At 61.9% G+C, this 50,080-nt stretch carries 37 protein-coding genes, 1 other RNA gene and 2 pseudogenes (1 of these 40 running past the window's edge); 20 read left to right on the top strand and 20 right to left on the bottom strand.

Translation table 11 applies throughout. The features are described from left to right. The coding region (locus AC2CGW_RS05495; RefSeq protein WP_484573646.1) for an Ig-like domain-containing protein at positions 1–1,649 on the bottom strand (1,649 nt) is incomplete at its 3' end. Positions 1,650–2,264: 615 nt separating this feature from the next. Between AC2CGW_RS05495 and AC2CGW_RS05490 the strand changes: the two genes are divergently transcribed. Next, positions 2,265–2,717, top strand: coding sequence for an IS3 family transposase (locus AC2CGW_RS05490; RefSeq protein ID WP_484573645.1), 453 nt, complete (start codon positions 2,265–2,267; stop codon positions 2,715–2,717). A gap of 403 nt (positions 2,718–3,120) precedes the next feature. On the opposite strand, the gene AC2CGW_RS05485 is transcribed toward AC2CGW_RS05490, so the two are convergent. The 6 genes and pseudogenes from AC2CGW_RS05485 to AC2CGW_RS05460 all read right to left on the bottom strand — a co-directional run bounded on the left by AC2CGW_RS05485 (position 3,121) and on the right by AC2CGW_RS05460 (position 8,352). Continuing rightward, on the bottom strand, positions 3,121–4,824 hold the full coding sequence (locus tag AC2CGW_RS05485; RefSeq protein WP_411383275.1) for a LeoA/HP0731 family dynamin-like GTPase: 1,704 nt from the start codon (positions 4,822–4,824) through the stop codon (positions 3,121–3,123). Further along, positions 4,824–5,393, bottom strand: coding sequence for a hypothetical protein (locus AC2CGW_RS05480; RefSeq protein ID WP_484573644.1), 570 nt, complete (start codon positions 5,391–5,393; stop codon positions 4,824–4,826). The genes AC2CGW_RS05485 and AC2CGW_RS05480 overlap by 1 nt, the downstream gene beginning before the upstream one ends. A gap of 32 nt (positions 5,394–5,425) precedes the next feature. Then, positions 5,426–5,788, bottom strand: a pseudogene (locus tag AC2CGW_RS05475) (recombination directionality factor); the annotation flags it as partial. A 92-nt stretch (positions 5,789–5,880) separates the two neighbouring features. Continuing rightward, positions 5,881–6,885 carry a YqaJ viral recombinase family nuclease gene (locus tag AC2CGW_RS05470; protein ID WP_484573643.1) on the bottom strand — a complete coding sequence of 335 codons (1,005 nt, stop codon included), beginning with the start codon at positions 6,883–6,885 and terminating at the stop codon, positions 5,881–5,883. 75 nt (positions 6,886–6,960) lie between these two features. Then, entirely contained in the window at positions 6,961–7,929 is a 969-nt protein-coding gene (locus AC2CGW_RS05465; protein WP_484573642.1) for a DUF932 domain-containing protein, read from the bottom strand. A 93-nt stretch (positions 7,930–8,022) separates the two neighbouring features. Continuing rightward, entirely contained in the window at positions 8,023–8,352 is a 330-nt protein-coding gene (locus AC2CGW_RS05460; protein ID WP_484573641.1) for a hypothetical protein, read from the bottom strand. A gap of 283 nt (positions 8,353–8,635) precedes the next feature. Here AC2CGW_RS05460 and AC2CGW_RS05455 point away from each other — a divergent pair, with 283 nt between their 5' ends. Continuing rightward, positions 8,636–11,716 (top strand): TrlF family AAA-like ATPase, encoded by a 3,081-nt coding sequence (locus AC2CGW_RS05455; protein ID WP_484573640.1) that lies wholly within the window; start codon positions 8,636–8,638, stop codon positions 11,714–11,716. Positions 11,717–11,780: 64 nt separating this feature from the next. On the opposite strand, the gene AC2CGW_RS05450 is transcribed toward AC2CGW_RS05455, so the two are convergent. The 3 genes from AC2CGW_RS05450 to AC2CGW_RS05440 form a co-directional block, all read right to left on the bottom strand. Continuing rightward, positions 11,781–13,037 carry an integrase domain-containing protein gene (locus AC2CGW_RS05450; protein ID WP_484573639.1) on the bottom strand — a complete coding sequence of 419 codons (1,257 nt, stop codon included), beginning with the start codon at positions 13,035–13,037 and terminating at the stop codon, positions 11,781–11,783. Between the two features lie 184 nt (positions 13,038–13,221). Further along, positions 13,222–13,613: a transfer-messenger RNA gene (ssrA, locus tag AC2CGW_RS05445) on the bottom strand. Positions 13,614–13,718: 105 nt separating this feature from the next. Next, positions 13,719–14,012, bottom strand: coding sequence for a hypothetical protein (locus AC2CGW_RS05440; protein ID WP_063546147.1), 294 nt, complete (start codon positions 14,010–14,012; stop codon positions 13,719–13,721). A 353-nt stretch (positions 14,013–14,365) separates the two neighbouring features. On the opposite strand from AC2CGW_RS05440, the gene AC2CGW_RS05435 reads away from it, so the two are divergent. The 3 genes from AC2CGW_RS05435 to AC2CGW_RS05425 are packed head-to-tail and all read left to right on the top strand — an operon-like array spanning position 14,366 to position 16,967. Beyond that, entirely contained in the window at positions 14,366–15,802 is a 1,437-nt protein-coding gene (locus tag AC2CGW_RS05435; protein WP_484573638.1) for a cytochrome ubiquinol oxidase subunit I, read from the top strand. Positions 15,803–15,805: 3 nt separating this feature from the next. Then, positions 15,806–16,813: a cytochrome d ubiquinol oxidase subunit II gene (gene cydB / locus AC2CGW_RS05430; protein WP_186722437.1), complete on the top strand. Its 1,008-nt coding sequence runs from the start codon at positions 15,806–15,808 to the stop codon at positions 16,811–16,813. 13 nt (positions 16,814–16,826) lie between these two features. Further along, positions 16,827–16,967: a DUF2474 domain-containing protein gene (locus AC2CGW_RS05425; protein ID WP_063546145.1), complete on the top strand. Its 141-nt coding sequence runs from the start codon at positions 16,827–16,829 to the stop codon at positions 16,965–16,967. A gap of 347 nt (positions 16,968–17,314) precedes the next feature. On the opposite strand, the gene AC2CGW_RS05420 is transcribed toward AC2CGW_RS05425, so the two are convergent. Together AC2CGW_RS05420 and AC2CGW_RS05415 are read right to left on the bottom strand one after the other, a co-directional pair. Continuing rightward, positions 17,315–18,439 carry a methyltransferase gene (locus AC2CGW_RS05420; protein WP_186709991.1) on the bottom strand — a complete coding sequence of 375 codons (1,125 nt, stop codon included), beginning with the start codon at positions 18,437–18,439 and terminating at the stop codon, positions 17,315–17,317. 97 nt (positions 18,440–18,536) lie between these two features. Next, the gene (locus AC2CGW_RS05415; protein ID WP_484573637.1) at positions 18,537–19,244 is read right to left on the bottom strand and encodes an autoinducer binding domain-containing protein; all 708 of its coding nucleotides are present in this window, start codon (positions 19,242–19,244) and stop codon (positions 18,537–18,539) included. A 203-nt stretch (positions 19,245–19,447) separates the two neighbouring features. Between AC2CGW_RS05415 and AC2CGW_RS05410 the strand changes: the two genes are divergently transcribed. Further along, a complete protein-coding gene (locus AC2CGW_RS05410) occupies positions 19,448–20,224 on the top strand; it encodes a ferredoxin--NADP reductase (protein WP_186668392.1) in 777 nt (258 codons plus the stop codon). Positions 20,225–20,279: 55 nt separating this feature from the next. Here AC2CGW_RS05410 and mscL read toward each other — a convergent pair whose 3' ends face one another. Then, positions 20,280–20,693 carry a large-conductance mechanosensitive channel protein MscL gene (gene mscL, locus AC2CGW_RS05405; protein ID WP_054894040.1) on the bottom strand — a complete coding sequence of 138 codons (414 nt, stop codon included), beginning with the start codon at positions 20,691–20,693 and terminating at the stop codon, positions 20,280–20,282. A gap of 179 nt (positions 20,694–20,872) precedes the next feature. Here mscL and radA point away from each other — a divergent pair, with 179 nt between their 5' ends. The 8 genes from radA to AC2CGW_RS05365 all read left to right on the top strand — a co-directional run bounded on the left by radA (position 20,873) and on the right by AC2CGW_RS05365 (position 32,187). Continuing rightward, positions 20,873–22,240 carry a DNA repair protein RadA gene (gene radA / locus AC2CGW_RS05400; RefSeq protein WP_186710007.1) on the top strand — a complete coding sequence of 456 codons (1,368 nt, stop codon included), beginning with the start codon at positions 20,873–20,875 and terminating at the stop codon, positions 22,238–22,240. A gap of 72 nt (positions 22,241–22,312) precedes the next feature. Then, entirely contained in the window at positions 22,313–22,816 is a 504-nt protein-coding gene (locus tag AC2CGW_RS05395) for an RNA polymerase sigma factor (protein WP_186668387.1), read from the top strand. Positions 22,817–22,884: 68 nt separating this feature from the next. After that, the gene (locus AC2CGW_RS05390; protein ID WP_426351793.1) at positions 22,885–23,874 is read left to right on the top strand and encodes a FecR family protein; all 990 of its coding nucleotides are present in this window, start codon (positions 22,885–22,887) and stop codon (positions 23,872–23,874) included. Between the two features lie 342 nt (positions 23,875–24,216). After that, positions 24,217–26,880 carry a TonB-dependent receptor gene (locus tag AC2CGW_RS05385; RefSeq protein ID WP_484573691.1) on the top strand — a complete coding sequence of 888 codons (2,664 nt, stop codon included), beginning with the start codon at positions 24,217–24,219 and terminating at the stop codon, positions 26,878–26,880. A 78-nt stretch (positions 26,881–26,958) separates the two neighbouring features. Continuing rightward, positions 26,959–27,576 carry a heme acquisition protein HasA gene (locus AC2CGW_RS05380; RefSeq protein WP_484573636.1) on the top strand — a complete coding sequence of 206 codons (618 nt, stop codon included), beginning with the start codon at positions 26,959–26,961 and terminating at the stop codon, positions 27,574–27,576. A 162-nt stretch (positions 27,577–27,738) separates the two neighbouring features. After that, a complete protein-coding gene (locus AC2CGW_RS05375) occupies positions 27,739–29,502 on the top strand; it encodes a type I secretion system permease/ATPase (protein ID WP_186710386.1) in 1,764 nt (587 codons plus the stop codon). Between the two features lie 2 nt (positions 29,503–29,504). Next, positions 29,505–30,854 carry an HlyD family type I secretion periplasmic adaptor subunit gene (locus tag AC2CGW_RS05370; protein ID WP_484573635.1) on the top strand — a complete coding sequence of 450 codons (1,350 nt, stop codon included), beginning with the start codon at positions 29,505–29,507 and terminating at the stop codon, positions 30,852–30,854. A gap of 4 nt (positions 30,855–30,858) precedes the next feature. Continuing rightward, on the top strand, positions 30,859–32,187 hold the full coding sequence (locus tag AC2CGW_RS05365) for a TolC family outer membrane protein (protein ID WP_484573634.1): 1,329 nt from the start codon (positions 30,859–30,861) through the stop codon (positions 32,185–32,187). A 49-nt stretch (positions 32,188–32,236) separates the two neighbouring features. Here AC2CGW_RS05365 and AC2CGW_RS05360 read toward each other — a convergent pair whose 3' ends face one another. Both AC2CGW_RS05360 and AC2CGW_RS05355 read right to left on the bottom strand, forming a co-directional pair. Continuing rightward, entirely contained in the window at positions 32,237–33,754 is a 1,518-nt protein-coding gene (locus AC2CGW_RS05360; protein WP_186668378.1) for a nucleobase:cation symporter-2 family protein, read from the bottom strand. A 260-nt stretch (positions 33,755–34,014) separates the two neighbouring features. Beyond that, positions 34,015–34,389 carry a PilZ domain-containing protein gene (locus AC2CGW_RS05355; RefSeq protein ID WP_186710400.1) on the bottom strand — a complete coding sequence of 125 codons (375 nt, stop codon included), beginning with the start codon at positions 34,387–34,389 and terminating at the stop codon, positions 34,015–34,017. A 434-nt stretch (positions 34,390–34,823) separates the two neighbouring features. Between AC2CGW_RS05355 and AC2CGW_RS05350 the strand changes: the two genes are divergently transcribed. The 3 genes from AC2CGW_RS05350 to yjiA all read left to right on the top strand — a co-directional run bounded on the left by AC2CGW_RS05350 (position 34,824) and on the right by yjiA (position 38,156). Further along, the gene (locus AC2CGW_RS05350) at positions 34,824–36,890 is read left to right on the top strand and encodes a carbon starvation CstA family protein (RefSeq protein ID WP_065864062.1); all 2,067 of its coding nucleotides are present in this window, start codon (positions 34,824–34,826) and stop codon (positions 36,888–36,890) included. A gap of 13 nt (positions 36,891–36,903) precedes the next feature. Continuing rightward, positions 36,904–37,101: a YbdD/YjiX family protein gene (locus AC2CGW_RS05345; RefSeq protein ID WP_054894051.1), complete on the top strand. Its 198-nt coding sequence runs from the start codon at positions 36,904–36,906 to the stop codon at positions 37,099–37,101. Between the two features lie 80 nt (positions 37,102–37,181). Continuing rightward, the gene (gene yjiA, locus AC2CGW_RS05340; RefSeq protein ID WP_484573633.1) at positions 37,182–38,156 is read left to right on the top strand and encodes a GTPase; all 975 of its coding nucleotides are present in this window, start codon (positions 37,182–37,184) and stop codon (positions 38,154–38,156) included. Positions 38,157–38,224: 68 nt separating this feature from the next. Here yjiA and glyA read toward each other — a convergent pair whose 3' ends face one another. Both glyA and AC2CGW_RS05330 read right to left on the bottom strand, forming a co-directional pair. Next, positions 38,225–39,478: a serine hydroxymethyltransferase gene (gene glyA, locus AC2CGW_RS05335; RefSeq protein ID WP_054894053.1), complete on the bottom strand. Its 1,254-nt coding sequence runs from the start codon at positions 39,476–39,478 to the stop codon at positions 38,225–38,227. Between the two features lie 363 nt (positions 39,479–39,841). Then, positions 39,842–42,826, bottom strand: a pseudogene (locus AC2CGW_RS05330) (sensor domain-containing protein); the annotation flags it as partial. 1,207 nt (positions 42,827–44,033) lie between these two features. On the opposite strand from AC2CGW_RS05330, the gene AC2CGW_RS05325 reads away from it, so the two are divergent. The 3 genes from AC2CGW_RS05325 to gdhA all read left to right on the top strand — a co-directional run bounded on the left by AC2CGW_RS05325 (position 44,034) and on the right by gdhA (position 47,909). Further along, positions 44,034–44,438, top strand: a complete 405-nt coding sequence (locus AC2CGW_RS05325) for a hypothetical protein (RefSeq protein WP_426352657.1) — start codon at positions 44,034–44,036, stop codon at positions 44,436–44,438. 163 nt (positions 44,439–44,601) lie between these two features. Next, positions 44,602–46,269: an energy-dependent translational throttle protein EttA gene (gene ettA, locus AC2CGW_RS05320; RefSeq protein ID WP_186668368.1), complete on the top strand. Its 1,668-nt coding sequence runs from the start codon at positions 44,602–44,604 to the stop codon at positions 46,267–46,269. A 299-nt stretch (positions 46,270–46,568) separates the two neighbouring features. After that, positions 46,569–47,909, top strand: coding sequence for an NADP-specific glutamate dehydrogenase (gdhA, locus tag AC2CGW_RS05315; RefSeq protein WP_186668366.1), 1,341 nt, complete (start codon positions 46,569–46,571; stop codon positions 47,907–47,909). Positions 47,910–48,032: 123 nt separating this feature from the next. Here the strand turns inward: gdhA and AC2CGW_RS05310 are convergent, their stop codons facing one another. From AC2CGW_RS05310 to AC2CGW_RS05300, 3 genes are all read right to left on the bottom strand, one after another. Continuing rightward, positions 48,033–48,530: a GreA/GreB family elongation factor gene (locus tag AC2CGW_RS05310; protein WP_186721514.1), complete on the bottom strand. Its 498-nt coding sequence runs from the start codon at positions 48,528–48,530 to the stop codon at positions 48,033–48,035. 68 nt (positions 48,531–48,598) lie between these two features. Further along, positions 48,599–48,955 (bottom strand): hypothetical protein, encoded by a 357-nt coding sequence (locus AC2CGW_RS05305; protein ID WP_186668362.1) that lies wholly within the window; start codon positions 48,953–48,955, stop codon positions 48,599–48,601. A gap of 119 nt (positions 48,956–49,074) precedes the next feature. Beyond that, on the bottom strand, positions 49,075–50,080 hold the 3' portion of the coding sequence (locus AC2CGW_RS05300; protein WP_484573632.1) for an Lnb N-terminal periplasmic domain-containing protein. It continues 848 nt past the right edge of the window; the window shows 1,006 of its 1,854 coding nt (coding positions 849–1,854); its start codon lies beyond the right edge, outside the window — the gene reads right to left on this strand; its stop codon occupies positions 49,075–49,077.

The following is a 50,080-nucleotide window of genomic DNA, read 5'->3' as shown; positions in this document are numbered from 1 at the left end:
ATCCCCCCAGTGGGCTTGGTGATCACGTTCAACCCTGTCGGAGCATCCGGTGGCGTAGTGTCGATTTTCGGATCTGCAATGAAGTCCAGAATCGCAGGCAAACTTTTGTTATTTGCTGCGTCCGTTGCAGTGATGATGATCTTGCCGTTTGGCTGAGGATCGTTGATATCCAACTTGAAATTGCCGTCGGGGCCGGCTTTTACGTTGTGGGTCTTGCCGTCCGGTGTGGTGACGTTGACCGTGCTGTTGGGCTCGGCTTTACCGGTGATGCCGATCCCCCCAGTGGGCTTGGTGATCACGTTCAACCCTGTCGGAGCATCCGGTGGCGTAGTGTCGATTTTCGGGTCTGCAATGAAGTCCAGGGTTGCAGGCAAACTTTTGTTATTTGCTGCGTCCGTTGCAGTGATGATGATCTTGCCGTTTGGCTGAGGACCGTTGGTATCCAACTTGAAATTGCCGTCGGGCCCGGCTTTTACGTTATGGGTCTTGCCGTCCGGTGTGGTGACGTTGACCGTGCTGTTAGGCTCGGCTTTACCGGTGATGCTGATCCCCCCAGTGGGCTTGGTGATCACGTTCAACCCTGTCGGAGCATCCGGTGGCGTAGTGTCGATTTTCGGGTCTGCAGTGAAGTCCAGAATCGCAGGCAAGCTTTTGTTATTTGCTGCGTCCGTTGCAGTGATGATGATCTTGCCGTTTGGCTGAGGACCGTTGATATCCAACTTGAAGTTGCCATCGGGTCCGGCTTTTACGTTGTGGATCTTGCCGTCCGGTGTGGTGACGTTGACCGTGCTGTTGGGCTCGGCTTTACCGGTGATTCCGATACCCCCAGTGGGCTTGGTGATCACGGTCAACCCTGTTGGGGGGGGGGGAGGGGATGTATCGGCACTTGGGTCAGCCGTATAATTTCCAGTCAGCGTTTTGCTGGTGCGCCCCGAGCTATCCGTTGCCGTCGCCGTAAAAGAGCCATTGGGCTGCGGCACCTTGCTTGCAAAACTGAAACTCCCGTCGTTCCCGGCTATCACGCTAATTTTTGAGCCATCCGGAAAGGTGAAGTCAATGCGCGAGCCAGGAGCTCCTTTGCCAGTGACAGCCATGGTACCGTCGGCTTTAGTGGCTGTCTTAACCTGTGGAGGTTCTGGAGCCGTGGTATTCGGTTTTACGGTGTTAACCCGGTGCCCTCCCCCCCCTCCACCACCTGATTGAGTTAATGCGAACACCCCCAAGGCTGCACCACCCAATAGAGCGCCTTTAGTTAATGGCGAAAGATCATTGAATGATGAACTGATTTTACCCAGCACGGAGTCGGCACCCTGTGCATTTTGTGCGCTTTGCTGAAACGGTTCGTAGCTGACCCCCAGTGGCTGATTTGCAAGTGCGGGCTCTTGAATAACGGCTTCTGTCAATTGCCCATTATCATTGAAGACCAGGGAGTTCTCTTTGCTATCGCGATCGTCAAAGAACTTTTTAATCACTAACCTTTTTTTGTCGAGAAAATCAATAATCAAATTGTCGCCGCTGCGAGTCATTTGCCTGACGGAGAGTTGCCCTGCATTAACGATGACAACGGATGCCGTCTGCAATGTTACTTCCGGGCCTTCGACCAAATTTTGTGTTTGAGTTTTTTTATCAAAAATTATTACTTTCGACATGTACGTTCTTCCTAAAATGCCAAGAAAGCTTTCCGTTCAGCCCCTCTCTGATCTAGGTGAGCATAATGGCGTAATAAAACCTCACACCATAATTCAAACGGAAAGGTCAGACCCTGTTAGTAGCTGAGTGGCCTCATTCGGCGCGCACCCTATAAGATATTAAAATATGCAGATAAACTACTGTGTAGGAAATTTCCTACGGTGGTTTTGTAGTGGTCTAATGAAACCGGATGAACGAGCACCCTGAAAGACAAGACACCGTTTCACCCTTACGGCAAGGGATAGGCAAACGGGGGAGCTTTTGGGCCAGGAGCGGCACCGTTGCTGGAGCCCGGAGCAAAAACTAGCCAGGTTCGCGAGAGCCTTGAGCCAGGACAAAACGTGTCGGTGGTGGCTCGGTGCAACGGCATTAATGCCAAGCTGAACCGGGACGACACAGTGCCGGAGAAGCTGTAGTGCCGGCCTCAGGGCTGAGCGATGCGCTCAAGCAGATCCGTGAACTGCAACGGATGCTGGGTAAAAAACAATGGAAGCGCAAATCCTCAAAGCGGCCGTGGAGATAGCCCGGTCGCGAAAATGGTTTATCCACTCACCTTTGTTGCCGCGGGACGACCCGTGAAGCTGGTCAGCGAATGTTTCAGCGTGGCGCGCTCGCAACTAGCGGTTCGAATCAAGCAATCGGCATCGCCCAAAGCACGGCGAGGCAGGCTTGTGAAGGGCGCTGAACTGGTGGCCGAAATCCAACAACAGGTCAGCGAACTGCCCAACTATGGCTGCCGTCGAGTCTGGGGATTGCTGCGTCGCGCCCGTGAAACCAGGTCGCTACCGGCGATCAATGTTAAGAGGGTTTACCGGGTCATGCGTGATTACAACCTGCTGCCTGACCGCCGGATCAAACAACCCAGCGTGCCGCGTCGGAAGGAGGGCCGTATTCAGTGCAAACCAGCGATACGCGCTGGTGCTCGGACGGCTTTGAGTTCCACACTGTGGCAACAGATGATCGGCAAACGACAACGCTACGAACCGAGCGAAAGAGCGTGTGCAATGAATGCGCAACAGATACGTTGAGCCGCATGAGGAAATTCGCGACTCAAATGATAAAGTCGGCTGATCCATAAGTTGCCGGATGCGAATCGCCATTTGGGGGAGATCCACCGCGAGAGCGGCGTGACCTTCAAGGCTCGGGCCACCTAGTTTGCTGTCATCGACAGCGCTCGCACGGCCAGTTCTACGCCTGTGGATAAACCCGGTCAAGGGTCGACATTCAGCGCCACTTTGGACTTTAAGAGCGGTTATCCACCGGTGGTATTCCGTGGCAACCCCCGGACAACGTGGTTGCTTTTAGCTCTTCAAAGTAAAGGCCTTCCAAACAGGGCGATCTTGCAGTGCCCTATCGACGATAGGGCATGAGCCGATGAAGCCTGGGGTTGTAGCCCAGGCTTCTGTCTGCCCTGTGTGGGTATTGGGGCGGTTAGTTCAACGTTCTGAACTCAGCATCGATGGTTTCAGCTTCAACCCGCCATGCCTGGAAGAGCTGTTGGCGCACACGGCTTTCATCCAGATTGCTTTGCAACTCTTGCCGGCGGGTATTGAGCTGAAGGTAGTCGGGGAAGAATTCTTCCTTGAAACGTTCAGCGTTCACCAAGGCGATGAAGTCCTGGCGCTGTTTTTCGAAGTTGTCGACCATCGTTGCAATGGTTTTCTTGAAGGCTTCTTCGCGTTTGTATTGCTCCCAGCTGTCCCACGCTTCGAGTGCCACACCCAGCAAAGCCAGAGCACCATTAGCGCCCTTGGCGAATTTCACTGCGCCCCAGGGTTTGAACTTCAGGTATTTGCCGATATCCATGCCAACCGTCTTGGCAATCGTCGAGATGCCATCTCGAGCGGCCAGTACCGTGGTGTTGTTGATGAGATTGCCCTTGAGCACGTGGTTGATGCCTTGTTTTCCGAGGGCTTTGACCGTCGTATTGAAGTGATTGACCTCACTGTCGAAGCCAATCTGCATCTTTTCGACCTCAAGGGTGATCGACTGGGTCTGGCGGCTGAACTCGTTTTGCAGCCGTGTGGCGAGGATGATGCCTTCGGCACCGACCTCTCGTTCGAAGAAATCGGTGAACGTTTCAAGGCTACAGCCTTTGGCCTGCAGGATCAGATCGGCGAAGTAGCGCGTGGCAAACTCGCGCAGGCTGATACGTGCTTCTTCGATCTGCTGACCGGTGCTTGCCAATTGCTTACCTAACCGACCATTGAGCTCGTCAAGCTTGCTGACTTCGAGGGAAACCTTGTGGTCGTTTTCGACAGCGATCGGCAGTTGGTTGTTGAGCACATCGCGAATTACGCTGGTACGCATTTCATTAGCCAGCGCAGCGCTGCCACCATTGTGCTCGATCTTCGCTGTGGTCGCCGTTTGCAGGGTTGCGATATGCGACAGGGTCTTGAATTGTTCCAGGTGAGACAGCCAGTGCTCCACACCGAGGTCGAAGGGATTGGCAGCCACGGCAACTATCGAAAGATCGGCTGCTTCCTGATCGCTCAGACCAATCTGTTCGCGAAGCCTGCCCGTGACGTTGTCGCGCTTGACCTGCAGATTGGACTCATAGTCCTGCTCGTCTTCTACGTCAGCTACCTCGTCGAAGCGACTGAGCACGAACACTGTGCGCGGCAGCAGGCCCAGGGTGCGGAACAACCAGTTCAGGTCTTCCTTATGGCTTTCCTTGATCGGGTTGGTCGGGTTCATCACGTACAGCACCAGGTGAGATTCGCTCACGTACTTCTTGGTGATGTCCTTGTACTTCTCGATGGCATGGGTTTCGGCGTTTTCCTGCTCCTTGAAACCGAACAGGCCCGGTGTGTCGATCAGTACGAAGTCATCATCGACCTCATAGATTTTCACCTCGTTGGAGGATTCTGCATGACTGATCTTCATGCTGGATTTATCCAGCTTTTCCATCCAGGCTGCCGCAATCGATGTCTTGCCCTCGGAGAAACCTCCGATCAGCGCGACCTTGAGTTTTTCACCGGATACGCTGTTGATGGCATTCCTCAACTTGCTGCTCAGGGCCCCGTCGATCGGCACGCCGGCCTTTGCACCCTGGTCGAGAAAACCTTGCAACCGTTCGAGCAGCGACAGTGCGTCGGCCTGTTGGGCCTTGAATGTCTTGAGGGTATTTTCCATTACAGTTTTCCTGCGATTTCGATTTGGCGGGAGAGCACTTTCAGGCGTTTGGTGGAGCGAGCCAGCGTTTCAACCTGGCTGGAAGCTTGCTTGGCAGGCGCTTCCAGCGCCCGATCAAGTTGCTCGATCGTCTTCTGCATTTCGCTCAGTGTGCTTTCCAGATTTTCACGTAATGCACTGCGCAGTTGTTCGGTAGCGCCGAGCAGGTTTTTATCGGTTGCCTGACGTTGCTGAGATTTCTTGAAGTCGGAATCGAATGCGCCCCAGATCGCTTTGCCAACCGAGATCAAAGCGGTCAGAACCGAAGCCCCAACGAACCACAGGCTGGCACCGCCGGTGAAGGGGGCTGCTGCGATTCCCAGAAGGCTGGCGATCAGTCCCGCAACCTTGATGCCATTGTCGATTTTGATATTGAGTTTGAAAGGCTGATTGAACTTCATACTGCCGAGCTTTCCATAGCTCGCGGTCAGTTCCTGAGCATGCTTTTCGAATCGCTTGAGAATATCTTCGGCAGCCTTCTGGAAGGTGCTCACTTCAACGTTGATGACCTTGGGCAACTGCTTGCCCAACGCGTGTTGCTGTTCCTCAAGCTGTTCGCTCAGGCATCCGGCGAAGGGCAGGGCAGCAACTGCATGCCGTCCTGAGTGATGCGCTTGCAGGTCTCGCCATTGCCGACGCACAGCGGGCGTCCGGACTGCCGGTCGAACAGGGTGTAGTCGGCGCGAAAGTTCAATTCCGGTTCGTTGAACAGCAGACGTACCGGGATGCTACGCAGCTTGTCGTCCTTGCCCTGACTTAGTTCATCGTTGAGCGGGTGCAACAGCCAGCCATCCCGGCCCTGCACCTGGGAGGTGATGGTGAACTGGTCATCCTTCTCCGGCAGGCGCTTGCCGTTCTTCTCGACGACCTTGCCGATGGAAATCCGCCCGAGTACCGGCGGGGTGATAGCCAGACCTTTGAGCATGGTGGCTCTCCTGGAAATGAAAAAAGGCCAGCCACGCAGCGCGAACTGCATGGACTGGCCAAGGGGAGGGAAAGTGGGGATGAAGATGGAAATCAGCCGACCAGGAAACGCCGCGCACCGGGTTTCAGCAGCGGGTACTTGGCCTGCAGGTAGGGCTTGTCCTGGAGCAGTTGAGCGACATCGAGACCGACGCTGTCCTTGGCCTTGAGCCAACTGACGTAGCCGCTGGAGAACTCCGCCCGACTGGCATCGCCCATGGCCTGCTGCAGCATCTGCTTGAGCTCGGCCTCGCGCTTTTCCTTGTCGGCAATCGACTGGCGAACAGCCTTGAGCTCGATGAAGGCAGCGGCCAGTCCGGCATGGCTGCTGAAGTCGACGACCTGGCCGTTGTCCTCCGGATAGAGGCAGCGCAGGGCCGCTTCGGCGGAAGCGCTACCATCGGCCGGCGGTGGCGTGTCGGTTTCCACGTACTGCCAGAACCGGCGCTCCAGCTCGATCAGGCGCGCGATCATCTGCTCGTCCCGTTCGATGCGGTGAATCTCCAGCGTCTGGCCGCCGAGCAGCACAGCCACATCTGCCGCCTGCTTGCCGGTGACGGCGAGTTGGTGCATCACCTGCAGTTGGACATATTCGGGCACGCCTTCCTTCCAGAGGCGTGCCCCGTTGATGCCGGCCGTCTTGCACTCGAGAATCTGCACATCGTCAGCCCCGATCACCTCGCGGTCGATGTTGGCCAGCATCCAGGGCAGCTCCGGATCCGGGTGCTGCAGCACGGCGTTGATGCGGCGTACCCTGTTCTTGGTGCGCTTGCTGTAATGCCAGGCCACGATGGGCTCCAGGACGTTGCCCCAGTACATCGGGCTCTCCTCATCGTGGGGATCGGCCTTCGGCAGCGTGGTGTCTCGGCCGGTTTTCTCCAGCCACAGTTCGAGCTGCGACTTGTAGGGGTTGAGACCCACGGCAGCCGCAGCATCCGAACTGCCGATGCCCTGCTTGCGGATCTGCAGCCAGTCTTCGCGCGGCAGCTCCTTGGTGCTGACCAGGTGCAGGGCAGGGCGTTTCTTGCTGGTGCTGCCGTTCAATGACGTTGCTTTCATGGTATTCACCTGCAGACATAAAAACGCCCGACCAGCACAAGGCTGACCGGGCGCGAGGGTTGATGTGAGTGAGGGTTAAGCGGCGAGCTGCAGCGCGTTATCCAGGGCACGTTGCTTAATCTGCGCGCCCTGGCCGAACCAGGCCGAGTCCATGCGGTACTCGTTGCTGCGCGCACGGCGCTCGTGGTCGACGTACTCGGTGACGGCGTTGAGCAGGCCCCAGGCGGTGCCTCGTGCCGAGTCCAGCTGGCTACCGCGACCACGGCCTTCGTACAGCTCCTGAACCTTGCGCAGGGCGCGCTCGTTGGGCAGTTGCTCCGGCAGGGCTCCTGTCGGGCTGGTCTCGCACAGCACGCTCATGAAGAAGCTCATTGCCTCGGGCCACCGCACCTTGCGCTCGGCCAGCGCGCGCATGCGGTACATAAACTCATCCCACTGGGATACCGCGATGCCGAGTTGCTTCTTCACCGCCTTGGGATCGAAGCGGGTATTGTGCGGCACCTTGATCGCCCGGCTGGTACCGTCCAGGGCGATGGTCAGGGTGTTGTTGCAGACCACGCGCACCGTAGTTGGCGTGGCCGTGGTGGCCAGGGTGCCGTCGCAGGAAGTGGCCAGTAGCAGATAACCGTTGACCTGATCGTTACCCTTGAGGGCAGCACCTTGCCCGGTACGCGCCAGCGCCCAGAACTTACGTCCGCCCTTGAGCACTCCGGCCGTTTCCAGTTCGTAGCCGGAGACTTCGGTGAGGTCGCGGTAGAACTCCAATACCTCACGCGGCTGCACGGTGTGATAGCGCTGCGAGACCACCGACAGCGGTGCCTTGGTGTCCGAACGGAAGAGCACCTTCTGCTCCGGGAAAGAATGGATGGCGCCCAGGTGGCCGACAGCATCCGACTTGAAGTGCACGGGACTTTCCTGGATCTGCCAGTCCATGCCGGCTTCGCGTTGCCAGACCTCGATGGATTGTTTCTGAGTGAGCTGATTGCCCAGACCATGCCAGGGAGCAGCGCCGGCATAGGCCATGGTTTCGACGAGATGTGCCATGTGAGGATTCCTTGGGATGCAAACCGGCATAAAGCGCTGCGCCAGGCGCAGCACCGACCGGATGAGTGAAATGAGGACGGAGACGGAGCCAGATCAGGCCGGCAGGTTGAAGCGATGAGCGCAGAGCAGGCAGAGGTTGTGGGCCAGGACGTGACGGTCGAGCGACTCACCCAGCTGAGCGCCGAGCGCACAGCCACCGACCCCGCCGGCGAGACCGCCGAGGATAGCGCCCGATACGGAACCGAGGGTGATGCCGACAGGTCCGGCGAATGCGCCGAGTGCTGCACCGGCCTGACCACCTGCCAGAGCAGCGCTGACGCCGCGCGCAACACCACCGACAGTGCCGATGGCAGCGCCGGCTTTCATGGCGTGATGGAAGGAAGCGACTTTGGGGGCGTGACAGCGAGGGCACTGCAATGACATGGGACGAACCTCCTTGGTGTTGATGTCATGGCAGTTATGTAGGGCTGAGATTTTTTTGAATCGAATGGCTGTGTTGTGACCGGCTCATCATGGCCGCGATGGGCTGCAGTCGACCCGATAGGTCAGTTGTGAGAGGTAGGAGCGGGCCGAAATGGCCGCTGCCAAATAGCATGGCAGCAATGGGCTTGCGGTCGGGACTTGAGCGTGGCTTTATGCAGCTCGTACGATGTACTACTGCCCGCCGATAATTTTGAGTGTTTGGCTTGGATATCAAGGACGTGCGATGCCTATAAACCTCCCCGGATCCACATGGAAGAAATGGGATCTACATGTGCATACACCTGAGTCGCTTGTTCACCGTTATCCTGGAGAAAAGGAAGCGGCTTGGGCGGCGTTCCTTGATGACCTCGAAAAGCTGCCTGCAGAGTTCAAGGTTCTAGGGATCAATGACTACTTGTTCGTCGATGGCTATGAGCGAGTGCAGGCAGAGCGCCGAAAGGGACGTCTCGCCAACATTGACCTGGTGCTTCCCGTCGTCGAACTACGGCTTGACAAGTTCGGTGCCATTCTGGAGAAGGGCGAGGACGGGTACGCTCCTTCAAGTTGGAGCAGGATCAATCTCCACGTCATCTTCGACGAAGTTGACGCACAGCTCATACGTGAGCAATTCATGCCCGTTATATCCCAAAACTACTCACTGGTTCCTGGTTCAAAGGGTGGTCGTTGGGGCGGTGTGATTACAAGAAACAACCTGATTGAACTCGGCGAGCAGGTCATTGGCTCAATGCCTGAGCCTATGCGTGCGGCAATGCCCTCTCCTATTCAGGTTGGCTTCAACAATCTGAATGTCAGTTTCGACGCGGTACGGAAAGCGTTGAGCTCCCACCATTTCGATGGCAAGTACCTGATCGCAATCGGCAAGAGCGAGTGGGAAAGTCTGCGCTGGAACGATCATACGATTGCTGAAAAGAAGACCGTGATCAATGAGGCTGATCTGGTTTTCACCGCCGCTGCTAACCCTGAGGCTTATGCAAGGGCTAGAGACAAACTGAAAGAAGCAGAGGTGAACCACCGCCTGCTCGACTGCTCAGACTCTCACGCGCTTAGTACCGCAAATGATAAGGATCGCATTGGTAACTGCTTCACTTGGATCAAGGCAGATCCCACCTTTCAAGGCCTCGTCCAAGCCATCCATGAGTTCGACGATCGAGTTTTTGTAGGCGACATCCCGCCTAAGCGTCACAAGGTCAATCAGAAAAAGACTAAGTTCATTCACGCCATCAAGGTGAAAAAGAACTTTGGCTCCCCCTTGCCGGAGCCCTGGTTCGACCTCGATATTGCCCTGAACCCCGATTTGGTTGCGATTATTGGTAACAAAGGCAGTGGCAAGAGCGCCCTTTCCGACATCATCGCTTTGGTCGGCAACACGCGGCATCATCAGAAATTCTCTTTCTTGAAGGACACACGGTTTCGAAGCCCCAAGCGTAGGTTCGCCGAGCACTTTAAAGGGACTCTAAAATGGCTTGATGGGACAGAGACTGAGCGCTCGTTGCATGAGGATCCGGATCCAGCCGGAGTCGAACGGGTTAAGTACCTCCCTCAAAGCTACCTTGAGGATCTCTGCAATGAACTCGGGGATGGCGGTTCCTCCACCTTCGATGCCGAGCTTCGCAAGATTATCTACTCCCACGTTCCGGAGGAAGAGCGGCTTGGTAAAGCGTCCATGGATGAGCTGCTTGAGTTCAAGGTCGCCGAGATCGAGCAAGCCCGTAGAGCACTCAAGGACGCGATAGCGAAAATTAACTCAGCGGTCGTTGAGGCTGAGCGTCGGTCTACCCCTGAGTTTCGTAGGTCATTGCAGGAAGCTCTGACAGCAAAACACGCTGAGCTCAAGGCTCTGGAGCAAGCCAAGCCTCTTGAGGTTCAGGATCCAAGCGTCGCGCCGGAGGCGCTTGAAGACTCTAAGCAAGCCGCTGGTCGCATCGAAGCGCTTGAAGCGGAAGTGAGAAAGATTCAGTCAGAGCTGGACGCCAGCCAAGCTGCTAAAGCCGCAGCGTTGAAAAGAGAGGCCATTGCCAAACGCATTGCAACGGCGCTGACGAATCATCAGAGGCAGCACGCAAGCTTCGTCGCTGAGTTAGAAGAGCTGTTGAGGGAGCTAGGAGCGGAGGTCGCTGCAGAGACTTTGGTCACCATGACCGTAAACACCGACCCTCTTGCTGTTATAGCTTCGCAAGCTCATGCAGAAGCAGCCCACGTCGATGCGCAAATCACCAGCCAAGTCGACGGCAGCATCTCGCAGCGCATGAATCAGGCCATGGCGCAACTCACCCAACAAAAGGGAATGCTAGGAGAGGCTGAGCGCCAATTTGTGCTTTACAAGGAAAATCTGGCTCGCTGGGAAAGCTCCAAATCCGTAATCATCGGCTCGCCCGACAAGCCAGGGAGCATCGCTCAGCTTGACGCCGAGATTGCCGCATTGGACGGCTTGCCGGATCAACTTCAAGCCCTTCGCACTGAACGAGCAGGGCTAACGCATGAGATGCATGGGCTAATCCAAGCGATGGTAAACGAGTTCAGTCGCCTTTATCTCCCCGTCCAACGCTTCGTTAACTCCGACGAGCAAAGGCAAATCGGCCTTCCTCTCGATTTCCAGGTCCGGATCGAAGAGACAGGCTTCGCAGAACAGTTGCTCAAGCGCATCAATAAAGGCGTAAAAGGTTCGTTCATGGGGGTCGAGGAAAGTGCGCAGAGGCTCCGTTCGCTGTTGATGGCGGCAAGCTTCGAGACCCCTGAAGAAACGGTCACTTTCGTTGAACAGATAGACGACCTGCTCCATTACGACCGTAGAGATGGGCAATCGGACAAGCCGACTCGTCTCACAGACCAGTTGGCTCGGGGTGTATCTGCGGAAGAGTTGCTGAACTACCTCTACTCCCTAGACTACCTTGCTCCCAAGTACTCGCTAACTTATGAGGGTCAAGAAATCGGTCAATTGTCACCGGGAGAACGGGGCTTGTTGCTTCTGGTGTTCTACTTGCTCGTCGACGAAGACGATATTCCAATCGTGATTGATCAGCCTGAAGAGAACCTAGATAACCAGACAATATTCCGCGTGCTGGTGCGCTGTATCAAACGGGCGAAAGAGCGTCGCCAAGTCATCATGGTTACCCACAATCCGAACCTTGCTGTCGTGTGCGACGCGGAACAAATCATTCATGCCACCTGCGACAAGGCCGGTAACCGCTTTGATTACGAAGCTGGTGCGATAGAGCATCCGGGCATCAAGGCAAAGGTCGTGGAGATCCTTGAAGGCACTGAGCCGGCCTTCAAAAACAGACAAGGTAAATATCGTTTGCAGTAGATCGTGCTTGTGTTCGCCGCCCAGGCACGTTTTTACACGGCCTGGGCTGTTAGTGGTCCACTGATCAGCGGATCGAAACGATCTTTCTGTTCCGAGTTTCCTTAATCGCTGACATCGAAAGGTTGCCGGTAGCCGCTTCCTGAATGTGCTCGCTCCACCAGGCCATCATCGGACGCCTGCGCTCGATGTAGTCCGCCCGATTGTAGGCGCTGCGGACCTCGTCCTTGTCGACATGGGCAAGCGCCACCTCGATTAGTTCAGGATCCCAGCCGTGTTCGTTGAGGATGGTGCTGGCCATTGAACGCATGCCATGGCTGACCAAGCGCCCTTCGAAACCCATTCGCTTCAGCGCCATGTTGGCGGTTTGGCTGTTGCTGTGGGTACGAGGGTTCCGGTCTGCGGGGAACACATGCTCCCGATGGCCACTGTAGGGCTTGATTGCTTCCAGTAATGCCAGTGCGTGATCCGTGAGCGGGATAATGTGTGTACGGCGTTTTTTCATACGCTCCGCAGGGATCGTCCAGATCTTCTTCTCAATATCAATGTCCGACCAGCGAGTGGTCGCTGCTTCTGCAGGGCGGGTCATGGTGTGAAGCTGCCATTCGATCAGGCAGCGTGTCGTTCTTTTTATGCTGGCATTGGCGATTGCCACCATGAGCTCTTTCAGCTCATCGGGAGGCAGTGCTGCCATGTTTTTCTTTTTCGGTTTCTTAAAGACAGAGCGGATGCCGCTGAGCGGGTTCGCGTGAATCAGTCCAGAGTTGACTCCGTAAGTCATGATCTCATTGAGTCGCTGAGTCAGCCGTTTAACAGTCTCAAGGCTGCCCTTGGTTTCGAGCGGTCGGAGCAGGTTGATGACCTGAGGTGCATTGATGGCGGAGATCGGGGTGGTGCCCAGGTCCGGGAAGATGTGCAGTGTCAGGGAGCGCCAGATGTCCTCGGCGTAGGCCTGCGTCACTGAGTCCTTTTTCAACTCATACCAAGCCGTCGCGATGTTCTGGAAGGTGTGTTCGGTGGCTGCTTTTTTCGCTTGCCGATCAGCGTTGCGCCGTTCCTTAGGATCGATCCCTTGAGCGACAAGCTCCCTAGCCTCAACGGTTCGTTTGCGTGCCTGAGCCAGGCTCACCTCTGGGAAGGTGCCTAGCCCCATGTTGATCCGTTTCTTCGTTACGGGATGGATATAGTTGAAATTCCACAGCTTTGAGCCATTGATTCTCACTCGCATCTGAAGGCCGTTGCCATCAGTCAGCGTGTAGTCCTTTTCCTTAGGCTTGGCGGCTTTGACTTTGAGGTCTGAAAGGCGCGTGGCTTGGGCACCCATGATGTATTCCAGAGCTTGTTGTGTATTCCAAAAAATACCAGTGGAGTGCTTGGAATACCACGTGGAATACACGAAAACGTAGATGCTGCTGGACGCTATCGGATTGTGATGACGCGGAAAGCCCCGTATTTACTGGATTTCAGGCACAAAAAAAGACGTCCGTGGACGTCTTTAGATGTTGTAATGGTGGAGCCGGGGGGATTTGAACCCCCGTCCGCCAGTACTCCGCTGTCGGTACTACATGCTTAGCCGTGTCTATTGAGTTAATCCGCAGCCGCCCGACGGGCAGGGTGCTTTGGACGAGTTGGGTAAGTTTTAGTCGCTTTGCCCCCAACGTGCTACACGACGATCCTGTTCTGTATGACAATCATTTCGGGTTTACAGGCATCCCCTGATGATTGCTGGAGCCGAAGCTACCAGGAGAGCGGGCTCAGCTGCTTACGCAGCGAGAGCGTAACCCTCGTAGTTTTCGTCATTGGCAACTATAGAAAGTTGCAACAGTGGATTTACGAGTTCTGTTACCAACTCGGCATGCACCTAGAGTTTCGCTACCGGCGTCGAATCCTGATCGGCCCCACACTCAGCTCTAGCTGACGTATCTCTCGACACGTGCCGCCGAGTATACGCCTTTGCGCGGGCGGCGTCGACTGCTGGTGCCGCCGCCCGTTGCAACAGAGCGGCTCAGGCGCCGCTGCCGCCGGCCGAGCCGCTGCCTTTCTCGGTCTTTTCCAGGCGCTCCAGCACCTTGCTGGTGATGGCGATGCACTCCTTGGTATCGCCGCTGGCCTGGGCGGCCTTGGCTTTGTCGACATGCTCGGTGAGGGCCTTGTCCAGGCCTTCGGACGTGGCGCCGGCGGTAGCCATGCTGTCGTTGATCTTCTGCAGGTTGATCGCGCACAAGTCATCGGCAGCGAATACAGGCGAGGCCAGCAGGGTGGCGGCCGCGAAGAGGGCGGAAAGCGCTGTACCTTTCATGGGTGTCTCCTGGTGAAGGCCTCTGGAAGGTGGGCCTGAAAGGTGGACTGTGGCCATTGGCCAAGGGTTCCATCGGGGTTGACCGGGCGATCCACCAAACCCGTCGCGAGTAAAGAGGGTGAGGCAACCGGTCACGCGGCAAACCACCACACAGCCTGCCCTGGCATTCGGGACTATGCTTTCCAACAGTCGTTGATCTGGATCAATCGTTCCAGATGAAACGAGTTGGCCGCCTGGCCAGAATCCCTGCGATCGAACAGAACAATTCGACAACAGCGCACTCGATCACCGTGGGGGCAGTGAGCGCGAGGGTCACGAGCCCGGACGCCCGGATTACCTGAAGAGGAAGCACTATGTTCGGTTTAGAGGCCTTGGAGCTCGCCCGAATCCAGTTTGCGTTTACCGTATCCTTCCACATCCTGTTCCCGGCCATCACCATTGGCCTGGCGAGCTACCTGGCGGTCCTCGAAGGCCTCTGGCTGAAGACCAACGACAACGTCTACCGCGACCTCTACCACTTCTGGTCGAAGATCTTTGCCGTCAACTTCGGCATGGGGGTGGTCTCGGGGCTGGTCATGGCCTATCAGTTCGGCACCAACTGGAGCCGTTTCTCCGATTTTGCCGGTGCCGTCACCGGGCCTTTGCTGACCTACGAAGTGCTGACTGCCTTCTTCCTCGAAGCCGGTTTCCTCGGGGTCATGCTGTTCGGCTGGAACCGCGTGGGGCGTGGGCTGCACTTCTTCGCCACGGTGATGGTGGCGCTCGGCACGCTGGTGTCGACCTTCTGGATCCTCGCCTCCAATAGCTGGATGCAGACGCCCCAGGGCCACGAGATCATCGATGGCCGGGTGGTGCCGGTCGACTGGCTGATGATCATCTTCAATCCCTCGTTCCCCTACCGCCTGATGCACATGGCCACGGCTGCGTTCGTTGCCACGGCGTTCTTCGTCGGTGCCTCGGCGGCCTGGCATCTGCTGCGCGGGCGGGATAATCCGGCGGTGCGCAAGATGCTGTCGATGGCCATGTGGATGGCGCTGATCGTTGCGCCGATCCAGGCGGTGATCGGTGACTTCCATGGCCTGAACACGCTCAAGCACCAGCCGGTGAAAATCGCCGCCATCGAAGGCCACTGGGAGAACAAGCCCGGCGAGCCGACGCCGCTGATCCTGTTCGGCATCCCCGACATGCAGGCCGAGACCACGCGCTTCAAAGTCGAGATTCCGGCGTTGGGCAGCCTGATCCTGACCCACAGCCTGGACAAGCAAGTACCGGCCATGAAGGAGTTCCCGCCTGAAGACCGGCCGAATTCGACCATCGTGTTCTGGTCGTTCCGGGTCATGGTCGGGCTGGGCTTCCTGATGATCTTCGTGGGGCTGTGGAGCTTGTGGCTGCGCAAGCGTGGCACGCTGTACAGCTCGCGGCCATTCCTCTACCTCACACTGTGGATGGGGCCGTCGGGGTTGATCGCGATCCTCGCAGGCTGGTTCACCACCGAGATCGGTCGTCAGCCGTGGGTGGTGTATGGGCTGATGCGCACGGCAGACGGGGTGTCGAACCACAGCTACGGACAGCTTGGCTTCACCCTGGTGATGTTCGTGGTGGTGTACTTCGCGCTGTTCGGCACCGGCATCGGCTACATGATGCGCCTGGTGCGCAAAGGGCCGCATACCGGCGAGGGCGATACGCAGCCACCGGGAGGTCCCGGGCAGAAACGCACGCCAGCGCGGCCGCTGTCGGCTGCCGATGACGGCACGGAACACGACGCCGTCAGCCTGAACAAGGGGAACTGAGCCATGGGTATCGATCTTCCGCTGATCTGGGCCGTGATCATCATCTTCGGGGTGATGATGTACGTGGTCATGGATGGCTTCGACCTGGGAATCGGCATGCTCTTCCCCTTCGTCAAGGGCGAGCGTGACCGTGACGTGATGATGAATACCGTCGCCCCGGTATGGGACGGCAACGAAACCTGGCTGGTGCTGGGCGGGGCGGGGCTGTTCGGGGCCTTCCCGATGGCCTACTCGGTGGTGCTCGAGGCGCTGTACCTGCCGCTGATCCTGATGCTGGTGGGCCTGATCTTCCGTGGCGTGGCCTTCGAGTTCCGCTTCAAGGCCAAGGCCGACAAGCGCCACCTGTGGGACAAGGCGTTCATCTGGGGTTCGCTGGTGGCCACTTTCTTCCAGGGCGTGGCGCTGGGGGCCTTCATCGAGGGCTTCAAGGTGGTCGACCGCCATTACGCGGGTGGCGCGTTTGACTGGCTGACGCCGTTCAGCATCTACAGCGGCCTGGGGCTGATCGTGGCCTACACGCTGCTGGGTTGCACCTGGCTGATCATGAAGACCGAAGGGCCGCTGCAGAAGCAGATGCACGACCTGGCGCGGCCGCTGGCGCTGGTGCTGCTGGTGGTGATCGGCATCGTCAGCCTGTGGACGCCGCTGGCTTATCCACAGATCGCCGATCGTTGGTTCAGCATGCCCAACCTGATCTGGTTCATGCCGGTGCCGGTGTTGGTGCTGGTGACCTTCTATGGGTTGCTCAAGGCGGTGGCGCGCAACGCCAACTACACGCCGTTCCTGCTGACGTTGGTGCTGATCTTCCTGGGCTACAGCGGGTTGGGCATCAGCCTGTGGCCGAACATCATCCCGCCGTCGATCTCGATCTGGGATGCCGCTGCGCCAGCGCAGAGCCAGGGCTTCATGCTGGTGGGGACGCTGTTCATCCTGCCGTTCATCCTGGGGTACACCTTCTGGAGCTACTACGTGTTCCGCGGCAAGGTGACCCACGACGACGGCTACCACTAGGGAGTGCCGGGCGATGGATATCGAGGAGAAGAAACCGCTGTGGCAGCGCCTGGGTTGGCTGGTGCTGATCTGGGCGCTGAGTGTCGCGGCGCTGGGGATCGTGGCCTATGGCATGCGCATGTTCATGAGTGCGGCGGGGTTGAGTACGCATTGAGCCGGGTAAGGGCTTTGTTGTCCTGGTAGGAGCACCTTCCTTGTTCAAAATCTAAAGGCCAGCCCGGTCCTTGTGGGAGCGGGCTTGCCCGCGAAAAGGATACTGCGGTGCATGGCACCGGCTGCGCCGGTGATCGCGGGACAAGCCCGCTCCCACAGAAGACTGGTTCCCCACAGAAGACTGGTTCCCCACAGAAGACTGGTTCCCACAGAAGACTGGTTCCCCACAGAAGACTGGTTCCCACAGAGGACTGGTTCCCCACAGAAGACTGGCTGGTTTCAAACCCTAAGCCTGGACCCGACATTGGGCTGGCTTTTGGGTTTTTTACAAGACAGTTGGCCCTACGATCACTTGCGCGCCTTGAGCACCACGAACTTTGGCGTCGCCGCGACCTGCTCCACACCGCGGAACAACCGCGACAGCTTGCTGTGATAGCCCAGGTGGCGGTTGCCGACGATGTACAGCGCGCCGCCGACCACCAGCGCCTCCCGGGCCTGCTGGAACATGCGCCAGGCGAGGAAGTCGCCGACCACTTGCTGCTGGTGGAATGGCGGGTTGCACAGCACCACATCCAGCGACTGCTTCTGCTGCCCGGCCAGGCCATCATCGGCGTGGATGTCCGCTGCGCGATCGCCCAATGCCGCCTGCCAGTTTTCCCGCGCCGATTGCACGGCCATGTACGACTCGTCCACCAGCGTGTAGTGCGCATCCGGGTTGGTCAGTGCACTGGCGATGGCCAGCACGCCATTGCCGCACCCCAGGTCTGCGACCCGGGCGCTGCCGAGGTTGCGCGGCAGGTGCGGGAGGAAGGCGCGGGTGCCGATGTCCAGGCTTTCGCGGCAGAACACGTTGGCATGGTTGACCAGCTCCAGCGCTGGGCTGTCCAGGCGGTAGCGGGTGGGGTAGGGCGAAGCTGCGACGGGGCGCTCGCCAACCGTGGCGATCAGCAGGCGGGCCTTTTTCTGCGCAAGCGACGCCTGGACCGGGCCGATGTACTGCTCCATCAGGTCGCCGGCGGCACGCGGCAGGTGCTTGATCATCGCCCCGGCGATCACTTCGGCGCCGGGTGCCAGCTTGCCCTGCAGGCGGATCAGTTGTTCCTCGAGCAGCGCGAGGGTCTTGGGTACGCGAATCAGTACGCGGTCGAACGGCCCCTGCCAATGATCGCTGGAGGGTACGAAGGGCACGCTGTCGTAAGGTTTGCCATTGCGCGCGAGGTTTTTCTCCAGGGCCAGGTGGGCCAGATAGGAGTCGCCGCTGCTGGTCACCTGCACGTGGCCGGCGAGGCTTGCCGCCAAGGCGCCGAAGCTGTCGTTGAGGATCAGCACGCGGCACGCGGCTTGAGGTGCCTGGGCTGCCAAATGGCTCAGCAGGTACTCGTCGGCAGCGTCGAAGGCTTGCAGGGGGTCGTTGTTCTGCTCCGGCTGGCGGATCAGGTCGAGTTCGGCGAAGGGGCTGGTCAGCAGGGGCATGGGGGAACGGACTCGATGCGGCTTTGCCTGTGGTGGACGACCACAGGTGTCAAAACGTTCGATTCTACAGGGCTTTGCCGATGACGGGCAGTTACTCTCAGATTAAACCGTGACGCACGGCAACCACGACGGCAGCGGTCTTGTTGGACACGTTGAGCTTGGTGATCACGCTGCGGATATGAAAGTTCACGGTGCTCGGCGACAGCGAGAGAATGCAGGCGATGTCTGATGCGGTCTTGCCATCAGCGGTCCACTTGGTGACCTCCAGCTCACGGTCGGTCAAGGCTGGGGCCGGATCCATCGCCTTACGGTGATGATTGCAGATCAACTCATGCAGCACGTTGTGCAGCCAGAGCAATTGTGCGCTCTCGGCCAGGAATTCGAGTGTCGAGATCGGGTGCCTGGGGCGGGCCACGCTGAGCTGGCTGATGTCGTGGATGTGATCGTGGAGCGATTGCGTCCACCCATGCCGCAGGCCATGACTGCAGGCGAGGCTACGGTATTCGGGGGCCTCTTTATAGAGTTCGTCTTCCCAGAGTACTGGGGCCGTGGAGCTGCGGCTGAGGGCCATGACAGGGTCTTGCTCGATGAAGTGGCGATCTGCCTGATAGTGGGCATTCCACTCCTTGGGAAAATTGTTGTACAGGATCACATGGGCACGTTGTGCAGGAACATGTAGGTGCAGCGTAAGCCCGAGGTACTCCATCCCCATCTCTTGAACGAGTGCGATGGCTTGGTCGAACATGCGTTCTGGGTGCCGCTCACCCAGCAACGCATGGAGATTCTCGGGCTTCCAATGCGACATGTTCTTGCTCCAAGTGGATCCATAATTTCACGGCATCCATCCGAGTGTAGGAAAAGCTGACTAACGCGCAGGAAATTTTTCGCTATAGCCAATGCTTGAATATAGATTTTGTTGTACCTGATCTGTACGAGACCCTACAGCTCCTCGGTGTTCCTGCGCGTCACTTTGCGCCACACTTGGCGTATTCACCTTGGGAGTCCGTCATGACCGCCAGTGCCGACAAGTTCACTTCGCAAACCCTGCTCGATGTCCAACCTTTGACGCCGAACCTCTTTAGCCTGCGTGTAACGCGTGATGCGGGGTTCCGTTTTCGGGCCGGGCAGTTCGCGCGCCTGGGGGTGTCCAAGGCCGACGGCAGTGTGGTGTGGCGGGCCTATTCGATGGTCAGCGCGCCCCATGACGAGTTTCTCGACTTCTTCTCCATCGTGGTGCCGGGTGGCGAGTTCACCAGCGAATTGAGCCGGCTGGGAGAGGGCGACACACTGCTGATCGATCGTCAGGCTTTCGGCTACCTGACCCTGGATCGCTTCGTCGGTGGCCGCGACTTATGGCTGCTGGCCACAGGCACCGGTATCGCGCCCTTCGTATCGATCCTCCAGGACTTCGAGGCCTGGGAGCGCTTCGACAACATCAAGCTGGTGTATTCGGTGCGTGAAGCCAAGGAGTTGGCGTACCTGGACCTGATCGCCGGGCTTGAGCAGCGCGACTACCTGGCCGAGTTCGCCGGCAAGCTGCAGTTCATTCCGGTGGTCACGCGTGAGGTACATCCTGGCGCCCTGAATGCGCGGATCACCACGCTGATCGAGAGCGGCGAGCTGGAGCGGGCGGCGGGCCTGGAGTTTTCGCCGGAGCATTCGCGGATCATGCTGTGCGGCAACCCCGACATGATCGACGAGACACGCAAGGTGCTGAAGGCGCGCGACCTGCAACTGAGCCTGAGCAAGCGGCCGGGGCAGGTGGCGGTGGAGAATTACTGGTAGGGCGCTTTGCGCGCGACGCTATCCGGGGCCGTATCGCGGCCCCGGTGCGTTTTGGTCACGGCTGGCGGTTCTGCGCCTTGAGCAGGTCGCGGATCTCGGTCAGCAGGGTTTCCTGTGGCGTCGGCACCGGTGGGGTGGTGGGGGCCACGGCCTCTTCGCGCTTGAGGCGGTTGATCGCTTTCACGCCCATGAAGATGGCGAACGCCACGATCACGAAGTCGATGACGGTCTGGATGAACTTGCCGTAAGCCAGCACCACCGCCGGGATATCGCCTTCGGCGGCCTTGAGGGTGATCGCCAGGTCACTGAAGTCCACACCGCCGATCAGCAGGCCCAGTGGCGGCATGATCACGTCGCCCACGAACGACGAGACGATCTTGCCGAAGGCCGCGCCGATGATGATACCAACCGCCATGTCGACGACATTTCCCTTGACCGCGAAGGCCTTGAACTCGCTGAGCACGCCCATGTTTTATTCCTTTGTAACAAATGGTGAGGTAAACGCAGTGTAAGCCACTAAAACGCTTCATGCGCTGCATTCAGGGCTACAGACTGCCATTAGAACGAATAGTTTTGTCGCACGCAGCAGCGCCCGAGGCACATCGGGCTTGGGCTATCATGGCGGTCTTTGCCCAGGAGACTGACCCGATGGCCAAGGCCAAGCGCTTGTATGGCTGCACCGAGTGCGGCGCGACCTTTCCCAAATGGGCCGGCCAGTGTGGCGAATGCGGCGCCTGGAACACCCTCGTTGAAACCATGATCGAAAGCGCCGGCGCCGCAGCGCCTTCAGGGCGTGCGGGCTGGACTGGGCAGCAGGCGCAGATCAAGACCCTGGCCGAGGTCAGCGTCGAGGAGATCCCGCGCTTCACCACCAGCAGCACCGAGCTCGACCGCGTGCTCGGCGGCGGCCTGGTCGATGGTTCGGTAGTGCTGATTGGCGGCGACCCGGGGATCGGCAAGTCCACCATCCTGCTGCAGACCCTGTGCAACATCGCCACGCAGATGCCGGCGCTGTACGTCACCGGGGAAGAGTCGCAGCAGCAGGTGGCCATGCGTTCCCGGCGCCTGGGCCTGCCCCAGGACCAGCTCAAGGTGATGACCGAAACCTGCATCGAAACCATCATCGCCACGGCGCGGGTGGAAAAGCCGCGGGTGATGGTGATCGACTCGATCCAGACCATCTTCACCGAACAACTGCAGTCGGCGCCTGGCGGCGTGGCCCAGGTGCGCGAGAGCACGGCGCTGCTGGTGCGTTATGCCAAGCAAAGCGGCACGGCGATCTTCCTGGTTGGCCACGTGACCAAGGAAGGCTCGCTGGCAGGCCCGCGGGTGCTGGAGCACATGGTCGACACCGTGCTGTATTTCGAGGGTGAATCGGACGGGCGCCTGCGCCTGCTGCGGGCAGTGAAGAACCGCTTCGGTGCGGTCAACGAGCTGGGCGTGTTCGGCATGACCGATCGTGGCCTGAAGGAGGTGTCCAACCCCTCGGCGATCTTCCTCAACCGTACCCAGGAAGAGGTGCCGGGTAGCGTGGTGATGGCCACCTGGGAGGGCACCCGGCCGATGCTGGTCGAGGTGCAGGCGCTGGTCGACGACAGCCACCTGGCCAACCCGCGACGGGTCACCCTGGGCCTGGACCAGAATCGCCTGGCCATGCTGCTGGCGGTGCTGCATCGCCATGGCGGTATCCCCACCCATGACCAGGACGTGTTCCTCAACGTGGTCGGCGGGGTCAAGGTGCTGGAAACCGCATCCGACCTGGCGCTGCTGGCGGCGGTGATGTCGAGCCTGCGTAACCGGCCGTTGGCCCATGGCCTGCTGGTGTTCGGCGAGATCGGTCTTTCTGGCGAGGTGCGCCCGGTGCCCAGCGGTCAGGAGCGCCTGAAAGAAGCGGCCAAGCATGGCTTCAAGCGCGCCATCGTGCCCAAGGGCAACGCACCGAAGGAAGCCCCGCCAGGGCTGCAGGTGATTGCGGTGACGCGTCTGGAGCAGGCCTTGGACGCACTGTTCGAATGACCGATCTTCTTGCAACTGATTCTCAGTAGCGAGTAGCATTCCGCCACCTTGCGACCACCAGCTGGAGTGTGTGTGGCGGAGTCCGATCTCAAGCGCTTGTTCATCAAGCATGCGAAAACCCTGCAGGGGCTGCTGACGCGCAAGGTGCGTGATCCGCAGCTGGCTGCCGACCTGGTGCAGGAAAGTTTCCTGCGCCTGGCCGAGCAGCAGCGCCAGGAAACCATCGACAACACGCCGGGCTACCTGTACCGCACGGCGCACAACCTGATGATCGATCACCTGCGCCAGCAGCAGCGGCGCAAGACCGACCTGGTGCCCCACGAGGCCCTCGAAGGCATCGTCGAAGAGCGCCCGGGGCTTGAGGAGCAGGCTGCCCGCGAGCAGCACCTGCGCCGCGTGCAAGCCATGCTCGAAGCGCTGCCCGAGCGCACCCAGCAGGTCTTTCGTCTCAACCGCCTCGAAGGCATGACCCATGCCGAGGTCGCCCGCCACCTGGGGATTTCCGACAGCTCCGTGCAGAAGCATCTGGCCAAGGCCCTGGCCTATGTGATGCAGTGCCTGCAGGACGGCGGATGACCAACGGTTTACTGACAATTGCCCCTTCAGACGTCAGCCCAGACATAACCAGATCGCGAGAGAACCGTGTGAGCAGCGAGAACCAGCCCGAGCAAGCAATTCGCGAGCAGGCCGCCGAGTGGGTGGTGCGTGAGAGTGCCGGCCCTCTGAGCGACCAGCAGCAGCGGGCGCTGGCGCAGTGGTGCGCCGCCGATCCGCGGCATGTGCAGGCCTATGAGTTTGCCCGGGCAACCTGGGCCGATCTGGGCGCCTTGAGCGAGCTGGCGTTGCCGGTGCGTCGTGGGTTGCCGCCGACGCTTGCGCGGCCAGTGCGCCGTCGTTCGCGCTGGCGTCGGGCGATGACGGGCGTGGCGGCCATGCTGGTGGTGGCGTTCGGTGTGGCGCAGGCGCCGCAACTGCTGCTGGACTGGCGAGCCGACTATGTCACTGGCGCGGGCGAAGTGCGGCGGGTGACGCTGCCCGATGGCAGCCTGGTCGATCTGGACAGCCGCAGCGCCATTGCCCTGGCCTTCGACCATGGCGAGCGACGTGTGCGCTTGCTGGCGGGCGAGGCGGTGTTCAGTGCGGCGCCGGTGACGGAGCGCGAGCGGCGGCCGTTCGTGGTCGAATATGCCGGAGCGACCACCCGCGCGCTGGGCACACGCTTCGTGGTCGGGCAGGCGGGCGAGGGTGGCTGGGTCGGGATGCTCGAGCATCGCGTTGCCGTCGACTTGCTGAGCCCGCCACAGCGGGGGCGCGCCGACCAGGTAGTGGAGCAGGGGCAGAGCGTGCGCTATGACCAGGCCGCTGGTGTGCGGCCCTGGCCGGAGCAGAACCTGCAACGGGCCACCGACTGGGAGCGCGGGGTGCTGGTGTTCGAGCGCCAGCCGCTGGCCGAGGTGGTGGCGCGGCTCAACCGCTATCGCCCGGGCAGGTTGATGGTGGTGGATTCGCAGCTCGCGCAGCGCGAGGTGAGCGGGGTGTTTCGCCTTGATCAGCTGGCGGCGGTTGGCGGGGTGCTGAGCGATGAACTGCAGGCGCGGCGGGTCGAGCTGCCTGGGTTGACCTTGATCTACTGACCTTTGCTCGGTGGTGTTCTTTTCGCGGGCAAGCCCGCTCCTACAGGTACTCCACTGATTTCTGTAGGAGCGGGCTTGCCCGCGAAAAGGACACCGCGGTTTCTGACCCCGGCGATGCCGGTGATCTCAGCCCCTTCCAACCCCCTCGCAAAATCTTTTTTCATTTTCCCTTACTGACTTTTCCACCCCTGCGCGTCTGATTGTTGAGATTGATTTTCATTACTAGAAAACGCCAACAACAGACGAGCCTTCGCAGTGACCACGCCACGACAACAGACCCTTCGACCTTTCGGTCGCCTCGCCCTGGCCAGCAGCCTGGTCCTGGGCGCCTGTGCCTTGCCGATGGGGATCGGCATGTCCCACGCCGCGCCAGCGGCCAACGCCGCCAGCCGCCAACTGATCCAGTTCGACATCCCGGCCCAGGCGCTCGACAGCGCCGTGCTGGCCTACGCCGAACAGTCGGGTGTGCAGGTGTTCTTCGACAGCCGCAAGCTGGCCGGGCTGAACAGTGCAGGCCTGCAGGGCGCGCATGCCGCCGAAGATGGCCTGCGCCAACTGCTGCAAGGCACGCCGGTACGCTATCGCTTCAGCGCAGCTGGCCAAGTGGGGCTGGAGCGGGTGGAATCGGGCGACCAGGCGCTGGAATTGGGTGCGACCCACGTCGAGTCCACCCGTGACGGCGACTGGGTCTACATGACCCCGCGCTCGGTCAGCGTCGTCACCCGCAAGCAGATCGACCAGCGCCCTCCGCGCCACGCCGCCGACATGCTCGAGCAGACCGCCGGCGTGTACACCGCGGTCAACCAGCGCGACCCCGGGCTGTCGGTGAACATCCGCGGCGTGCAGGACTACGGCCGGGTCAACATGAACATCGATGGCATGCGCCAGAACTTCAGCGTCAATGGCCATCAGCAGCGCAACGGCGTGATGTTCATCGACCCCGAGTTCGTGCAGAACGTCGAGATCGACAAAGGCACCTCCGCTGGGATGGGCGGCGCCGGGGTGATCGGCGGGATCGCCAGCTTCGGCACCATCGATGCCCGCGACTTGCTCGCGCCGGGCAAGGAGGTCGGCGGTCGCCTGCGCGCCGGGCATGGCATCGGCGCGCTGGGCAACGGCACCTACTTCAATGGCAGCGCGCTGTTCGCCGTGGGCAATGAAGTCGGCGACATTCTGGTCGGCCACAGTGAGCGGCATTTCGGCGATTACCGCAGCGGCACGCAAAACGCCGGCAACCTCGGCACCCAGATGCGCGGCAAGCTCGAAGACCGCCAGGCCTGGAAGAGCTGGCTCAACGGCGAGGTCGGCGGGATGGACAGCGTGACCCGCTCGCAGATCTTCAAGCTCGGCCTGAACCTGCCCGACGAGCAACGCCTGCAGTTCAGCTACTTCGAGACCGACACCGACAGCAAGGACGCCTGGACCGTCAAGGATTCCGGCAGCCATGACTACTACTACCGCGTCACCGGCACCAACGACATCAACGCCAGGAACGCGGCCCTGGACTACAGCTTCAACCCCAACGAGCTGATCGACTTCAAGGCCAAGCTCTACTACGTCACCACCCGCCAGGATCGCTGGAACGCCAACAACGCTTCGTCCGAGAACAGCGGCAACCGCGTCGAGGACTACACCGACCGCTACCAGACCGACACCTGGGGTCTGCAACTGCAGAACACCTCGCGCTGGCACCTGTTCCAGGCCGACAGCCTGACCTTCAACTACGGCAGCGAGGCGTTCCAGGACACCTTCCGCCCCAGCACCAACCGCATCGCCGCGGTCAACGAAACCGAGTCGCTGCCTTACGTGCAGGGCGCCAACCCCAAGGGCAAGCGGGTCATGGCCAGCCTGTTCGGCAACCTCAGCTACGAGCATGACGACTGGCTGGTGGTCGATGCCGGCCTGCGCTATGACCGCTATCGCCTGACCGGCAAGACCGGGGTCACCACCTGGATGTACCCCGAGGGCGTCACCGAGACCAACCTGCGCCGTCAACGCACCGACCTGTTGTTCGAGGAAGACCGCGAAGAAGGCCGTTTCTCGCCGACCTTCGGCGTCGCCGTGAAACCGGGCCTGGACTGGCTGCAGGTCTACACCCGCTGGGGCCGTGGCTGGCGTCCGCCGGCGGTGACCGAGGCGTACATGAGCGGCCGCCCGCATGGCGGTGGTAACGAGATGGTCTACCCGAACCCCTTCCTCAAGGCTGAGGAGTCGCACAACTGGGAGTTGGGGCTGAACATCTTCAAGGAGTCGCTGCTGCGCAGTGGCGACCGCTTCGCAGCCAAGATCGCCTACTTCGATACGCGCATCGACAACTTCTCGTTTCTCGACACCAACGCCAGCCTGCCTGGCTCCAGCGTATCGGGCATCGCCCTGGGCCGCTCGGTGTACCAGAACAACCTCGAGACCACGCAGTTTCGTGGTGTGGAATACAGCCTCGACTATGACGCCGGTGACTACTACGGCCAGCTCAGCTACACCCACATGATCGGCAGCAACGACTTCTGCTCCGACCAGTTCTACCTGGGCGGCGCCCAACAGCTGGTCAGCGCCGGAACCGTGCTGCGCCCGGTGCGGGTCGGCAGCCGCATCATCATGCTGCCGGTACGGGTCTCGCGGGCCGAGGCCAATGCCACGGAAAACAACCGCGTCAGCTGCGGCGACATCATGGGCAACGCGTCCTACATGCCGGCCGACCGCGGCTCGCTGACCCTGGGCATGCGCTTTCTCGACAAGACCCTGGATGTCGGCATGCGCCTGCGCTACAGCGAAGGCAACGGCAAGAACCTCGACACCCACGGCTACAGCCAGATCGACCAGGCCATGTGGCCCAAATACAAAGTCTATGACCTGTACGCCAGCTATTGGATGACCCCCAGCCTGAACCTGGCGCTGTCGTTGGAGAACGCCACCGACGAGGCCTATTTCGTGGCCATGGGCGACGTCAACAACCTGTCCCTGGCCCGCGGCCGGACCTTGAGCGGCATGCTCGAATACCGATTCTGAAACACCTGGGTTCGCCCACTCCGGGCAACACGAGGGCAAGACGCCTTCGTCTCAACCAAGCAGCACAGAGGAACCGTCATGACTATTTCCGTCACCTACGATCCAGCGTTCGGCAGCGCCACCGTCGACGACTACCTGGCCTTCTGGAGCGCAGGTTTCGTCACCGCCGGTCACGGCTACAGCAACACCGGCGGCTTCAGCAATGGCAGCCGTGATGGCGACCAGTACGCCACCCATGGCGCCAATGGTTCGGACTACGCCTTCATCGCCGATTCCGACACCGCCAACGGCCTGCACTACGTCTTCGATCCGCTCAAGGCGCCGGGCGACAACCAGAACCACTACCTGTGGGGTTCGCTGGACAACGTCAGCCTCGGCGAGGTCCTCGGCGGTGGCGGTGGCAGCGACTTCAGCCTGAGCAACTACGTGGTCAGCTTCAACGGCCTGGACCTGGATGCCGCGCTGGGCGCTGGCCGTGCCGGCAACGAAGTACAGAGCGTGATCTACGGCCTGATGCAGGGCAACACCTCGGCGCTGGAAGGCGTACTGGACACCCTGCTGGCCAGCTACGGCGTGTCGACCGACAGCACCTTCGACGCCATCGCCGCGGCACTCGGTGGCGGGGCGTCGAGCTTCGCTGCAGCCGAGGCAGTGGGTGTTCAGACGTTGCCTGAGGACCTGGCCCTGGCGGCCTGAGGCCGGGCATGAAAAAGGCCAATGGCAGATCGCTCTGTCATTGGCCGTGTTGCCTGCACCCTGGCCCATGTCTTGTCGGGCCCGGGCCGGGGTGCTGCGAAATTCTGCGAGGTGGCGGCTGCCGGGTCAATGGCGGCGCCGCCTCGTCCTTCGAGGTCATCGATGAGTACACCGCGCAACGCCGCTGCCGATGAACTGTGGCAGACCCTCAAGTCCTGCCGTGGCGGGCTGGGCAACATCGCCCTGTTCACCGCCGTGGCCAACGTGCTGATGCTGGCGCCGGCGCTGTACATGCTGCAGGTCTACGACCGGGTGCTGTCGTCGGGCAACGAGATGACCTTGCTGATGCTCAGCCTGATGGTGCTGGGCCTGTTTGCGTTTCTGGGTGTGCTGGAGTGGCTGCGCAGCCTGGTGGTGATTCGCCTGGGTACGCGCATGGACCTGCAGCTCAACCCGAGGGTGTTCGACGCCGCGTTCCAGGCCAGCCTCGACGGCCACAAGGGCAGTGCCCAGCAGGCCCTGGGCGACCTGACCCAGTTGCGCCAGTTCGCCACCGGGCAAGCGCTGTTCGCGTTCTTCGATGCCCCTTGGTTTCCGCTGTATCTGCTGGTGATCTTTCTGTTCAGCCCATGGCTGGGCTTGCTGGCAGTGGTTGGCGCGCTGCTGCTGGCCGGACTGGCCTGGCTCAACGAGCGCCTGACCCAAGGCGAGTTCATCGAAGCCGGGCGGTTGTCGCAGCAGGCGATGCAGCAGGCTTCGGGCAACCTGGGCAATGCCGAGGCGATCGCCGCCATGGGCATGCTCGGCGCTGTGCGCCAGCGCTGGAGCCTGCTGCACCATGGCTTTCTGGCCCGGCAGAACCTGGGCAGCGAGCGCAGCGCGGCAATCACTGCGGTGTCCAAGAGCGTGCGCCTGGCGTTGCAGTCGCTGGTGCTGGGGCTGGGGGCGTGGCTGGCGCTGGAGCACCTGATCAGCCCGGGGATGATGATTGCCGGCTCCATCCTCATGGCCCGGGTGCTGGCGCCGATCGATCAGTTGATCGGTGTATGGCGCCAATGGGGTTCGGCGCGCCAGAGTGCCGAGCGGCTTGGGTTGCTGCTGCGCCGTTATCCGCCTCTGCCCAGCGGGATGCCGCTGCCAGCGCCACAGGGGCGGTTGCGGGTCGAGCAGTTGAATGCGCGGGTGCCAGGTGGGCAGCGTCCTTGTCTGAGCGGCATCGGGTTCGAGCTGGCCGCCGGTGAGTCGCTGGGGCTGATTGGCGCTTCCGGCTCCGGCAAATCGACCTTGGCCCGCTTGCTGGTAGGCGCTGCCAATCCGGAGTCGGGCAAGGTCTGCCTGGACGGCGCTGCATTGGCGCAGTGGCAGCCTGAGGCGTTGGGCGCGCACATCGGCTACCTGCCGCAAGACGTGCAACTGTTCGCTGGCAGCATTGCCGACAACATCGCCCGGCTTGGTGCGGTGGACGCCTCGGAAGTGGTCGCGGCCGCGCAGTTGGCCGGGGTACACGAGCTGATCCTGCAACTGCCGCAGGGTTATGACACGCAATTGGGCGAGGGCGGCGCGGGGCTGTCTGGTGGGCAGCGTCAGCGCATCGGCCTGGCCCGGGCACTGTACCGGCTGCCGGCGCTGGTGGTGCTCGACGAACCCAACGCCAACCTCGACGAAGCTGGCGAGCGCGCCTTGCTGGCAGCGCTCGCCGAGCTCAAGGCGCGGGGGCGGACACTGGTGATGATCAGCCACAAGTCGAGCCTGCTGCTGGGGCTGGACAAGCTGTTGGTGCTGCACGGCGGAGTGATGCAGCAGTTCGGCCCAACCACGCGGGTGCTGCAAGCCGCCACCCGGCCTGCGCCCCCCAGCGCCCCGCCACCTGCCGCGGTGCGTACCGGCGTGACTTACAGCTTCAACCAGGGTGGTCAGAGATCGTGAACATGAGTGTGCACCCGTTGTTTCCCCCCGCGCCCGGCCCTGCTGCGACGGGCAATATCCACCCCCTGCGTGACGACGCCCGCGGCCCGGCGAAGGCCGGACGCTGGCTGGTGCTGGCCGGTTTTGGTGGCTTCCTGTCATGGGCGGCGCTGGCGCCGTTGGACAAGGGCGTGCCGGTCAGTGGCAACGTGGTGGTGGCCGGCAGTCGGCAGGCGGTGCAGCACCCCACGGGCGGGGTGATTGGTCAGCTTTCGGTGCGCGACGGCGATCAGGTGCAGGCAGGCCAGGTGCTGCTCAGCCTCGACCCGACCCAAGCCCAGGCCCAGCAGGGTTCGTTGCGGGTGCAGTACGTGAATGCGCGGGCCATGGAGGCGCGGCTGCTGGCTGAGCGCGATTCGGCGCAGAGCGTGACCTTTCCGGCCGATCTGCTCGCCGAAGCCGCCACCCCCTGGGTGGCGACTGCGCTGGAAACGCAAAGACAACTGCGCACCAGCCGGGCCCAGGCGCTGAGCCTGGAACTGGCGGGCTTGAACGAAAGCATCGCCGGTGCCGAAGCGTCGCTCAGCGGCCTGCAAGGTTCGATGAGCAGCAAGCAGGCCCAGCGCGAGGCGCTCGACGAGCAGTTGCGCGGCCTGCGCGAGTTGGCCCGTGACGGCTACATCCCGCGTAACCGCCTGCTCGACAGCGAGCGCCTGCTGGCGCAGGTCAATGGCTCGATTGCCGAAGACCTCGGCAACATCGGCCGCACCCGGCGCCAGGTACAGGAGTTGAAGCTGCGTGCCAGCCAGCGTCGCCAGGAGTTCCAGAACGAGGTACGCCAGCAGTTGAGCGAGTCCCAGGCCAGCGCCGAGGACCTGGGCAATCGCCTGCGCAGCGCCGAGTTCGACCTGGCCCACACCCAGGTGCGCGCGCCGGTCGCCGGTACCGTGGTGGGCTTGAGTGTGTTCACCAACGGCGGGGTGATCGCGCGCGGTCAGCAGTTGATGGAAATCGTCCCTAGCGATGCGCCGTTGCTGGTCGATGCTCGGGCGCCAGTGGAGCTGGTCGATCGCTTGCGACCGGGCTTGCCGGTGGAATTGCTGTTCGTCGCTTTCAACCAGAGCACCACGCCACGGGTGGCGGGGGAGGTGAGCCTGGTCTCGGCGGATCGCCTGCTCGATGAAAAGACCCAGCAGCCGTATTACCAGGTGCGCATCAAGGTCAGCGAGGATGGCGCGCGGCAGCTTGCTGGGCTGGACATTCGCCCCGGTATGCCGGTGGAAGCTTTCGTGCGCAGTGGTGAGCGATCGCTGCTGAGCTACCTGTTCAAGCCGCTGGCCGACCGGGTGCACATCGCCCTGAGCGAGGAGTGAGCCGATGCGCCTGTTGTTGCCCATCCTGTTGTTGGGCCTGGTTTTGCCAGCGCATGCCCTGGACTTGAGCGATGCCTACGCCCTGGCCCTGCGTAATGATCCGACCTTGCACGCGGCCATCGCCGAGCGCGATGCCGGCGTCGAGAACCTCGCCATCGGCCGCGCCGGGCTGTTGCCGAATCTCTCCTATCGCTACAACCGTGCACGCAACGACTCGGAGGTGACCCAGCGCAGTCAGTTCGGTGACGTGACCAGCCAGCGTGACTACCGCAGCTACACCTCGACCCTGACTCTGCAGCAGCCGTTGTTCGACTACGCAGTGTGGAGCGACTATCGCCGTGGCGTGGCCCAGGCCGCGATGGCCAACGAGCGCCTGCGCGGTCGCAGCCAGGAACTGATGGTGAGGGTGTTCTCCGCCTACAGCGAAGCGCTGTTCGCCGACGAGCAGATCGCCCTGGCCCAGGCCCAGCGGCGTACCTTTGCCGAGCAACTGCAGCTCAACGAGCGCTTGCTCAGGAATGGCGAAGGCACCCGCACCGATGTGCTGGAGACGCGCGCCCGCTACGAATTGGCCCAGGCTCAGGAGATCGAGGCCGGCGACAATCTCGACGCGGCCTTGCGCAGCTTGCAGGCGATCACCGGTGAGGCGGTCGGCGCCGAAGACCTTGCGCCGATGTTGCCGTCGCGCTCGGTGCAGCCGCTGGTGCCAGCGCGTTTCGAGCCCTGGCGCGACCTGGCCTTGGCGCATAACGCCGAGCTGGCCAGCCAGCGGCATGCGCTGGACGTCGCAGCCCAAGGGGTGGAGCGTCAACGTGCCGGGCACCTGCCGAGCCTGAGTGCCTACGTCAGCAAGGGGATTTCCAGTTCGAGCTCGGAGAGTACCTACAACCAGCGCTACGACACCGACAGCGTCGGCATCCAACTGAGCGTGCCGTTGTTTGCCGGTGGTGGTGTGTCGGCGCGGGTGCGCCAGGCGCAGGCCGAGCGCGATGGCTTGCAGTTCCAGGTCGATGCGCAGGTCAGCGACACGCTCAATCAGTTGCGTCGCCAGTTCAACTTGTGCGCGAGCAGCACCGCGAAGATCCGCGCCTACGAGATGGCGGTGAATGCGGCCAGTGCGTTGGTCGAGGCGACTCGGCGCAGCGTGCAGGGGGGAGAGCGGGTCAACCTCGATGTGCTCGATGCCGAGCAGCAGCTGTACGGGGCGCGGCGTGATCTGGCCCAGGCCCGGCATGAGTACCTGCGGGCCTGGGTGCAGTTGCGCTACTTGGCGGGGGTATTGGATGCCAAGGATGTGGAGGTATTGAACGGGTACTTCGTGGCGCGCGGTTGAAGGCGGTGTCGCTTGATGGCTGCACCGCTTCTACGGGCTTTGCATCCTGTCAGTGCTCCGCCACCGCCTTGCGTCTGAGCACCTGTTCGCCGTGTTCATCGATGTCCATCACCGGCACTTCGTTGCCATCGGCATCGAACAGCTTGCCATCCTTGAAGTAGTCGCCATCGCGCAGCACCGAGATGTCCGAATACTGGATGGTGCGCTCGTACCCGGCGGCGAATACCGACTGCTGGTCCGAGTTGCCGGCGGTGAAGTGGTTGAAGATCAGGTTCAGCAGGATCGCCATGATCGCCGCCGAGCTGATGCCCGAGTGGAAGATGGTTTCGAACCAGCTGGGGAACTGGTGGTAGAAGTTCGGAGCGGCGATGGGGATCATGCCGAAGCCCAGCGATGCGGCCACGATGATCAGGTTGACGTTGTTCTTGTAGTTCACCTTCGACAGGGTGCGGATGCCGCTCGCCGCCACGGTGCCGAACAGCACGATGCCTGCACCGCCCAGCACCGGGGTGGGGACTGCGGCAATGATCCGGCCCATGATCGGCAGCAGCCCGAGCACCACCAGGATCACCCCGCCGGTGGCGACCACGTAGCGACTCTTCACCCCGGTCACGGCCACCAGGCCGACGTTCTGGGCGAACGCGCTCTGGGTGAAGGAGCCGAAGATCGGCGCCAGGATGCTCGACGCCATGTCGGCGCGCAGGCCGTCGCCCAGGCGCTTGGAGTCGACCTTGGTGTCGATGATCTCACCGACCGCGAGGATATCCGCCGAGGTCTCCACCAAGGTCACCATGATCACGATGCACATCGACAGGATCGCCGCGATGTGGAACGTCGGCATGCCGAAGTGGAATGGCGTGGGGAAGGCGAACATCGGGCCTTCGCCGACCTTGCTGAAATCGGCCATGCCCAGTGCCCAGGCGATCAGGGTGCCGGCGACCATGGCCAGGAGGATCGACAGGCGCGAGATGCTGGCGCTGCCCAGCTTGCTCAGCAGCAGGACGATGGCGAAGGTCAGCGCCGCCAGGCCGATGTTGGCCATGCTGCCGAACTCCGGCGAAGCGCTGTTGCCGCCCATCACCCAGCGTGCGGCCACCGGCATCAGGGTCAGGCCGATGGTGGTGATGACGATGCCGGTGACCAGCGGCGGGAAGAACTTGGTGATTCGCGAGAACACCGGAGTGATCAGAAAGCCGATCAGCGATGCCGCCATGACTGCGCCCAGCACCGCCGGCAGGCCTCCGCCGCCCTGGCTGCCGAGAATCGCCCCCATGGTGGCCACGCCAGCGAACGACACGCCCTGTACCAGTGGCAACTGGCAGCCGAAGAAGGGTAGCCCGAGGGTTTGCAACAAGGTGGCCAGTCCGCCAGCAAACAACGAAGCGGCAATCAGCAGGCCGATCTCCGCCGGGGCCAGGCCGGCGGCCTGACCCAGGATCAGTGGCACGGCGACGATCCCTCCGTACATGGTCAGGACATGCTGCAGGCCATAAGCCAGGTTGGCACCAAGCCCGAGGTTTTCGTCCTCGGGACGCTTGGCAGGAGACGTGCTGGTGGACGTAGTCATTGGAGCAGGCTCTCTGTTTATTGTTGTGCCGATACTGTAGACAGCTCCGACAGAATATTGCTAGATCAATTGTATACAATATTTTGATCTGGGCAGCCGCAGACCCGGCAGGACGGTGTTCCTGACCGCAATGCAGATAGCGTTCCAATATGGGGAGGGCGGTTTAGAAGGGTGTGTACAAAAAGCTTGGCAGCCTGTGAAAAGCTGTCTAGATGGGCAGGAAATAGGGGTGGGTCATTTTCTTAGCAGGCTAAAAGATTTCAATCTTCGATAAGTTCGCGCAGCTCGCGCATCATTTCGGTGCTGTCGGCCAGGTTCAGTTCCACAAGACGGTGCAGATGGGTCATCGAATCGACGTCGATATAGAGGCAGACGAAACCCAGGCGAGTGGGTTCTTCGTGGCGCAGTTCCACCTGCATGCGGACCTTGACCTCTTTGTCGAGGTGGATGAGCGCATCGAAATCCTGGGTCAGGTCGGCGTCCCAGGGCTCCGGCCGCTCGACCAGCAGGCCCTTGAGCGACAGGTCGAGCAGTTTCACCGGCCAGCGCTGCTCGCCTTGGCACAGTTCGGTGGGGGCGTCGAAGTCGATGCGCTGGAAACGCCTGCGCTCGTCAGTTCCGGAAGGATGGGTCATGGCGGATCCTCGTCAGTTGATCTGACTATAGACCAGCCACGCCCGTTGCGGCCTGGCCGCGACTGATGCGATTCAGCCTGTGCCAGGGCGGGCGCTGGGCTGCTCCGCCTGCTGGGGGGGCGCGGGGGTGATCAGTGGCTCCTTGCGAACCTGCAGCGCGACCAGAATCCCTGCTGCCAACAGCACAAGCAAGCCGATTTGTATGGCCCGGATACGGTTCTTCATTAGGGCATCCCTGCCTCGATCAGCGATGCCGAAATGATCGAGCGGTCTGGGCTGCAGCACAACTGGCAGAAATATCAGGTCGCTTTTCGCACCCTGCCCGCGCCGCTCTAGGGCGGCGCGGGCAGGGTGCAATTCAATATGGTAAAGCTGGCGAGCAGGCCCTAGACTCAGTGAGCTGTCTATTCCAACCACTTAGCTGGAAGCATGCCATGAATAACAATAACAGCCTGCTACGTCACATCCCGTGGCTGGCGCTGGCAGTCATAGGAGCCTGTGCGCTGGGTGTGGTCGCCCTGCGTCGCGGTGAAGCCATCAACGCCTTGTGGATCGTGGTCGCGGCTGTGGCCATCTACCTGGTCGCCTACCGCTACTACAGTCTGTTCATCGCCACCAAGGTGATGCAACTCGATCCGCGCCGGGCCACCCCGGCGGTACTCAACAACGATGGCCTGGACTACGTCCCGACCAACAAGCACATCCTCTTCGGTCACCATTTCGCCGCCATCGCTGGCGCCGGCCCGCTGGTCGGCCCGGTGCTCGCCGCGCAGATGGGCTACCTGCCCGGTACGCTCTGGCTGATTGCCGGCGTGGTACTGGCAGGGGCCGTGCAGGACTTCATGGTCCTGTTCCTCTCCACCCGCCGTAACGGCCGTTCGCTGGGCGACATGGTGCGCGAGGAAATGGGCCGCATTCCGGGCACCATCGCCCTGTTCGGCTGCTTCCTGATCATGATCATCATCCTCGCGGTGCTGGCGCTGATCGTGGTCAAGGCCTTGGCCGAGAGCCCGTGGGGCATGTTCACGGTGATGGCGACCATCCCGATCGCCATGTTCATGGGCATCTACATGCGCTTCATCCGCCCGGGCCGTATTGGCGAGATTTCGCTGATCGGCGTGGTGCTGCTGCTGGCATCGATCTGGCTGGGCGGCGTGATCGCGGCGGATCCTGTGTGGGGTCCGGCGTTCACCTTTACCGGCGTGCAGATCACCTGGATGCTGGTCGGCTATGGCTTCGTCGCCGCCGTGCTGCCGGTGTGGCTGGTGCTGGCACCGCGTGACTATCTCTCGACCTTCCTCAAGATCGGCACCATCATCGGCCTGGCCATCGGTATCCTGATCATCGCGCCGGAGCTGAAAATGCCGGCCCTGACCCAGTTCACCGACGGTACCGGCCCTGTGTGGAAGGGCACCCTGTTCCCGTTCCTGTTCATCACCATCGCCTGCGGCGCAGTGTCCGGCTTCCATGCCCTGATCAGCTCGGGCACCACGCCCAAGCTGCTGGACAATGAAACCAACGCCCGCTACATCGGCTACGGCGGCATGCTGATGGAGTCGTTCGTCGCCATCATGGCCATGGTCGCCGCCTCGGTCATCGAGCCGGGCGTGTACTTCGCCATGAACAGCCCGGCCGCAGTGGTCGGTGCCGACGTCGTGTCGGTGGCGCAGACCGTCAGCAGTTGGGGCTTCACCATCACCCCCGAGCAGCTCGAGGCCACCGCCCGTGACATCGGCGAGCACACCATCCTGGCGCGTGCCGGTGGTGCACCGACGCTGGCGGTGGGGATCGCGCAGATCCTCCACCAGGTATTGCCGGGTGAGAACACCATGGCCTTCTGGTACCACTTCGCGATCCTGTTCGAGGCGCTGTTCATCCTGACTGCCGTGGATGCCGGTACCCGTGCCGGGCGCTTCATGCTGCAGGACCTGCTGGGCAGCTTCGTGCCAGCGCTCAAGCGCACCGAGTCGTGGACCGCCAACCTGATCGGCACCGCCGGTTGCGTGGCGCTGTGGGGCTACCTGCTGTACCAGGGCGTGATCGACCCGCTGGGCGGTATCAACACCCTGTGGCCGCTGTTCGGTATCTCCAACCAGATGCTGGCCGGTATCGCGCTGATGCTCGGCACCGTGGTATTGATCAAGATGAAGCGCGAGCGCTATATCTGGGTCACCTTGCTGCCAGCGCTGTGGCTGCTGATCTGCACCACCACCGCAGGCCTGATCAAGCTGTTCGACCCGAACCCGGCAGTCGGCTTCCTGGCCCTGGCCAAGAAGTACAGCACCGCGCTGGATGCCGGTCAGGTCCTGGCACCGGCCAAGGACATCGGCCAGATGCAGCACGTGATCTTCAACGCCTACACCAACGCCGGGCTCACCGTGCTGTTCCTGGTGGTGGTGTTCAGCGTACTGTTCTTCGCCATCAAGGTCGGTATCGCCGCCTTGGGGCGCAAGGAGCGCAGCGACAAGGAAACCCCATTCCAGGCCCTGCCTGACGCTTGAGAGGATTGCAGCGATGTTCAACGACCTGGGGCGACTGGGTAAGTATCTGGGGCAGGCTGCCCGACTGATGGTCGGCATGCCCGATTACGACACCTATGTCGAGCACATGCAGAACAAGCATCCGGACAAGCCGGTGATGAGCTACGAGGACTTCTTCAAGGAGCGCCAGGAAGCCCGTTACGGTGGCAAGGCCGGCCCCAAGTGCTGTTGAGTCTGTAACTTGCTTGAACCTGTGGGAGCCCGCGCAATCGGGCTCCCACAGTCATTTTCGGCTTCAATGGAGGCAAACGCGTGCATACCCCGATTCCCGTCACCGTGCTCACCGGCTTTCTCGGTGCCGGCAAGACCACCCTGCTCAAGCACATGCTCAAGGCCGAGCATGGCCTGAAGATCGCCGTGATCGAAAACGAATTCAGCGAGGCGGGCATCGACAGCCAACTGCTGGGCGACGAACCGGTACAGGTGATGACCCTGGCCAACGGTTGTGTGTGCTGCAGCATCCATGGCGACCTTACCCGTGCCCTGTACCTGCTGCTCGAACGCCAGGATGCCGGTGAAATCGCCTTCGATCGCCTGGTGATCGAGTGCACCGGCCTCGCCGACCCGGCGCCGGTGGCGCAGACCTTCTTCATCGACGAGGAGCTGCGCGAACGCTACATCCTCGACGGCATCATCACCCTGGTAGACGCCAAGCATGCCGAGTTCCACCTGACCCAGGCCATCGCCCAGGCCCAGGTCGGGTTTGCCGATCGCCTGCTGCTGAGCAAGACCGACCTGGTCGAAGCAGACGTGGTCGACGCGCTGCGCGAGCGTTTGGCGCGGATCAATGGCCGCGCACAGATCCGCGTGGTCGAGCATGGCCGTATCGACCTGGCTGAGCTGCTCGATGTGCGCGGTTTCAACCTCAACCCGGACTTGGGGCTGAGCCCGAGGCCGACCCTGCGTCCGGTGCTCAAGCCCGCGACCCCGGACCGTATCTCCACCCTTGTGCTACGCACGGAAAAGCCGCTGGACATCGACCGCCTCAGCGACTTCATGAACCAGTTGCTGGAAGACCATGGCAAGCAATTGCTGCGTTACAAGGGGGTGTTGAACATCGCCGGGGAGGACCGTCGGCTGGTGTTTCAGGGCGTGCTCAAACTGTATGGCTTCGACTGGGATGCCGAGTGGAAGGAGGGTGAGGTGCGCGAAAGCGTGATGGTGTTTATCGGTGATGAGCTGCCGCAAGACCGGATACGCGAGGATTTTGCCGCGTTGGCTGGCTGACAGGTGCGCAAGACATAAGCAAAAAGCCCGGCACAAGGCCGGGCTTTTTCACATCAGGCGATTGCCAATCAGTTGCCGTACACCGGCAGCTTCTTGCAGATGGCCTTGACCTTCTCACGCACGGCGTCGATCACCGCTTCGTTGTTCAGGTCGGCGAGGATGTCGCAGATCCAGCCGGCCAGCTCGCGGCACTCGGCTTCCTTGAAGCCACGGGTGGTGACGGCCGGGGTGCCGAAGCGCAGGCCCGAGGTGACGAACGGCGAACGTGGGTCGTTCGGGACCGAGTTCTTGTTCACGGTGATGAAGGCTTTGCCCAGCGCGGCGTCAGCGTCCTTGCCCGAGATTTCCTGCTTGATCAGCGACAGCAGGAACAGGTGGTTTTCGGTGCCGCCGGAAACGACGTCGAAACCACGCTCGATGAACACGCTGGCCATGGCCTGGGCGTTCTTCACTACCTGCTGCTGGTAGGCCTTGAACTCAGGCTGCAGGGCTTCCTTGAAGCAGATCGCCTTGGCGGCGATGACGTGCTCCAGCGGGCCACCCTGGGCGCCCGGGAAGACTGCGGAGTTCAGCTTCTTCTCGATGTCGGCGTTGGCACGGGCCAGGATCAGGCCGCCACGTGGACCACGCAGGGTCTTGTGGGTGGTGGTGGTGACCACGTCGGCGAATGGAACCGGGTTCGGGTAGACGCCAGCGGCGACCAGGCCAGCGACGTGGGCCATGTCGACGAACAGGTAGGCACCGACCTTGTCGGCGATTTCGCGGAAGCGGGCGAAGTCCAGGACTTGCGAGTAGGCGGAGAAGCCGGCGACGATCATCTTCGGCTTGTGCTCGACAGCCAGGCGCTCGACTTCGTCGTAGTCGATCAGGCCGTTGCCGTCGATGCCGTACTGAACGGCGTTGTACAGCTTGCCCGAAGAGCTGACGCTGGCGCCGTGGGTCAGGTGACCGCCGTGGGCCAGGCTCATGCCCAGGATGGTGTCACCGGCCGACAGCAGGGCCAGGTAGACGGCAGCGTTGGCCTGGGAGCCGGCGTGCGGCTGGACGTTGGCGTAGTCGGCGCCGAACAGTTCCTTGGCGCGGTCGATGGCCAGTTGCTCGACGACGTCGACGTACTCGCAACCGCCGTAGTAGCGCTTGCCTGGGTAGCCTTCTGCGTACTTGTTGGTCAGAACCGAGCCCTGGGCCTCCATGACCGCTGGGCTGGTGTAGTTTTCCGAAGCGATCAGCTCGATATGCTCTTCCTGGCGCAGGGCTTCTTGCTGCATGGCTTCGAAGAGCTCGGCGTCGTACTTGGCAATGGTCAAATCACGGCTGAACATGGCGGTCCTCAAGGATCGGGGCTGAATTGGGATGGCATTCTAACCGATTGGGTCGGGCCTGGCATATGAAGTGGCATCAAGTCGCGGACCAGTGGGCTTCATGTTGCAGACCGCGCGGGGACTGGGCTGAGACGGGGCGCTAGTTGACTCCGAAGTCCGTTTTTTCGATGTCTGGTGGAGGCTGGATTGGTGTCCAGCTTCTTCGGGCAGTCCACCCTGGAGGAGCGGGCTTGCCCGCGAAAAAGACACCGCGCTGCCCGGCACGGGCTACGCCCGTGTTCGCCGGAAAAGCCCGCTCCTACAGGGATTGGGGCTGGCCTTTGGATTTTGAACAGAGCAGGGATCGCGCAGGGTCGTTATTTCTTACTGGAACATGAACAAGGTTTCGTTGCTGAACTGCGCCTCGAACTGGTTGGCCGGCATCGGCCGGCCGAAGAGGTAGCCCTGGACTTCGTCGCAGCCGTGCTCACGCAGGAACTCCAGCTGTTCATGCGTTTCCACGCCTTCGGCGATCACCGCCAGGTTGAGGCTGTGGGCCATGGCGATGATTGCCCGCGCGATCTGCGCATCCTGCTCGCCTTCGGGCAGGCCGTCGACGAAGGTGCGGTCGATCTTCAGCACGTCGATGGGGAACTGCTTGAGGTAGTTGAGCGACGAATAGCCCGTGCCGAAGTCGTCCACCGCGATGCTCAGGCCCAGGTTCTTCAGGCTGTCGAGGATCTGCATGGCCTCGTTGACCTCGCGCATCAGGATACTTTCGGTCAGCTCCAGCTCCAGGCACGCCGGCGGCAGGCCGGTTTCTTCGAGAATGGTCGCGATCCGCGTCCCCAGCTGGCCGTCGGAGAACTGCCGCGCCGAGATGTTCACCGACACCTTGGGCACCCGCACCTTGGCCTTGTGCCAGGCCTTGAGCTGGCGACTGGCCTCGCGCAACACCCAGTCGCCGACGTCGACCACCAGGCCCAGTTCCTCGATCACCGGGATAAAGTCGCCCGGCGGCACCAGGCCGCGACGTGGATGGCGCCAGCGCAGCAGCGCTTCGGCGCCGGTCAGGCGCTTGCCGTCGCCGCTGAACTGCGGCTGGTAGTAAAGCATGAACTCGTTCTGCTCCAAGGCGTGGCGCAGATCGCTTTCCAGCTCCAGGCGCTCCAGGGCACTGGCGTTCATGTCGGCCTGGTAGAACTGGAAGTTGTTCTTGCCGCGCTCCTTGGCGTGGTACATCGCCGTGTCGGCGTTCTTCATCAGTTGGCTCAGCTCGTTGCCGTCCTGCGGGCTGAGGGCGATGCCGATACTGGCGGTGACGAAGAACTCGCGATTCTCCAGCACGAATGGCCGCACCAGGCTGGCGAGGATGTTCTCGGCCACATGAATGGCGCGGTTCAGCGCCATTTCGCGGCTGGTACGCGACTGCAGCAGCAGGGTGAACTCGTCGCCGCCCATGCGCGCCACGGTGTCGTCTTCATCGACACAGGCCAGCAGGCGCTCGGCCATGTCCTTGAGCATGCGATCGCCTGCGGCGTGGCCGAGGGAGTCGTTGATCGGCTTGAAACGGTCGAGGTCGAGGAACATCAGCACCACCCACGACTTGTGCCGCTCGGCCTGCTGCAATGCCGTGTGCAGGCGGTCCTGGAACAGCGTGCGGTTGGGCAGGTGGGTGAGGGCGTCGTAGTACGCCAGGCGGTGGATGCGCTGCTCGCTGGCCTTGCGCTCGCTGATGTCGGTGAAGAAACACACATAGCTGGCCAGGTCGCGCTCATCGTCGAGCACCGCGGTGATACCGACCCAGGCCGGATAGTGCTCGCCGCTGCGGCGCTTGAGCCACACTTCGCCTTCCCAGGTGCCGCGCTGGTTCAGTTGCTTGAGCACATAGCCCAGGTGCGCGTCCTGCTGGCCTTCGACGGTGAGCATGTTCGGGCGCTGGTCGAGTACTTCATCGGGCGCATAGCCGCTGACCCGGCTGAAGGCTTCGTTGACCTGGACGATATAGCCGGCCGGGTCGGTGATCAGGATCGCCGAGGTCGAGTGCTCGAATACCGTCGCCGCCATGCGCAGGTCTTTCTCGGCGCGTCGCTGCTGGCTGATGTCGCGCCCCACCCCAAGCACGCCTTCGAAGCGTTCGTGGTCGTCCCACACCAGCACCAGGCGCAGCTCGATGGGGATCTTGCGACCGTCGGCACGCAGGCAGTCGAACAGGAATACCTGGGTGGGCAGTTGACTGCGCAACTGGCGCAGTTGCTCGCGGTCGTCCAGCGCCTTGCTGACCCGCTCCATGAGGCTCTGCATGCCGCTGAGCTGGGAGGGGTTGGCGATGATCGATGGCCAGCCGTTGTCGAAGATGTAGTCCACCGGATAGCCCAGCACCGTCTGCACCGAGGGGCTGATGTAGTTGAGCTGCAACTGGTTGTCGGTGGAGAAGATCACGTCGCTGATGCTTTCGGCGAGCATCCGGTAGCGCTGCTCGCTGTCACGCAGCGACTGGCTGGCCTCGATCTGCACCGTGACGTCCTTGCCCACGCCGATGATCCGCGTGACCTGGCCTTCGCCATCGCGGGCCAGGACCTGCTCGCGGATGTCGTAGCAGCGCCAGCCGCCGTCGCGGTGGCGGAAGCGCAGTTGGCAGTGCAGCGACTGGCTGTGACCGCTGTCGCGCTGTTGCTGGCGCAGGCTGCGGTAGTGCTCGGCATCCTCGGGGTGCAGCAGCAGCTCCCAGAAGTGATCGCCCATCTGCGCAAGCTCCGAGCGGTCGTAGCCCAGGGTTTGCCCCAGGTGGCGGTTGCTGAAGATCATGCGCCGGTTGTGCACGTCCTGAACGTAGAGCTGGTCGGGTACGGTACGCACGACGTCCGACCAGAAGCTTTCACGTTCGAGCAGCGACAGTTCGACCTGCTTGCGGCTGGTGATGTCGCTGATGCTGAGTATCACGGCCTGATAGTCGCGCCGCTGCTGGGGCAGGCGGGCCATCAGCCACAGGTGCAGCTCGCCTCCCAGTGGCGAGGGCAGGCGTACTTCCAACTCGAACTGCGCGCGCTGTTCGATCAGGGCGTCGAGCAACTGCATGCCTATACTCTCGCGGCCGTCGCCGCTGCCCTCGATCAACCGCTGCCAGGCGCCCTCGTTGCAGGTCACGTTGAGCAACTGGCGTGCAACTTCGTTGATCTCGGTGATCTTCAGTTCCTGCAGCAGGTTGCGGCGCAGGCTCGGCTCCAGTGCCAGGCTCTGCTTGAGCGCGGCGAGGTTGCGCAGGTGGTAGCGATCGAGCTGGCCGGGCAGGCTCGACAGGTCGAGCACGCACAGGGCCACGCCGGTGCTCTCGAAGATATCCTGATAGCGCCGGCGGTCTTCCTGCAGGGCCTGCTGGCGGCGGCGCATGTTGATCAGCGCCAGGCCCGGCAGCAGGGCGCAGAACAGCACCAGCAGGCTCTTGCCCAGCAGGGCCGGCAACAGTTTATCGCGGGCCGAGGCCGGGTCGTGCAGGCCGCGGACCTGCCATGTACTGTTGTCGATGAAGGCCAGCAGCACGCTGTGCAGCGCCGATGGGTTGGCGTGGGCGACACCGCTGCGCTCGATCACTGCGCCGTCACGGCTGTTTTCCAGCAGCCAGAGCGGGTGGAACTGTGTGTTGAGCTTGCTGGTCAGCTCCTGGTAGTAGTCGGCGGACAGGCGCAGCAGCCAGTAGCCGCGATCTTGTTCGGTGGGCTGGCGCAGCAGCAGGTAGACCAGCTGGTTGTCGCTCGAATTACCATAGAAGTAGGCGTTACCCTGGTTCAGACGTACCAGACCGTCGATCGTTTGGCGGTCGGGGCTGTCGCGCAGGCTGTCGCCGCGGATTTGCCCGTTGCTGTCCAGCCAGGCCAGGCCACGCAAGGCCGGCAAGCGTCCCCTCAGTGTCTGCAGCAGCGCCGGCAGGGCCGCAGGCGACGGCGGCTTGACGTAGGGCTGCAGCAGATTCATGGCCTGCTGCGCCTTGAGCGCCATGTTCAGGGTCAGGTGGTGGGCCAGTTCCGCACTCGTCGCCACGCTTTGCTGGCGCAGGTCGGCCTGTGTGTGGCGGAACTGCGAGAACAGTTGCCAGAACAACAGCCCCAGCAGGACCAGGGCCAGCAGGGCAAGCGCACCCTTGAGCGAGCCTCGCAACGAAGCAGGCGGCGCAGGGCGCTGGATGGGCGGTCGGGTGAAGTTGGTCAAGCGTTGGTCCTGCGATTGGGCTGGCGAAGGCAGGGGGGATCATGCACGCGGCATGCCGCCGTGGCGCACTATAAGGCCGGACATACGAAAGCGGCTAGGCTCTGTCTGATATGTATCTGCACTCGCCCATACTGCGTTGAAACGTGGCTCGGAATGCTCATGTACTCCAGTACACTGCGCTTCCTCCCCCCGTTTTGCCTTGTCTGGCCTTCGCGCAGACACATTTCAGACGGACCCTAGCATGCCTTGGATTATGGCAAAGTGCCAGCCGATATGTCTCGTCCCGGCACCGGCCGGGTGTTCGGCAAGCCCCTGCAACCTGTGCGAGAATGCCGGCCGTTTCATAGTCAATGCATCGGAGAAGCACGGTTTGGTTACCCACTATTCCACCAATGGCCTCGATTCCGCCTGTGGGCGCAGCAGTCAGACTTTGGTCAGCACTGCCGTGGCCGACGACGTATCCTGCAAGTCCTGCCAGCGCTCGTTCGCCAAGCCCGACGCGGCGGCTGCCCAGCGCAAGACGCCGTCGCTGGCCGAGCTGCGCAAGTCGGCCAAGGCTGCGCTCGAGCCGGCCGAAGTCGCGGTTGTTGCCGCCGAGGTGAAACCTGCAGCGAAGGTTGTGAGCAAACCGGCGAGCAAGCCGGCCGGCAAGACCGTCGAGACCCCGGCCCGCACCGGCGGTTTCAGCGTCAAGGCCGCCTGGGCCGCGCGCCTGGCCGAAGAAAGCGGGCGGTCGCGCCTGCCGCGCGGCAAGGGCAAGCAGCGTCACGTCTGATCGCTCGCGCAATGCCGACGTGCAGATCCTGCACATGGCAGCCATTCACCAAGACTTGGCGTAGAATGGCCAGCTTTGTTCAACGACACCTCGAATACAGATCGCCCTGACCCGTTCAGGGCGATCGTCGATGTCTTTACCTATCCATATAGAGGGCTTGGTTTTGGCTCAATACGTCTACACCATGCATCGGCTGAGCAAGGTCGTGCCGCCGAAGCGGGAAATTCTCAAGAACATCTCCCTGTCGTTCTTCCCCGGCGCCAAGATCGGCGTGCTGGGCCTGAACGGCGCCGGTAAGTCCACGCTGCTGCGGATCATGGCGGGTGTCGACAAGGAATTCGACGGCGAAGCCCGTCCGATGCCCGACATCAATGTCGGCTACCTGCCGCAGGAGCCCCAGCTGGACCCGAACAAGACCGTGCGTGAAGTGGTCGAGGAAGCGGTCAGCGTGATCAAGGACGCCCAGGCGCGCCTGGACGAGGTCTACGCCGCCTACGCCGACCCGGATGCCGACTTCGACAAGCTGGCCGCCGAACAGGCCAAGCTCGAAGCCATCCTGCAGGCCGCTGACGGTCACAACCTGGAGCGTCAGCTGGACGTCGCTGCCGACGCTCTGCGCCTGCCGGCCTGGGATGCGCGCATCGAGCACCTGTCTGGTGGCGAGAAGCGTCGTGTGGCCCTGTGCCGCCTGCTGCTGTCGGCCCCTGACATGCTGCTGCTGGACGAACCGACCAACCACCTGGACGCCGACTCGGTGGCCTGGCTGGAGCGCTTCCTGCACGACTTCCCTGGCACCGTGGTCGCCATTACCCACGACCGTTACTTCCTCGACAACGTCGCCGGCTGGATCCTCGAACTGGACCGCGGCGCGGGCATCCCGTACGAAGGCAACTACTCGGGCTGGCTGGAGGCCAAGTCGGAACGTCTGGCGCAGGAATCCAAGCAGCAGAGCGCCCACGAGAAGGCCATGAAAGAGGAACTGGAGTGGGTGCGCAAAGGCGCCAAGGCCCGCCAGTCCAAGTCCAAGGCTCGCCTGCAGCGTTTCGAAGAGATGCAGTCGCAGGAGTTCCAGAAGCGCAGCGAGACCAACGAGATCTACATCCCGGCAGGTCCGCGCCTGGGCGACAAGGTCATCGAGTTCAAGAACGTCTCCAAGGGCTATGGCGACCGCGTGCTGATCGACAACCTGTCGTTCTCCATGCCAAAAGGCGCCATCGTCGGCGTTATCGGCGGTAACGGCGCCGGTAAGTCGACCCTGTTCCGCATGCTGATGGGCAAGGAGCAGCCGGACTCGGGCAGCATCGAGATCGGTGAAACCGTGCAACTGGCCTGCGTCGACCAGAGCCGCGAGGACCTGGACGGCAGCAAGACCGTGTTCCAGCAGATCTCCGACGGTTCCGACCAGATCCGCATCGGCAACTACGAGATCCCGTCGCGCACTTATGTGGGCCGTTTCAACTTCAAGGGCGGCGACCAGCAGAAGTTCGTCAAGGACCTCTCCGGTGGTGAGCGTGGCCGTCTGCACCTGGCACTGACCCTGAAAGAGGGCGGCAACGTCCTGCTGCTCGACGAACCGTCCAACGACCTGGACGTCGAGACCCTGCGTTCGCTGGAAGAAGCCCTGCTGGACTTCCCGGGCGCCGCCATCGTGATTTCCCACGACCGTTGGTTCCTGGACCGCGTGGCGACCCACATCCTGGCTTACGAGGACGACTCGAACGTGGTGTTCTTCGAGGGCAACTACACCGAGTACGAAGCCGATCGCAAGAAACGCCTGGGCGACGCTGCTGCCCAGCCGCACCGGGTACGGCACAAGAAGCTGGCGCAGTAAGCCGGTTTTTGCTGCACAAGGATGGGGCCCTCAGGGGCCCCATTTTTGTGCCTTGCTGGGAGCGGTGGTGCTTCATTCGCGGGCAAGCCCGCTTCTAGAAGGGAAGCTTGCCGGTCCAAGCCCTTGTAGGAGCGGGCTTGCCCGCGAATGCCACACCTCGGTGACGGTTTGTATACATTTATATAAAACGCACCAAAAAAATTCAGAAAAACGACATTTTGCCCTGTTCCAGTGCGATTGCTTCTTGATAGAGTCCGGAAAAAATCAATAAGTCCAATCCTCTTGGTGAGATGTCTACCATGATCGAATCCGTCGACCATTTCCTCGCACGCCTGAAGCAGCGTGACCCTGCCCAGCCCGAATTCCACCAGGCTGTCGAAGAGGTGCTGCGCAGCCTCTGGCCGTTCCTCGAAGCCAACCCCCACTACCTGCAGGCCGGCATCCTCGAACGCATGGTCGAGCCGGAGCGTGCCGTGCTGTTCCGCGTGTCGTGGGTCGATGACCAGGGCAAGGTCCAGGTCAACCGCGGCTATCGCATCCAGATGAGCAGCGCCATCGGCCCCTACAAGGGCGGGCTGCGCTTCCACCCGTCGGTGAACCTGGGCGTGCTCAAGTTCCTGGCCTTCGAACAGGTGTTCAAGAACTCGCTGACCTCGCTGCCCATGGGTGGCGGCAAAGGTGGCTCGGACTTCGACCCCAAGGGCAAGAGCGATGCCGAAGTCATGCGCTTCTGCCAGGCATTCATGAGCGAGCTGTACCGCCACATCGGCGCCGACCTCGACGTGCCGGCCGGTGACATCGGTGTTGGCGCCCGTGAGATCGGCTTCATGTTCGGCCAGTACAAGCGCCTGGCCAACCAGTTCACCTCGGTGCTGACCGGCAAGGGCATGACCTATGGCGGCAGCCTGATCCGGCCGGAAGCCACCGGCTACGGCTGCGTGTACTTCGCCGAGGAGATGCTCAAGCGTAAAGACCTGCGAATCGACGGGCGTCGCGTGGCCATCTCCGGTTCTGGCAACGTGGCCCAGTATGCGGCGCGCAAGGTCATGGACCTGGGCGGAAAGGTGATTTCGCTGTCCGACTCCGAAGGCACGCTGTTCTGCGAGGCCGGGCTGAACGACGAGCAGTGGGATGCGCTGATGGAGCTCAAGAACGTCAAGCGTGGCCGCATCAGCGAGCTGGCCGAGCGTTTTGGCCTGGAGTTCCGCAAGGGCCAGACGCCGTGGAGCCTGCCGTGCGATATCGCCCTGCCGTGCGCCACCCAGAACGAACTGGACGTCGAGGACGCCCGCGCCTTGCTGCGCAACGGCTGCGTCTGCGTCGCCGAAGGCGCCAACATGCCGACCACGCTCGAGGCTGTGGATGTGTTCATCGAGGCGGGCACCCTGTTCGCACCGGGCAAGGCGTCCAACGCCGGTGGCGTTGCGGTGTCGGGCCTCGAGATGTCGCAGAACGCCATGCGCCTGCTGTGGACGGCGGGTGAGGTGGACAGCAAGCTGCATGCGATCATGCAGTCGATCCACCATGCGTGCGTGCACTATGGCGAGCAAGCCGATGGCTCGGTCAACTACGTCAAGGGCGCGAACATCGCCGGCTTCGTGAAAGTGGCGGATGCCATGCTGGCGCAGGGGGTGGTCTGATTCGAGATCCTCGGGGCCGCTTTGCGGCCCAATCGCGGGACAAGTCGGAGCGCCGAACCGCCGCTCCCACAGGGATTGGGCTGGTCTTCCTGCAGGAATCGCGATTGGGCTGCGCAGCAGCCTCTAACCCTCGCCCAGGATCTCGACCACCTCGATGGACAGATCCCCCGCCGGCCGCCGCCACAGCACCTCATCCCCAGGCCTTGCGCCAAGCAGCGCCCGCCCCAGCGGTGAACCCCAGTTGATCAGCCCGCGCGCTGCATCGGCCTGATCTTCCCCGACCAGTTGCACCTTGTGCTCCTCATCCTGCTCATCGACAAACCTCACCCGGCTGCCGATCTGCACCTTGTCCTGCGAGGTCGCAGGTGGCACCACCTGGGCGCTCTGTACGCGTGTGCGGAAGTAGCGCAGGTCGCGCTCGGTATCGGCCAGGCGCTGTTTGTCGGCATGCTCACCCTGGGCTTGCAGATCGCTGTGCAGGGCAATGAGCGCCGCCACGCGTTGCTGCAGTTGCGCAAGACCGCTGGCGGTGACGTAGTTGGGCTGGTCGCTGACCCGTCGCTCCACCGGCTGGCTGGCCTGGGCGGCGGCCTGGTCTTCGTTGACGAATGCTCGGCTCATGAACGGCCTCCTTGTTTCTGGAGACCATGGTGAGGGTTGTCGAGTTTCCCTGAATGTCTGGCTGCGACCTAATTGTGACGATAGGCGCGCGCTGCACCGCGGTCTTTTTCCTGCTGCCATTCGCGGTCACGCTCGTCCCAGTAGCGCTCTCGGTACTGGCGCGTGTCTTCGCTGTTCTGCATGGCATGGCACTGACGAAAACCATCGTCCCAACCGCTTTCGTAGCGACGATCGTGGAGGTAGCGCGGGACGTCCTTGCGAAAATCTCCGACCATCAGCCCCGCCGCCTGGCGGCCACTGCTGCAGCCGTCCTGGAAACCATCGGCATAGGCCGGTGGGTAGCCCTGGTCGAGCATCTGCTCGCGGGTGGACTGGCAGCCGACCAGCAGCAGGGTTATCCACAGGGCGAAACCGTACCGCGACATAGACACTGGACCTCCGGGTGATAGGGGAAGTCTAGGTCGTGGATTGTCGCGGCGATGTCAAAACGCCGTCGAAGGATTGCACGTCATGATGCGAATCCCTGTGGCCCCACGCAAAGGTATCAGTACTGGTACCACTTCAACTCCAGCATCACCTCGTTCTGCGCGGTGGCCAGGTGGCTGAACTCGCGCTTGGCGCTCAACCTCAGGCCCAGGTTCTGCGAAATCTCCCACTGCTGGTTCAGGCTCAGGCTGCGCCGCACTTCACCATTGGTGAAGTAATCGCCTTTTGCCTCCAGGGTCATGTTGCCCAGCCCGTTGCGCCACAGCAGGCCACCATTGAAACCGGCCGCCGGCGAGATGAACTCGGCGAAGTCATTGTGATGTTCGACCCGCACCGTACCGAGGGCAAAGCCCAGCAGGCCGTCGGCAAGCTGCCAGGTCCCACCGCCGCCGCCGTTGACGTGGCTGACCAGCACCTCGTCGTCATGCTTGCCCGGCACCCGCTCGAGGCCGCCAGCCACCTGCCACGACCAGGGCTTGAGCAGTTCGTTGCGCGGGGTCAGTGAGCGGATGGTGGCCAGGTCCAGGCGTTGCACCTGCCAGTCGTTGCCCTCGTACTGGCGCAGCTTGAGCTGGAGGATCTCGATCTGTGCGCCGAGCGGGAAGCCGTAGGCGTTGTCGTTGAGGTCGTGGTAGGCCATGCGCAAGCCGTACTCGGCGAAGGCGCGGTCTTCGCGGGTGCCGACACCCAGCTGCCAGGTACGCGACTGATGACCGTCCTCGGGCAGGCCGGGGCGTTCGATCTGCAGCGGTGGCGGCGGGTTGCGGTTGATCGCCCGCAGCAGCTCGAAGCTGCGCCTGGCCTGTTCGGGGTCACGCTCCTGGCCGGTGGCGCGGTAGCGTTCCAGGCGATAGGCGGCATCTTGTACCAAAGCCTGGCGTTCGCGTGGCAGGGTGGTGAACTCAGGGCTCTGCAATTGCGCAGTGTCGGCGCTGACGGCCAATACCTGCTGTTTTTCGTGATGGTCCAGTGGCTCGGCGCGGGCCAGCAGCTCGCGTTCGCGCGATGGCCGGTAGCGCACATCGGACACCAGCCCCGACTGCTTGACTGCCTTGACCGTATCG

Source organism: Pseudomonas sp. SYWMCR5, from assembly GCF_057197165.1.
This window is presented reverse-complemented; position numbering and strand designations above follow the sequence as displayed.

What these genes read in the sequence shown, in the direction of transcription:
- AC2CGW_RS05415 (WP_484573637.1), bottom strand. Translation starts at nt 19,244, where the DNA reads ATGTCGCATTGGAAGCCCGAGAATCTCCATGCGTTGCTGGGTGAGCGG.
- AC2CGW_RS05345 (WP_054894051.1), top strand. Translation starts at nt 36,904, where the DNA reads ATGTTCAACGACCTGGGGCGACTGGGTAAGTATCTGGGGCAGGCTGCC.
- AC2CGW_RS05305 (WP_186668362.1), bottom strand. Translation starts at nt 48,955, where the DNA reads ATGTCGCGGTACGGTTTCGCCCTGTGGATAACCCTGCTGCTGGTCGGC.
- AC2CGW_RS05355 (WP_186710400.1), bottom strand. Translation starts at nt 34,389, where the DNA reads ATGACCCATCCTTCCGGAACTGACGAGCGCAGGCGTTTCCAGCGCATC.
- AC2CGW_RS05435 (WP_484573638.1), top strand. Translation starts at nt 14,366, where the DNA reads ATGTTCGGTTTAGAGGCCTTGGAGCTCGCCCGAATCCAGTTTGCGTTT.
- AC2CGW_RS05425 (WP_063546145.1), top strand. Translation starts at nt 16,827, where the DNA reads ATGGATATCGAGGAGAAGAAACCGCTGTGGCAGCGCCTGGGTTGGCTG.
- mscL (WP_054894040.1), bottom strand. Translation starts at nt 20,693, where the DNA reads ATGGGCGTGCTCAGCGAGTTCAAGGCCTTCGCGGTCAAGGGAAATGTC.
- AC2CGW_RS05485 (WP_411383275.1), bottom strand. Translation starts at nt 4,824, where the DNA reads ATGGAAAATACCCTCAAGACATTCAAGGCCCAACAGGCCGACGCACTG.
- AC2CGW_RS05350 (WP_065864062.1), top strand. Translation starts at nt 34,824, where the DNA reads ATGAATAACAATAACAGCCTGCTACGTCACATCCCGTGGCTGGCGCTG.
- AC2CGW_RS05450 (WP_484573639.1), bottom strand. Translation starts at nt 13,037, where the DNA reads ATGGGTGCCCAAGCCACGCGCCTTTCAGACCTCAAAGTCAAAGCCGCC.
- AC2CGW_RS05465 (WP_484573642.1), bottom strand. Translation starts at nt 7,929, where the DNA reads ATGGCACATCTCGTCGAAACCATGGCCTATGCCGGCGCTGCTCCCTGG.
- AC2CGW_RS05460 (WP_484573641.1), bottom strand. Translation starts at nt 8,352, where the DNA reads ATGTCATTGCAGTGCCCTCGCTGTCACGCCCCCAAAGTCGCTTCCTTC.
- AC2CGW_RS05360 (WP_186668378.1), bottom strand. Translation starts at nt 33,754, where the DNA reads ATGACTACGTCCACCAGCACGTCTCCTGCCAAGCGTCCCGAGGACGAA.
- AC2CGW_RS05365 (WP_484573634.1), top strand. Translation starts at nt 30,859, where the DNA reads ATGCGCCTGTTGTTGCCCATCCTGTTGTTGGGCCTGGTTTTGCCAGCG.
- cydB (WP_186722437.1), top strand. Translation starts at nt 15,806, where the DNA reads ATGGGTATCGATCTTCCGCTGATCTGGGCCGTGATCATCATCTTCGGG.
- AC2CGW_RS05455 (WP_484573640.1), top strand. Translation starts at nt 8,636, where the DNA reads ATGCCTATAAACCTCCCCGGATCCACATGGAAGAAATGGGATCTACAT.
- AC2CGW_RS05420 (WP_186709991.1), bottom strand. Translation starts at nt 18,439, where the DNA reads ATGCCCCTGCTGACCAGCCCCTTCGCCGAACTCGACCTGATCCGCCAG.
- AC2CGW_RS05385 (WP_484573691.1), top strand. Translation starts at nt 24,217, where the DNA reads ATGGGGATCGGCATGTCCCACGCCGCGCCAGCGGCCAACGCCGCCAGC.
- AC2CGW_RS05375 (WP_186710386.1), top strand. Translation starts at nt 27,739, where the DNA reads ATGAGTACACCGCGCAACGCCGCTGCCGATGAACTGTGGCAGACCCTC.
- AC2CGW_RS05380 (WP_484573636.1), top strand. Translation starts at nt 26,959, where the DNA reads ATGACTATTTCCGTCACCTACGATCCAGCGTTCGGCAGCGCCACCGTC.
- AC2CGW_RS05410 (WP_186668392.1), top strand. Translation starts at nt 19,448, where the DNA reads ATGACCGCCAGTGCCGACAAGTTCACTTCGCAAACCCTGCTCGATGTC.
- radA (WP_186710007.1), top strand. Translation starts at nt 20,873, where the DNA reads ATGGCCAAGGCCAAGCGCTTGTATGGCTGCACCGAGTGCGGCGCGACC.
- gdhA (WP_186668366.1), top strand. Translation starts at nt 46,569, where the DNA reads ATGATCGAATCCGTCGACCATTTCCTCGCACGCCTGAAGCAGCGTGAC.
- AC2CGW_RS05470 (WP_484573643.1), bottom strand. Translation starts at nt 6,885, where the DNA reads ATGAAAGCAACGTCATTGAACGGCAGCACCAGCAAGAAACGCCCTGCC.
- AC2CGW_RS05440 (WP_063546147.1), bottom strand. Translation starts at nt 14,012, where the DNA reads ATGAAAGGTACAGCGCTTTCCGCCCTCTTCGCGGCCGCCACCCTGCTG.
- AC2CGW_RS05310 (WP_186721514.1), bottom strand. Translation starts at nt 48,530, where the DNA reads ATGAGCCGAGCATTCGTCAACGAAGACCAGGCCGCCGCCCAGGCCAGC.
- AC2CGW_RS05370 (WP_484573635.1), top strand. Translation starts at nt 29,505, where the DNA reads ATGAGTGTGCACCCGTTGTTTCCCCCCGCGCCCGGCCCTGCTGCGACG.
- glyA (WP_054894053.1), bottom strand. Translation starts at nt 39,478, where the DNA reads ATGTTCAGCCGTGATTTGACCATTGCCAAGTACGACGCCGAGCTCTTC.